The organism is candidate division TA06 bacterium B3_TA06, assembly GCA_005223075.1.
In the GTDB taxonomy this organism is placed as follows: Bacteria; Hydrothermota; Tepidihabitantia; order B3-TA06; family B3-TA06; genus B3-TA06.
Map to the genome: position 1 here is coordinate 1 of NJBO01000005.1, position 57,671 is coordinate 57,671.

Sequence of the window (57,671 nt, forward strand, 5' to 3'; positions counted from 1 at the left end):
TTACACCGATTGATTCTTAGTTTGATCCCCCTTCAATTCCCCCTTAAAAAGGGGGACAGCTAAGGTAGCCCCCCTTCGATAAGGGGGGTAGGGGGGATTAGATTATCGACAGAGGGGGGAGTGGCGTCCTTCCACGGGGTCCCCGCGACTTCGTGAAGCGAAGGCGTGGGGTGTATTAAAGCATCAGCAGGATAACGGTTACGCAGGCGGCGGCAAGCAGGGGTGAGGCTACGGCCCAGAACACCAGCGGCGGCTTGTCCTGGCGCCGGGTGTCGTAGCGTCCGGAGGACGCATGCGTGTTACGGGTGTTACGGGTGTTATGTCCTTGCGACCGGAGCGCAAGCTCCGAGTAATTATGAGAATGCCCCGAAGGGGTACGGGTGTTACGGGTGTCGGGCTCGCGGCTGGTCAGCTTTCTTACGGCGGCGATAAAACGCATTGCCGCAAGAATCGCAACCGCGCACGCGATGAGTATTATAAGCACCGTTCCAAGCATGTAGTTGTCATTGTAATGAGATAAAGGAGATAGTCAAGGAAACGGATGCTTTGGAGGCAGATAGGGTTGACAAACACCTGAGAAGAGTTATAATTAACCCGGATAGTTAAAGCGGATATCTACCACAGCAGATATCGTATACTGTAAATCAATTTTAAAAGGAGGATATATAAAATGCTTCTGCCTATTTTTACTTCAGAAGACGACGTAGAGATAATAGTCAATTATTTGAAGACAAAAGTTAAGGGTGCAACAATCGCGGACGCTAAGGCTACTCTCAAGAAGAAAATCCTTGATCCAAGAAAAATTAGGGCTTATCGAACTTGGGGTATTATATCCAAGGAGGGTGAGAATATAAAATTGACTCCTCTTGGCCAAGAGTTAGGAAGAGCGGCAGAAACTAATAAACCTGCGATTTATGCTCAAATCCTTCGTAAGATTAAGCCCTATTTTTCGGTTCTTGAGTGGATCTATCATCAAAATCTGGATAAGGTTACGAACGTAGAAGTTGCTACTCATTGGGATGAACATTATAAATCCTACTTAGGTACAGCCAACGAGACTGCTATCAAGGATATGGCTGTTTGTTTCTTTCGTCTTACTCAAGCAGCAGGATTAGGGCAACTCGTAATGGGGTGGGGAGAGAAACTAACCCATGTTGAGATTTTTAAGGAGGCTGTCCAGCAATTTATTGAGGGAGGTGTTAAGATAGAAGAAGAACCGGAAGAAGCACAGCCACTAGTAGAGGAAGAAAAACGAGAGCCTTTGGAACCGGAACCGAGCAGACCTCCAAGGAAATTGCGCGTATTTATATCTCACGGCAAAAACATGAATATTGTGGCTAAGGTTAAGGAGATTCTCGACCTAGTAGACTTTGATTACGAGATTGCAGTAGAAGAGGAAACCACTGCTATTCCGGTTCCCGATAAAGTTTTTTCAGCTATGCGGAGATGTGATGCCGCAGTTATATGCGTGACGGCGGACGAGAAAGAAAAACGCACGGATGAAAAATCAGGGGAAGAGTTCTATGGTGTGAATGAAAATGTTCTCATAGAGATCGGTGCTGCATTTGTACTTTACGAGAAGAAGGTGGTTTTAGTGTGGGATACAAGAGTTAAGGTTCCATCTAATTTGGGTGGTCTTTACCGGTGTGAATTTTCCGGAGATGAATTGTCATGGGATGCTGGAACGAAGTTGATGAAGGCTGCTAAGAAGTTTAAAGAGCAGGCATTCGATTTTACGAAGCTAGAAGAGTAGCTTGCTTTAGAACAAAGACAGGAGGTAAGAAATGTCTTTACCCAAGACTAATTGTGCCTCTTGTGGTCGTATAATACTAAGCTATGGCTCGGGGTCAAGTCCGTTAGACTTTGTCCAGCTATGTCCTAAGTGTTACGAAAAGGCTGTTGAAGAAGAGAGAAGATCGGCTGAGAAGATAAATAGAGACGTGAAAACTATAATCGAGGATTGCGACAGATGTAATGGAACAGGTCGTGCTCATGGGTATAAATGCATGGCGTGCGATGGAACAGGCAAGAAAGAACGTAGAGAAGGATTCACTTATATCCCCAACTATGGAAGATATATAAAATGCCCTCCCGCGGATGAGTAGTTTCTAGCCCCCTCCTGGTTTACCGTCCGCAGTCCTTCGCCCCAAACCCCACAAAAGGCTCCCAGGGGGGTGCGACTGCGTCGCAATATCAAATTGCAAAATGGAACGGCTCACAGCGAACGGCAGGGGCACGCTGACGCGCGCATTGCAAAGTTACTCCGCAAGCGTCGCCCTTCGTACACTTGACAAGTGGTAGCGTAGGAGTAGAGTTACACATTCATAAAAAGGAGGCGATAATGAGAGCAAAGGTTTTGCTGGTTCCAGCACTTCTAGGGTTCGCAACACTCTGGGCCGGGGCCAATCCAATCCTCAACACAATGCAAGCCGAGCTTGACCGCTCGATGCAAAAACTCCAACTGGAAGGCGAAAAGCCACCGTATTTCATAAGCTATCTTTTGGTAGACCGGAAAGAGTTTTCAACCAAAGCCAGCCTGGGCGCGCTCATGGATTCAGACGACGAGCATTACCGATTCTTATACGTTCAGGTTCGTGTCGGGGATTATGAGTTCGATAATATGCCGGCACCTGAGGAACTCTTCAGCTGGGATGAAGATAAACAAGAGCAGGATGCGGAGTACGCCAAAGTCCCCATCCCTTTGACCGACGACCCTGCTCTTTTGAGACACGCCCTGTGGCTCGCGACCGATATGCGCTACAAGTGGGCGCTTAAGCAATTTGCCAAGAAAGAAGGGCAAAGGCTAAGAGAGGTCCAGGAGGAGCGGTCAGATGACTTCTCTCAAGAGGAGCCTTGCTCCTATATCGGGAAACAGGCAAGCTTTGTAATCAACGAGACGAAATGGGAAGAGAATGTAAAGAACTATTCCTCCTTATTCAAGGAATACCCTGAGATTTTAGAATCCAGGGTCTCATTCTCGGTCGAGGCGAGGAATGATTATTTTACAAGCAGTGAAGGCTCTAGCATCCAGCATGGTAAGGTCTATTACTGGTTACTCATCAGCGCTTCAACCAAAGCGCCTGACGGGATGTGGGTTAGAAGCTACCGGAACTTCTTCGGCTGGGATGAGAAAGACCTGCCGGATGATGCGGAAGTACAGATGGAGATCCAGGCCCTTGTCAATGAGGTCCTGGCGCTGCGGGATGCGCCTGTAATGGAGGCCTACGCCGGTCCTGCCCTGATTGAGAGCCGGGCTGCGGCAGTGTTCATGCACGAGACCTTTGGACACCGCCTGGAGTCGCATCGGCAGGAGTCCAAGGAGTATGGTGAGATTTTTAAAGACAAGGTTGGCACAAGAATCATGCCTGCATTCATCTCGGTCTATGACGACCCTACAATTAAGGAATACCAGGGGATACCGCTGGATGGCTACTACCTGTTTGACGACGAGGGAGTGGCCGGCCGGCGCACCGAGCTGATAAAGGACGGTATCCTTGTTGATTTTCTCTGTTCCCGAAGACCCATAAAAGGGTTTAATAACTCCAACGGTCATGGTCGGGCGATGATGCAGATGGTGGGTTATGGTGACGTCCCGGTTTCCAGACAGGGGAACCTGATACTAGAGACCTCGAAACCGGTTCCTTTCGGTAAGTTGAAAAAACGCCTCCTATCCGAATGCCGAAAGCAGAATAAACCCTACGGCCTGATCTTTGTCCGGTCAGAGGGTGGCGGGACTATTACCGGCCGCTATTACATGGAGTCTTACCAATCCTATCCTCTCCTGGTCTACAGGGTTGATGCCAGAACCGGAAAAGAGGAGCTTGTCCGGGGCGTGAAGTTTGGGGGAACTCCCCTGGTTAGTTTAGACAAGATAGTGGCGACCGGTGATGACCCCGAGGTGTTCAACGGTCACTGCGGCGCCGAATCAGGCGTGGTACCGGTTGGAATTATCTCACCCAGTATCCTGTTAAGTGAGATTGAGATTGCCAAGCAGCCTGCCGGCATTCAGAAACCACCTATCCTTCCTCCGCCGTCTGGTGAGGAAGTTGATAACCAATCACCGGAATTTTAAAGGAGGCTGAGATGAAAAGCATTAAATTCATGATTTTGTCACTGGCGATCTGCAGTTTTGCCTGGGCCGCCCCCCAGAATCCAATCCTTAAAGCAATGGAGGGTGAACTCAACCGGTCTATCCAGAACCTTGTGATGGAGGGGCAGGAGAGACCTTATTTCCTGAGCTATCGGGTTACCGATCAGACCTATATCACGGTTGAGGCAAGCCTGGGAGCCATTACCCAATCGGACGAGTCACGATCCCGCAGACTGTCCGTCGATTTGCGGGTTGGAAGCTACGAGCTCGATAACAGCGGCGTGAAGAAGTCGAGATGGGAATACGATGAGGAGGAACGGAAGTATTCAAACATGCAGGTTTCGATAGATGACGATACAATAGGCCTGAAGCACAATCTCTGGCTTGCCACCGACTATGGGTATAAGAAGGCTGTGGAGGACTTCTCAAAAAAGCGCAGGGACATCGCCTTAAACCCCGAGGAGGAGAGACCTGCAGACTTCAGCGACGAAACCCCGGTGGTCTTTGTAGGAGATGAGATTAAGGTCTCGGTGGACAGAGCGGAATGGGAAGAAAGGGTAAAGCGCTACTCTGCCCTGTTTGCCGAATACGAAGATATCACCATCTCAAGGGTCAGGTTCGATGTCCAGGCGAAGACTGCATATTTCGTTTCTAGCGAGGGTTCAAAAATCCAGGACGGAGACGCCCTCTACTCCATCGAGATAGAGGCCAGCACCCGGAGCGAAGACGGAATGCCTTTAAGGGATTATCGCAGGTTCTACAGCTATGACGGGATATGGGACGAGGAAAGAATTAAAACTGAGATTACCGAGATGGCTAAGGGATTGATAACCATCAAGGAAGCCGAGGCTTGCGAGTCCTATGCCGGACCGGTACTCATCGCGGCCCCGGCATCAGGTGCGTTCGTTTCAGCGGTGCTCGCGCCATTGTTAAAGGCGGATAAGAAGCGGTGGAAAGATGAAGAGGGGTTGCAAAATAAGGTGGGTGAACGAGTTATCCTGCCATCCATCTCGGTGTATGACGACCCGACAATAAACACCTACAAAGGCCAGACCCTGGTGGGTTATTACCGGTTTGACGATCAAGGGGTAGCCGCCCAGAGGGTAAACCTGATTTCCAGAGGGGTGCTTCGCAACTTCCTCTTATCACGCTCACCGGTAAAGGGATTTGATAAATCCAACGGCCACTCCAGGGACGGTGTAAAGATCGGGAATCTCATTTTAGAATCCTCGACACCCCAGTTTTTTAGCCGGCTAAAGAGCCGGTTGATCACAGAATGCAAGATGCAGGGAAAACCGTATGGACTTCTGGTAACCTCGGTCCGGCTTCCGGAATCCAGAGCGGGACGAAGCGTTATCATCCATATCTCAGGAGCTGAGGATGGAGGTGCGGGGCCGGTTTTGGGCGGACTCCAGCCGGTGGAGGTCTATAAGGTATATACCGATGGCAGACAGGAACCCCTGAGGGGTGTACAGGTTCTATCAAGTTCGCCCCTGGCGACCCTGGGTAAGATCATCGCCCTTGGCAACGATCCCGGGACATGGAGCACCTCGTTCGGCACCGGCTCGGTGGTAGCACCCAGTATTTTGCTCTCGGAACTGGAGATCCGCAAGACTAGCCAGGGTATGCGGACGTTGCCCATCCTGTCTCCTCCAGGGGAGTAAGGGGTTAACCCGTTCTCTCGATTAAAAAAGGGGTCCCCGCTTGTGCCCCCGTCGGGTACAAGAGCGCGGAGCGATCTTGTGGGGTGAAAAAAGTTGAACAGGAGGGGGCGCGCTGGCGCACGCAATGCAAATATCAAAATTCAAATTGCAAAATGGAAGGGGAAGCTCACAGCTCACGGCTGACAGCTGACGGCAAGGGCGCGACTGCGTCGCAATTGCAGATTACAGATTGAAGATTGGAAGATTACAGATTGAAAGATTGCTCCATAAACGTCGCCCTACGGTCAAAATGCAAAATGCACAGATCCCCCTGTATCCCCCTTGGAAAGGGGGACGTTATAGGTAGCCCCCCTTCGATAAGGGGGGTAGGGGGGATTAGATTATCGGCAGGGGCTCGCTGACACGCGCATTGCAAATATACTCCGCAAGCGTCGTCCTACGGTCAAATTGCAAAGTGGAAGGGGAAGCTTACAGCTCACGGTTCACAGCGAACGGCTGACGGCGAACGGCAATAGGGGCGACTTCGTCACCAATGCAAAAGTCAAAATGCAAATTTGGTCCTTTGCTCACTAGAGTCATCTTGACATAAGCGGAATACTACATTAAACTGCGACATGGTTAAACTACCTGTGGTTTCAGGACCTCAACTTGTCAAAGCGCTTGAAAAAGGCGGTTTTAAACTGGTCCGTACAAAGGGAAGCCATGCAAAACTTCGAAAGGGGAAGGTTCGTACAGTAGTTCCCCTCCACGATGAATTAGATAAGGGAACATTGCTTGGCATTCTGAGACAATGTGGAATGTCAAAGGATGACTTGATGAGGTTATTATAGGTTCCTAAGCCGACATTCTTTAGATCAGTTTTCCTGGATCATCTAATTCCTTTTCTTGGAGCGATGGGCTTGACAGATAGCGGATTTTCATTAAACTAATACAGTTATGAAAAAAGAGGTGAGTCCATGACCAAGAAATTTACTGGAGTAGTGCTTAAGGGGGAGCGCTGGTATGTGGCACACTGTGTTGAATTAGGGGTAGTGAGTCAAGGTAAGACTATCGAGGAAGCACAGGCTAATCTTAAGGAAGCTGTTGAGCTTTACCTTGAAGATTCCGATTTCGAGGATTTACCGGAAAGCGCGGGGGAAGTGGTGTTCTATCCAATGGAAGTAGCGGTTCCCTGAATTTTTCCACAAAGTTTTTATCCTTTTCCTCAAACCCCACAAAAAGCTCCCAGGGAGGGTGCGACTTCGTCGCCAATGCAAATATCAAAATGCAAAATGGAAGGGGAAGCTGACAGCTCACAGCGGACAGCTGACAGCATACGGCGAACAGCTGACGGCAATAGGGGCGACTGCGTCGCCAATGCAAAAGTCAAAGTGCAAATTGCAAAATGGAAGGGGAAGCTGACGGCTCACGACAAACAGCTGACGGCGAAACGCTGGCGGTAGGGAGAGGGCTTGACAAGTCCGTAAACTATCGTATACTTGGGGATGGCTGAGGACAGGTCGGGGATTAAACTCTATGAAGTCGAGTTAGTGTGGCTCATCGGCCACGTGATACTTCTCGTATACGTCCTGTTTGGCCTATTCGTATTCAAGCAACTGGAAATTGCCCATAACCTCTACTCAGCCCCGGCCTGGTTAAGCAAACCCGGTCTGGCATTTTTCCTTTCCCTCTCCCGTGGGATATCATCATGGGTTTATATGGTGCTGGCCTGGGGGTCGGTGGTGGTTCTGTTCATAAACAGAAAGATATGGTGGCTGGTTGCGTTCGCAACCGTGGTCGCCTCCACCATGGTGTTTTCAGGGATGATAGACAGCGAGTTTATTTTACTCAGGTGGGGCCTGGACAGGACTCCAGCCTGGTTGATAACCTTCCTGCTGGCATGGATAATAAACGTGTTCTGGTTCATCTACCTGTTTAAATTCAGGAAGAGATACGGGGTGAAGTGGAGGCCTTTCAAAAAGAAGATACACTTGAATCAGCCGGAAAAGGTGTGGATAGCTGGTCACGTGGTTATAATTGGATGGCTGATATTCGGCAGGGTACTTGACGCCAACCCGGATTTGGCATACCGGTTTCAGGGAGTGGAGTATTTTGTTGGCGAAACCGGCAGGGTCCTTGTAAGTAGGGGTGAATTCGTGGCTTATATCCTTACTGCGTTGGCTTCTATGATCTTGCTGTTCAGGCATAAAAGGATAGCATGGTTTCTTGCGCTTTCGACCCTGATTGTTTCATCCGTGAGTTTTTCCACGGGTTTCCTGCAATTTAACCGCATCCTTCGGTTCAGCACCGAGGAGTGGTCGTACTTCGTGGTATTGGCTGTTGTGGCGATTGCTGCCAACGTTGGCTGGTCGTTTTACTTTATCAAGTTCCGCAAACGCTATGGGGTGGATATTGGCTGAGAAGCGTCTGCACTGGCCGGCTTGGGTGTGGATAGTGGGAAGTCTTTTTGCCGCAGGGGGATTTATAGTTGTGACTATTGTAAAGATTTCTCATGGAATCGAAGGTGACACTGATGTCATCTGGTTGGACGTCTTCAAAGCGTTTGGGCTGAGATGTTTTAATATCCTCATATTGATTGCATCAGCTGTCACGATGTTGATTAAACGTAAAATCGGCTGGATTTTTGCGCTTGTTACGTTAGCTTTTACGCTTGTTTATCGTTCAGTATCGTGGATATGGTGGTTGTTCAGGGGAGAAATTGAAGCGGAAACGACGGGACAACTTTTGTTTCTTTTGATTGTCGTAGTTTTAACATTCGGGATACCTATCGCTTGGTTGATATATTTCATACGCGCAAGAAAAAGATATTGCCCATCCAAATCTAACCCAGTCATATCACCTTACCTTTAATGCTCCTTTTCTCGCAAGCGAGAAAAGATCGCAGGGTCGCTTCGCTCCTCAGAATGACGGCAAGGGACGAACGGCTCACAGCTGACAGCAGACGGCAGGGGCGCGACTACGTCGCGATTGCAAAATGCAAAGTGCAAATTGCAAAATGCAGAATTGCTCATTTTGTGCTGGCGCACAAAAGATCGCAGGGGACATAGGAGGGGGGGCAACCAGTAGAACACAAGATGCCGTGTGCCTAATACCTAGCTGAATTAACGTTTAAATAACTTGACAAGCACTGATTTCCGAGTATAGTTCGCGGCAATGAGGTCTCTTTTTTTACCCCTAGCCTCAATTCCCGCATTCTATACCCAGTTGGCAAAATATGGCGAAACCTACCACCCGCGCGTGCTTGACAGTCACGCCATCTACGAGCTCTGGCGCGAGGAGGAGATTGCAGCAGAGGAACTTCACCAAGCCCTCAAGATGGTTCGACCGGTAGAGCCTTTGAAGGAGTTTTTCCTGCGCTCACGTGAGCGGGTGGCAAGCTTCCCGCAGCTTTTCTCCAAGGACATCAAACCTAAGGTGATAGTGGGCGCGAAGGACTGCGACATCCGCTCGCTTATTGAGATTCAGGATAACGTCTACCTGAAGGGCGTGCTCGAGGACCCGTTCTACAAGGAGCGCCGGGAGAAGTATCTCGTTGTTACCGTGGATTGCCCTGAACCTGCAGATACCTGCTTCTGCCTGCGGATCGGCGGCAAACCTTACTCTGTCTGGGGTGGAGACCTCAACCTATCCTTCGGCGAGGAAGGGATAATCGTAGATGTGCTTTCCGCAAAGGGGGAAGAGGCTGTGGAGAAGATGGGGGATTTCCTCAAGGAGGTGGATAAAAAAGAGATTAAGAAGCGCGACAAACATCGTACCGACGCCGAGCGCAGGCTTGCCAAGGTCAACCCCGATGAGTTTGCCCCGGACCTTCCCGATCGGATTGAGCATCAACTTGATACCACGTTCTGGGCCAAGGCCCTGGCCAACTGTGTTGACTGCCAGGCCTGCGAGCGGATCTGCCCGACGTGCTACTGCTTCCTGCTTTATGATATCCCTGTCGGTAAGGGGGTTGAACGTGTCAAGGTGCTTGACTGGTGCTACCACGCCGCCTATGGCAGGGTAGGCGGTGGCGTGAACCCGCTTGCACATTTTTCTCACCGGCTGCGTAACCGTTTCGAGTGCAAGTTTATGGCCTTTCCGCGCAACTTCAAGGTTTCCGCCTGCACCGGCTGCGGGCGCTGTATCGCCGGGTGCACGGGTAAGATAGACATTCGTGAGGTCCTGAGGGCGCTGTGAATCCCTACGAATCCCGCCAGGCTAAGGTCAAGGAAGTTATCATCGAGACCCCGACCATCCGCACGTTTATGTTGGAACCAAAGCCGGCGCTCTCATTCCACGCGGGCCAATTTATCGAGCTGACGGCCCCCGGGGTTGGAGAGGCACCATTTACACCGTCGTCCTCTCCATACGTGGAGGAAAGTATGGAGGTTACGATAATGAAGGTCGGTCGCGTCACCTCGAAGCTCTTTGATGTTCGTCCTGGCGACACATTGGCTGTCCGCGGTCCGTATGGCGTACCCTATGAGACAGACCGCTATGAAGGGCGTCACGTGCTTATAGTGGGTGGTGGCGTTGGGCTCGCGCCGCTGCGATCGCTCTTTCTTGCACTTCTGCACAACGTCTCCGCATACAAGAAGATTCATCTCTACTACGGGGCACGCACCCCCAAGGATATAGTCTACGACCGTCTGTTCAAGGAGTGGGGCAAGATCAAGAATGTGGAGATACGCCGCAGCGTTGACGTGGGGGATAAGAACTGGAAGGAGAAGGTGGGCGTTGTGACCGTGCTTTTGGACAATCTTCCCTTCAAACCCAAGGACGGCCTTGCCGTTGCCTGCGGACCGCCTGTTATGATGAAGTTTGTCACCAAAAGGCTCCTTGAGCTGGGGTTTGCAGATGAGGATATCTACCTCTCGATGGAGAAGAATATGTCGTGTGGATTCGGTAAGTGCGGCCACTGCCGGCTGGGAGAGCTCTTCTGCTGCAAGGACGGTCCTGTGATTACCTGGGATCGAATCAAGCATCTGGAGGATCCCTTCGTATGAGCAAGACCCCTCGCACCGTATGTCCATTCTGCAACCTGGGCTGCGAGTTGGGGTTCGAGGTTAAGGGAAGGGATATCAGGAGAGTAGATTATGTTTCCGATTCACGTAATGAAGGCAGTCTTTGCCCTAAAGGAAACGCGGCTGCCGAGATAGCCAATCACCGTAAGCGACTTTATCATCCTATCATAAAGGGCGAGCAGGCTTCGTTGGCAGAGGCGATAGAGTATCTTCGTCAAAGACTTACTGACTTCAAGCCTGACGAGGTCCTTGTGGTCTACGACGCCTCGCTTACCTATGAGGAGGCTGGTTTGCTCGCGGCATGGGCAGATGGAGCTGGCTACGAGAATCTGGCTTACGTAACGTTCGGTCCGGAGTCGGCGTTCCTTTACGGTAAGTCGCCGGCAACCTCTGTAGAGAAGATCACCACCGGTGAGTATGCCTTCATTGTGGGGGACGCCTTTGGTCAGGATTCGGTCATCTCGGGCTACCTAGGCAAGGCAAAGGGTGATAACCGGAAGTTTCGCTACATAGTGGTAGATGCGTTCGAGACCAACACCTCGCACTTTGCCCACAGGTTCGTGCAGGTAAAAGCCGGTTACGAGGGGCTGTTTTTATACGGTCTTTATAAACATATTGCGAACGAAAAGATTGATCTTGAGTCTATTGCCGAGGCATGCGGGGTTGAGGTCTCGACCTTTGAGGCTGTTGCTTTGATGATTCGCAACAAGGATGGTGTTCTTGTGAATGCGCCTTCCCGTGGCCGCAGCTTTGATCACTTTCTTACCCACGCAGCCGCTCTTGGGCTCGCCGGGGTGCTTGAGCAGATGAGGTATCTTCCCCTTGGTCGCAGGGTGCCTTCCGGGGTTAGGAGTTCCTTCTACTCCTATCTTCCCATGCTCATGGGAGGACGCATCAAGGCGGTTGTGAGTTTTGGCGCTTACTTCCCCTGGGGTCAGCCTCAACTGAAGCCGGTTCTTCGTAAGGCCGAGTTCGTGACCGCAGGGGCTCTTTTTATCCCGGACGGACGTTTTGAGTTGGAGCTCGTTCTGCCGATGGCCGCTGAGATCGAAAAGCAGGGAAGTATCCTTACCCTTTTCGGTGATGCAAAACTCACCGGTGAACTTTTCCCACTTTCCGGCAGCCTGCCAGCAGGGGAGTATATAAGGCGCCTGGGTGGCACGGTGAAGCCGGTAGAGTCCCTGGTTGGGAATCATGAAGCGTTGGATGATGCCGCGATCGATGAGCGTGCCGAGGCGCTTGTGTCTTACAAGGCAAAGCGAAGAAGGGGCAGGGATTATCTTCTTGTAGGAACCCAGTCAGCGATTGGCTTTCTTTCCATCTTTGAAGAAGAGGCCTGGGTTAAGCTTAGCCCTGAAGATGCCTCCTCGCTTGGGGTTAAGGATAAGGAAGAGGTCGGGATTGAGACCGAACAGGGGGAGGCCTGGTTAAGCACGAGGATTCAGCCCGGCATACCTTCTGGCGTTGCGGTTGTCAGCACGAACCATCAACCCTCGCTTGCGCTCTTTGAGCTGGGTACGGATTCGGCAACCGGCGAAGGCCTGCTTAAGCCTTCATGGAGCAGGATATGGAAAAGGTAATAGTCCTTGATCTTGATCTATGCTGCGGTTGCGAGAGCTGCCTGGCCGCCTGCATGCAGTCACACTGGGGTGAACCCAGGATCAGACATGGCCACATAGCCGGGCAGGCTCACCTTCCATCTGCATGTCGTCACTGCGAGGACCCTTTGTGTGTAGCCTCCTGTCCTACAGAAGCCCTTGTAAAGGATGAGGAGACCGGAGTGGTTGTTCATCGTCCCTTCCTTTGCGTGGGCTGTCAGTCCTGCACCTTTGCATGTCCTTTCGGGGTCATTCAGCAGTATCTGGAAAGACACATCGCCACGAAGTGCGACTACTGTCAAGAGCGGGATGGCGGCCCCAGATGTGTGGCCAGTTGTTCTTCCTTCGCCCTTAAATATATAAGTGTTGATGAACTTCCCAAGGTGCCTTTAAACGATCGGTTCATCTCCCGTTCAGCGTCCTGGAGGCGTCAATGAATATGAGCGTCGGCTGGGTGTTCTTCTATCTCCTTGTCTTCCCAGGGTTCTTCTTTACCAGCGTGGTTGGACTTCTTTACACCTGGATAGATCGTAAGGTGACCGCCCGCATACAATTCAGGGTCGGTCCGCCCCTGCTTCAGCCGTTTTACGATTTCTTCAAGCTTCTAGGTAAAGATACCTTTGTGCCTGAAGGTGCTCCACGTTCTATTTTCCTTGGCGCTCCACTTGTAGGGCTTGCCTCGGTGAGTGTCATATCCACAGTGCTTCTTGTTTCCAATATGTTCCCCCAGCAGGCGTTTGCAGGTGATTTGATAGTTGTTCTCTACCTCTTTGTGTTCGTGCCGATTATTCTGATCATTGGTGCTTCGGCCTCCTCCAACCCGATCTCCGCGCTTGGTGCATCGCGTGAGATGAGTCTTTATCTTGCCTATGAGCTTCCGCTGCTCTTTGCTCTGGCCACGATCATAGTCAAGTCAGGCGGACTTCTGAAGATAGGGGATTTGCTGCAGTGGCAATGGGCCAATCATCCGTTTCTTTACTCAGCTTCAGGGGCGATTGCTTTTGTCTCGGCGTTTTTATGTATGCAGGCCAAGCTGGGGTTTGTTCCCTTCGATATAGCCGAGGCGGAGCAGGAGATCATGGGTGGAACCATACTGGAGTATTCAGGTCCTGCGTTGGCCGTGCTCAAACTAACCAAGGCGATGCTTTACTTTACGGCAAGCATCTTCCTTACCGTGTTTTTCTGGGGCGGGTTCCGCTCGCCGCGCCACGGCTGGTACCACATCCTGGGTTGGCTTAAGCCTGTGGCAATAATCGTTTTGATCATCCTTATCAAGAATACGAATCCCCGGTTGCGGATAGATCAGGCGTTGCGTTTCTTCTGGTCTATCGTTCTTACCCTCTCGATCGTGGGATTCATACTTGCTGCTGTGGGGCTGTGATGCTTAAGGGACTTAAGAAAGGTGCACTTGCCCGTTCTTTGTGGGTTTACCACGTTTCCGCAAGCCCGTGCAACAACTGTGATATCGAGATACTAGACCTCCTGACCCCTCGATTCGACGTGGAGCGGTTCGGGCTTCTTCTTGTCGGCTCCCCGCGTCACGCGGATGTACTCCTGGTTACCGGCGTAGTCAATAAAAAGGTGCTCGACCGGGTACTCAGGGTTTACGCCCAGACCCCTAAACCCTGCCTGGTTGCTGCGTTCGGCTCGTGCGCTATCTCAGGTGATCTTTTTGTCGACTCCTACAACTTTGCCGGCCCTTTGGATAAGCATATTCCGGTTGATGTCTATATAGGTGGCTGCCCGCCCAAGCCCGAGGCGATGATACTCGGGGTGGTGCGTGCTATCGAGAAATTAAACAAACTTAAGGACCTGTGATGCCTGATGAAGTAACCAAGACCAAGAATCTTGAAAAGAACGGCGCTTATATTCGGGGCAAAGGCTTCTGTCATCAGAGGGACAGCGAGGCTGAGTTCAAGCGGGTAGAGGGGCAATGCCGCGAGTTCTACCCTGAGGGCGAGCTCAACCTTGTCCGTAAGCGCCGTTGGTACTGGGAGATAGCTGCCGAGGATGTCGTTAAGGTCGCCGATTTCTGCTTCAATACCCTGGGCTGTCGCTTCTCGATCGCCACTGGCGAAGATATCCCAAGGGGATTTACCATACTCTATCACTTCTCCCTGGATCGTCTCGGTCTTTTAATAAACGTCCGGGTTATCCTGCCCCACGACGATCCTCAGGTTGACTCCCTCTCCGTTCTTGGCCGCGGCTTCGAGTGGATTGAGCGCGAGATGCACGAGATACTTGGGATCGGGTTCCGCGGTCTCGGTGATACCCGTCATCTCTTGCTTCCGGACGACTCACCTGATGACTATCATCCCTACAGGAGGTCCTTTGGCTGAACTCGAACGTAAGATAATCCCCATCGGGCCGTTCCACCCCTTGCAGGAGGAGGCCGAGTACTTCAAGCTGACGGTCGAGGGGGAAAAGGTAGTTGGGCTCAACATCCAGCTCGGTTACATGCACCGGGGCCACGAGAAGATATGCGAGGGTAAGACCTACGATATGATCCCCTTTGTGGTCGAGCGTATCTGCGGGATATGTTCCACCTCACATCCATTCGCATGCGTGCAGGCAATCGAAGACGCGGCAGGCATCGAGATCCCGCCCCGGGCCGCATACATCCGTACCATCGTCGGCGAGCTTGAGCGTTTGCACTCCCACCTCCTCTGGGTCGGACTTGCCGGGCACTTTTTGGGCTACAACACCGTCTGGATGTGGGCGTGGAAGTACCGCGAGCCTGTGCTGGAGATGCTTGAGCTAATTACCGGAAACCGCAACCACTATGCGATGTTCAAGCCGGGCGGTGTTCGCCGCGACATCGAAGGCGGTATGATCCCACCGCTCTTGCAGGTGCTTGACGACGCCGATAAGAAGATCATGATGCTTACCAAGGCGGTTCTGGACGATCCTGTGCTCCACCGCAGGCTTGAGGGTGTCGGGGTCCTTACCATGGAGAAGGCGGTAGAGTACAGCGTTGTCGGGCCTACCGCTCGCGCCTCGGGTCTGGCGACTGACGTTCGCAAGGACGATCCGCATGCCGCATACGATTGGATCGAGTGGGAAGAGATAGTGCTTCAAGAAGGGGATGTGTTTGCCAAGGCCAAGGTTCGTCTGCTTGAGTGCTTTGAGTCCACCAAGATCATCCGTCAGTGTCTTGGGAAGCTGAAGGATCTGCCGGCGGGCGAGATAGATGCCCGTATGGAGTATCCGCCTGACGGCGAGGGTATCGGCCGCTACGAAGCGCCTCGTGGTGAGGTCTTCCACTACGTTAAGGGCGACGGCTCACTCTATCCTAGCCGCTACAAGATCCGCGCCCCAAGCTTTATGAATATCAAGTCCAACGAGGTGGCCGTCTTAGGCGCCTCGGTTGCCGACGCAGCAATCACCTTGGCCGCGGTTGATCCCTGCTACTGCTGCACCGAGCGGATCGCTGCCTTCAACACCAAGGGCAAACTTCTTTACACGTGGGATGACCTCCTGAAGCTCTCCCAGGAGAAGACGGCACGCATGGGAGCCGGATCGTGAACGTTGTGCTGCTTTTGCTGATAGCTGTTCCGTTTATAGGTGGGCTGCTTGTGCTCTTCCCCGGACGATTCCTGCGGGTGCTGCGGTGGATATTCAGTCTTTTGACCGTTCTTGCTACTGGATTGCTTTTGGCGCTGAACTTCACCTCGGCGAGCAATAGAGGATTCAGGCTCTGGCATATTTTGGGATCGGCAGAATCCCCTCAGTTCTTTACTTCTCCCATAACCCTTGTTATCGCAGTAGCCTTTGTCTTTCTCTGTCTGATCATAATGCTTTTTTCCTTCGGGTTCTTCCGGAAGAGTGAGGAAGCAGATACCGAGTATTATTCCTTAATGCTTTTCATGCTTGGCTCCGCAATGGGTTTGCTTTTCACCAACGATCTTGTTTTCATCTATATCTTCTGGGAGATAGCGGCGGTGGCTGCCTGGCGGCTTATCGGTTTCGGTCGAACCCAGGAGAAGATATCTATCGCCGCAAGAACCCTCCTTATTAATTTCTTCGGTTCAGCCTTTATGCTGGTCGGGTTCCTTCTTCTGGCTTCAGAGTTCGGTTCGCTTAATCTAGGCGATATGGTGGGCAAGCCTATGCCTGTGCTTGCAGGTATCTTCATACTCTGCGGCGTCTTCGCAAAGTCTGCGGTGATACCACTCTACATCTGGGTTCCATCGGCATATGCGGTATCACCCACACCGGTAGTAGCTCTCCTGGCCGGGATGCTGGAGAACTTCGGACTTATCGCCTTTATGAAGATCTTTGTGGAAACCTTTGCGCTTTCAGGGGCTTGGCAGCTTTCCATCCTGTGGATAGCGCTTGCTTCCAGTATTGTAACGGGTGGAGTCGCCCTTGTCGTAAACGACTACCGGCGCATCCTGGGATACTCAACCGTAAGCCAGCTTGCGTTCGTTCTTGCAGGATTTGCTATATCGCCGGCTCTGGGCATGATCGGAGCGATTCTTTTCATAATCGCGCATGGATTAGGCAAGGCGACACTTCTTATGGGGTATGGAATAGTGGAGCGCGAGATGGGCGGACGTGGCATCAGACATAAGGGGCGGCTGGTTGCTAACTTCCCGATCCTTTTTGTGGGTGTTATCATCGCAACCCTTTCAGTCATAGGTCTGCCCCCACTTCTCGGGTTCTTTGCAAAGCTCGACGTCATCTTCGGCATCCTATCCAGCGGCAGGATCCTCATAGGAGCAGGATTTATCCTTGCTTCGATCCTCACCCTGCTCTATATGCTCAGGCTCTTTTCGTCCGTTTTTCTTATGGGCAAGAAACCGGAGCCACAGATGTCTCAATCCGTTTTCCTCTCCATACTCGTTCTTGTGATATCCCTTTCCCTTTTCGGTGCCAGTTTTGCAATAAAGCCGCTTTTGGCCTACATCGGAGCAGGAGGATAGGATGCGGTATCTATTGCAGCCGATGACATTGCTCGTTCTTATTCCCTTGGTCGGGGCGTTGCTGGCGTTTTTGATTCGTCCTGCTCGCCGTTATATAGCCATAGCAGCGGCTCTTGGAACCGGTTATTTCGCTCTGCGGATCTTCTTGGATGGGCTTAGCGGAACCGGAACCTCGCCTATCCCTTTACCCGAGGTATTCGGGATTGCTAACCGCCTTCAAGCTGATGGGCTTTCAGGTGTCATCTTACTGCTTGTTTCCGGATTCGCGCTCCTTATATTCCTTTACAGCTTCCGCTTCCGCGGCGGGCCCCGGGATGACTGGAAGTTCTTTACCTTCGCTCTTCTCACCTACGGTGCGGCAAACGGGGCGCTTTTGGCCAGCTCCGTGCTTGTTCTTTACTTCTTCTGGGGGGTTCTGCTTTTTACTGTGTATGGACTCCTGTTCTACGGCAGGGGAGACGTGGAGATGGCCGCACGCAAGATGTTTGTTCTGAACGGTGTGGCCGACTTCCTGTTGCTGTTCGGGTTACTTGTTTTTATCATATATACCAAACAGCAGGGAGTAGAGCCAGGACAACTTGCCTACTTCCCTGGTATGAGGCGTTTTGCGCTCACAGACCCTCTGGCTATTGTTGCTTTTGTTTGCATCGCTGCCGCTGCTTTAACCAAGGCCGGGGCGTTCCCGATGCATACCTGGATTCCCAAAGCGGCGGAATCGGCTCCTGCAGAAACAATGGCGTTCATTCCTGCCAGCCTGGATAAGCTGTTGGGTATCTACCTGTTTGTCCGGCTTTGCTACTCCATCTTTGATATTCGTTCCAACCTTACCATACAGCTCATATTCCTTACGATAGGGGCGGTTACCGTTCTTGCCGCGGTGTTCATGGCTCTTGTTCAAAAGGACGCCATGCGGCTTCTTTCCTACCACGCGGTGAGCCAGGTAGGTTACATGATCCTGGGGATAGCGTCGGGAACTGTGATTGGAATCGCTGGTGGATTCTTCCACATGATGAATCATGCTATCTACAAGAGCACCCTCTTCCTTACCGGCGGAGCGGTGAGACGCCAGACCGGGGAGAGCGATCTTGAGAAGCTGGGAGGGCTTGCACGGGCTATGCCCGTTACCTTCTTCTCATTCCTTATAGCGGCTATGGCCATCTCAGGCGTGCCGCCGCTCAATGGTTTTGTGTCCAAGTGGCTTGTCTACCAGTCGTTTGTTGAACTGGGGCGGACCCAGCCTTTCTTCCTTGTCTTCCTGGTTGCAGGAGCGTTCGGCAGCGTGCTGACCCTCGCATCCTTCCTGAAGCTTACCCATTCTCTCTTCCTCGGCAGGCGGCCAAAACCGCTGGAAGGGGTCAAAGAGGTATCCTTCACCGGCTGGTTCCCACCCCTCCTGATGGCTTTGGCCTGTATAGCCTTCGGAGTCTTTGCCTTCAGGCTGCCCCTGCGTTATCTTGTCTCCCCGGCGCTTTCCGCATCGGTTATAGTTCCTTTAGGGCACTTTTCTCCGCTTGCTTTTGCAGCGATCGTGCTTGTCATCCTGTCTCTTGGTTTCCTTATCTACGTTGTCGGCGGCACCTATAGGCCTCGTCCGCGCAAGGTCTTCTTGGGCGCTGAGGAGTTGACCGAGGAGGAGATGCATCTTTCCGGCCCGCACTTCTACTCATCTATCAAAGAGATCAAGATATTTAGGGAGTTCTACCGCTTTGCAGAAGGAGGTTCCTTCGATTCCTTCCATTACATAGAGGGCGTCGCCGGGGTCATTGGGAAGACCTTGAAGAGGTTGATAGATGACGCCCTTAACGCATTCGTGCGTTTTGTAAGATACTTTTCCAACCTGGCAGGCAAAGGGTTTAGCCTTTTGCATACCGGAGGGTTGTCGTTTTATCTGGGTTGGATATTATTGGGGATCTTGATTTTGATCCTGTTCCTGATTCGAGGAGGCGGCGGTGCTTGAGCTTATCGTTTTGTTGATCTTTATGATAGCGGCCGGTATTGTGGCTGTCGAGATCCGCGACCTCCTGGCTTCGGTGATAGCGTTAGGTGCGGTGGGGTTCGCTGTAGCCATTGGGTTCATAATGCTTGCAGCGCCCGATCTGGCCATAGTTCAGATCGTGATCGAGGTTCTCTCGGTGGTATTCTTTGTTGCGGTGATCCTGAAGACGACACACGTGGATTCTGCAGCAGGACGACCTTATAAACCGGCTGATATCTTTACCTTTGTGGTGTTCGGGGTGTTTGCGCTAGCCTTTGTCTACTTCGGTATCAGGCTGCTTGCAGGTCTTGCCCCTATGAGTCGGGAGCTCGGTCAGGTTGCAAGTCACTATCTAACGCAGGGTCTGGCAGAGACCGGGGCAGTGAACCGCGTAACCTCGGTGGTGCTCGACTACCGGGCGTTGGACACCCTGGGCGAGGCAACGGTTCTGTTTACCGCGGTGATGGGAGTCCTTGCAGTTCTCAGGCTTGAAGGGAGAAGGAAATGAGTGGAATGACCCCGATTGTCAAGGTGGTAGTCCGCCTCGTTGGAGGATTCATTTTCCTTTACGGCTGCTACATCGTGCTCTACGGGCATCTCTCGCCCGGAGGCGGGTTCGCAGGCGGGGCGATTATAGCTGCAGGCCTTATACTTTCAAGGCTTGCATTCGGCACAACCGCAAAGCAGGAGAAGAGCGCCTCGATCTCCTCGTCCATCTTCGAAAGCACCGGTGGACTTCTCTTCCTTCTCGTTGGTTTGCTTGGGCTCTTTGTCGGCGGATACTTCTTTATAAATCTCTTTCCTTCCTTTGGCACACAAGGAAGGCTTGTCTCTGCCGGCTCTATCCCCTTCTCTAACATTGCGATCGGCATCAAGGTAGCGGCGGCTATACTTTCCATCTTCCTTGTGCTGGCGTCAACCAAATACATATTCAAGGAGTGATGCGGTGATTATCCTGGTTGCTTCATTGATTCTGTTTCTTGTTGGGCTTTATGCCATAATCACCAAGCGCAACATGATAAAGGTAGCGGTGGGGTTTTCGCTTATGGAGTACTCGGTAAACTTTCTGTTTGCTATTGTGGGATTTCGCCCCGGCGCCTTGCCGCCCATACTCCAGGTGGTTGAGGTAGGTAAGGTTTACTCCGATCCCTTGCCTCAAGCCCTGGTGCTTACCGCTATAGTGATCGGTCTTGGCGTTACTGCTTTCATGCTCTCGTTGATATTACGGCTTTACAACCGCATCGGTTCCTTTGATCTCGAAGAGATCAAGAGGCTGAAAGGATAGCTGGTTATGGAGACATTTCCGGTTCTTTTGATTGCAATCCCCCTGGGCGGCGCATTTCTCGTCCCTATTCTCTACAAGGCCTGGAAGCGTTTGGCAGAGATCGTGGCTGGGCTTTGCCTAGCGGCTGTTTTGGCTTTGAGTATCTATCTCGCCTTCTTCCTTGTGCCTGGGAAGCCCCTGGTATACCTCTTCGGCAACTGGCCGGTTCCTTTGGGGATCGCGTTCGCGGTTGATAGGCTCTCCGCGTTCATGCTACTGGTTGTCTCTATGCTGGTTTTCTTCTCCTACCTCTTTGCTATCCGATACATGGATCACTTCACCGGGTCGGGCAAGTTCTATACCCTGTATCTTTTGATGCTTGTCGGGATGAACGGGGTGGTGATGACCGGCGATCTGTTTAACATGTTTGTGTTTATGGAGATCGCGGGTCTCTCCTCCTATGCGTTGGTTGCATTCGGCACTGAGGCTGATGAGTTGGAAGCCGGCTTCAAATACATGGTGATGGGTGAGATCGCGAGTCTGATGATCCTTCTGGCGATCGCATTAATCTACGCCGCTACCTCAACCCTTAATCTTGCGGATATCTCCCGTGCATTTGCCGCCATGGATAAGACCCCTGGCTTCTGGTTTGTGCTCATCCTCTTGATGTCCGGCTTTTCGATCAAGGCAGCGCTTGTTCCTTTCCACTCCTGGTTGCCTGACGCGCACCCCTCGGCTCCTGCTCCGATCTCAGCGTTGCTTTCGGGTGTTTTTATCAAGGTGCTGGGGGTTTATGCTATGGCACGGATTCTCTTCAACGTATACGGCGTCTCACGAGCCAGCTACCCCGAGGTCTTTAATGCACTTCTGATCCTCGGACTTGCCTCGATTATTATTGCAAGCCTGCTTGCCCTTTATCAGAAGGACTACAAGCGGCTTCTGGCCTACTCAAGCATCAGTCAGATCGGCTACATTGTGCTTGCGTTGGGTATAGGCAATGAGCTCGCCCTTATAGGTGCGTTAGCGCATATCCTGAGCCACTCGCTCGGTAAGGGGCTTCTGTTTCTCACCTCAGGTTCTGTCGTCTACCGTGTTGGAGAACGCGACATAACCAAGTTTACCGGTGGGCTGGGCAAGCAGATGCCCTGGACCTCGCTTTCCTATAACCTGGGCGCTCTTTCTGTTGCCGGCATGCCTCCTTTCCTGGGCTTCTTCTCCAAGCTGTTTATTATCCTGGGCGCGGTAAAAGCGGGGTTCATCGTCCCTGCCGTCGTAGCCGGGCTCTTTGCTGTGGTTACCTTGGGCTATCTCTTGAAGATCACCAACAAGGTATTCTGGGGCAAGGAGGGTATAGGAGGGATAAAGGAGTCCCCGTTCGTTATGGTCTTCGCCATGGTCTGTCTTGTTGTTCTGTTGGTGGCAGGCGGCGCGTTCTTCTTCTGGCTCAAACCCCACCTTTTGCAGCCTGCGGCAGATGTTCTGCTCAGGGGGACCGAGTATGCTGATATTGTGTTCAGGATAGGGGCGGGGGGTTAGGATGCGGCGAGTGGTTTTGTTTGTCCTCAGCTACGGATTGTGGTTACTCCTGACCTTGCCAGGAGGCGATTGGCCGGTCTATGTTGTTGGAGCGGTGTTGGCGCTTCTTGTGGCTATCTTCTTCGGTGCAGAGTTTACCCATCGGCCCCTTTCATTCCTCAACCCTCGTCGCTGGTTCTGGGGCATCATCTACATACCTGTATTCTTCTGGCACATGCTGGTGGCCAATCTTGACGTTGCGTTCCGCGTGCTTCATCCTGCCTGTCCTGTAAAACCCGGAATCGTGAAGGTGAAAACCGCGCTCAAGACAGACGTGGCCAAGGCGTTTCTTGCCAACTCCATCACCCTTACCCCTGGAACCATGACCGTTGACGTGGATGAAGATGTTCTTTACGTTCATTGGATCGACGTCTTCGGTGACGGCGAGGATATCGAGGCCAACACAAAGGTAATAGTGGCGAAGTTCGAGAAGTACTTGATGAGGATCTTCGAATGAGTGTTCTCTGGATTAGCATCCTTATTATCCTTGGGGTTGCGTCTTTCCTGTGCCTTTTCCGCATCTTCCGCGGGCCCACGATTGCCGACCGCATGGTTGGGGTGGATATCATGGGGATACTGTTCGTCGGGATAACGGCGATTACCGGTATAATTTACAATCTCTCATTCCTGCTGGATATCGCGATTGCCCTTGCCTTGATTAGTTTTGTCGGGACGCTTGCCCTGGCCAAGTACCTTGAACGGAGGACGCTCGATGACTGAGGTAACTGTAGTTGATATAATCGGATACATCGTGATCCTTGTTGGTGTGCTTTTTGACCTTCTTGGAGCCATTGGTCTTGTCCGTTTCCCGGATGTTTACAACCGTCTGCAGTCGGCAACGAAGAGCGTTACCCTGGGCACCTTCGGGATTATGATCGGGATCCTGATCGTTACAGGCTTTACCCCTTTGGGGATCAAGGCGCTCATCTGCGGCGTCTTCCTGCTGTTGACCGCACCCGTTTCGGCACACGCCCTTTCCCGCGGTTCCTTGCGCTTTGGAGCAAAGATGTGGAAGGGGACTGTGATTGATTCCTACGGCAAGGACAAACTGGGAGGGCCGCAGATCGAAAGCGAGGAAGGCGAAACCAAGGAGAGCAAGGAGAAGGAAGATGAAGTGGCCTAAGATTCGAGAACTGGGTGAGGCGCTGCGATCTCTCTTCTCCGCTCCTTACACCACTAAATTTCCCAAAAGGGCAACCCTGCCTCCGCCTCGGTTCCGCGGCGTTATCGTTTTCGATGAAGAGAAATGCATCGGTTGCGGGGCATGCGTTGAGGTTTGTCCTGCCAGGGCGCGTGAGCTTGAGGATAATCTTGAGAAAGGCATCAGGCACGTGGTCTATCTAAAGGATATGTGCATCTTCTGCGGTCAGTGCGTTACATATTGCCCGACAGAGGCCATTCGCCACACCGTTGATTACGACATGACTTTTCTTGACAAGGAACAATACCGGGATGAGATCGAAAAGGAACTTTTGTTCTGCGAGCGCTGCGGTGGGGTGATAACTACCCGTGAGCATCTTAACTGGATCGCCCGACGCCTGGGGGAGCTTGCCTATGCCAACCCTACCCTGGTTCTGGCGCGTCAGAGCAGTTTGGATACGGTTGAGATGAAGCCTGAGCGCGGTGATGCCGAACCTTACCGCAGTGACCACCAGCGGCTTTTGTGCCCTGCTTGCCGGCGCAAGGTGATCCTTAACGAGCTCTGGGGATATTAAGTAAACCCCACGCGAATGCGTTGCATTCGCGTGGGGACCCCCGAACAGAAAAAAAAGAGTGGTCCCATCAACGTTGTATCCGGCACCTTCTTTAAATAGACTAGTCCATGCTCCTGCGATAACCTCTTTCATTGCTGCGGGACTTTGTAGTAAAGGAAGGAGGCGAAGCCTAAGCTTCAGCTAAGTATTCTGTCTTTCCTTTGTCAGAAGATAATGATACCCTGATTGTCGATTGGGTTCGGATCTCTAGGGAATCTTTTTACTTCAGTTTTGCGAGCTTCTCCTTGGCGCGCTGGATGTTGCGGGTCGCGTTCGCGTATGATGGATTGATGGCCAAAACCTGCTCCCAGTAGTAGACCGCCTGTTCGTAGTTGTTGTTGGTATAGGCCTGCACACCTTGCAGGTAGAGCTCGTCCGCGTCCTTTTTTTGAAGCCTGGATTTGATGCGCGTAAGGTAATCTTTGGCGGTGGCATTGTTAGGATCAACCGCGAGCAGGGCGTAGAACGAGTTCTGCGCCTGAACGTAGTACCCGCGGTTATAGTAGTCGATCCCCTGGGTTTCATAGGTGGACGCCGAGAAGGAAATCTTGCTTTGATAGAGGGTTATCTTGGCCGCGATCTCGCGATTGGACGGCGCCAGAGCCTTTAGTTGTTTGGCGAGGTTAAGGGCTTTCAGCCACCTCCCTTTGCGTTCAAGGCTTTCCATCTGCTTCATGCCTTCGGCGATCTGTTGGCCGAGCTTCTCTGATGTCTTTTTCTTGTAAGTCTGGACCGTTCTGGACCGGGGTTGAAGCTTTTCTATCTTTTCCCATGTTTCGGTAGCTTCCTTGTACTCGCCGGCCGCGTATTGTTCAAGTCCTTTCTGGTATAGTGCGTTGATCTCTCCCGCGTTGCGCACCGATGAGGTCTGGGCAAGTATGGATTCTGAGAACTTGCGCTGCGCCTCTTCGGCGAGGGATTGGGCTTGGCTTGAGGTGGAGTCAATCTCTAAAGCGGCTTCCGCCTTGCTCATCGCTTCGAGATAGTCGGCTGTTCGCATAGCCGCGTTTGCTGCGGCAATCAGCGCGCGCAGCTCGGAGGCGCTCTTTTCTTCCTTAACGCGCTGGAGCCAGTTTAGCGCCTCATCATTGGCAGGGTCCCATATAAGGGCAACGTCAAAGGCATAAATAGCATCATCAAAGGCTCCGTCGTTGTAGAAATCTATCCCCTGGGTTGTGTAGGTCTTGCTGGTTATCTTGTTCTTCGCCCGCTTTTCGCTCTCTATGGAGGCCAGTCGCTCTTCAACCTCTTTAGTGGAGGCTATGTTAAACAGGAATGAGAATGCAACCCTTCCGTTGGGTTGAACGGTGGATGCAGGTATGCGTGAGTAGCTGAGGTTGATCTTACAGAGGTTCAGATCCGCGGCGGTCAGGATACCGAATCGGTTATCGCTTGCCCAGCCTCCCCCGAGCTCGAGGGGAATCCCCAGAAGATCCTTGAAGGCGAAGAGGCTGGCGAGGTGAACGGTTCCCTGCCTGCCTTCTTCATGGAACGGCTCGCGAAGATTGAAGTTAGTAAGGAAGCGAAAGAACGATATGTTATAATCCAGACCCACTTGAATGCAGGGCCACTCTATCTTACGGGCAGCCGCGGCAACCGAGATCTCGCCTGGGACGTCTTCAAACTTTATATCCGGTATGGATATGCCCAGAGCAAAGGTCGATTTGAGACGGCTTTCATCAGGGCCAGGGACGTAGTCCAGATATCGAATCCCCAGGCTGGCCCCGGTCTGCAGGAATCTCCATCGGTAAGCCGCTCCCAGGAGGAGGCCGCGACCCCGGGCCTCATCCTGAAAACCGGCCAGACCTGCGCCGAAATCTCCAAAAGGCTGGGAGTAGCCGATGAATCCTACGCTGGTGTAGGAGCCAAACACCCTTGGTAGAAGAACTTCTATATCGTGATCTCTGTTCTCGGGCGGTTCAAATCTGAAGCCAACAGGGCTAAAGAGAAGCTTACGGTCGTTGGTGCTGGTTAGAAGGGCCGGGTTAACGTAAAGAGCCAGGGGTTGATCGGCAATGGTTACACCAGCATCGGCAAGCCCGTTGACCCTTGCTTCACCTACCGGTAACGTTATAAGGGAAAGTAGTAGGAGTAGCTGCATGAGTAGGATTATATCCCTTTGTTAGAGACTGTCAATAGCTATAAGTTTTGCAGGTAGGGACATGCGGCCTAACATTGATCACTTGGCGCACAGACCCTATCAGCTTGACAATTGGCCTTTTGTGTGTATTGTGCATGATTCAGCGGTAAAGGAGCAATGAAGAATGGAACAAGATATCCATCGTAGGGCCGAGGAGAGGGTAGAGAGGCGAATGGGTTTTTTTACCCACCTTGTGACATATCTTGTTGTCAACGCAGGGCTGTTTCTGGCGTGGTATTTTATCTCTGGCCACGGTAAGGGCTTTCCATGGTTTGTTATCCCGCTTGGGGGCTGGGGGGTTGGAGTGATTGTGCATGCCTTGAGTGTATTCGTGTTTGGCAAGTTTCGCGAGAGGATGATCGATCGGGAGGTTCATCGCATCCGCCGGAAGACGGAATGATTCGTGAAGCTGAGGGTTGAGATGCGTGTCAAAGAATTCGGACGATTCTAGGCGTTATCGCACTGATTATCTTTGTGGGCAAAAAACACACCCCAAACGGCTGCTCCGCATCCGTCCGGGGCCCCCAATCCGCGGATTAAAACTCGTTGCACTCGTTTTCCTCCGGTGTAACCCAATCAGGGTTCCCCTTCGGAACGCCGATTGACGCAGATGAACGCTAAATCCTCGCATTGTGCCCAATATGAGAGCGCCACCCTTCGGTCGGTCGCGATGACTAAGTTCTCTTTGCCCTCCCACTCCTCCATCGAGGAGGTGTAGGCTATCGCAACAGGAGGAACTTAGCCGCGTGGCTGCCGTACTGGGTGGAAAGAACCACGAGATAAAGCCCTGAAGCAACAGGTTTGCCGTTCTCAGTCAACCCGTTCCAAAAAGCACCTATCTGCTCAAGATCAGCGGGATCGTCGTATGTCCCGATGGCTATCTCGTCGTCAGTGCCTTCTGTGCCGCCAGGCGGAATCAGTGGTTTTTCTAAGACCCGTTCCCCACTTAAGGTAAAGATGCGCAGCCTGATTCTGGTAGAGGCCTTGTTGAGCCGGAACGGGAAGTATATCAAGGCTTGTGAGCCAGGATAGAAGGGATTAGGATAGGGCGGCAGAAGCTCGTTGCGCGAGAAGGTATCTATGTTACTAGGCAAAGGCAATATGGCCTGGTAGGCGTCAGGGATGCCGTAGCCTATAGTATCGTTCGGAGAGGAGGCAGAAGCGCTTTGCTGGAGCAATGAGATGATGGTTTCAGGGTCTCCCCGGTACTCAGAGTGAACCTCAAGCATAAGTGCTGCTATTCCTGCCACAAGAGGCGCGGCGTACGAGGTTCCGTTGCCGTAAAAGTAGTGGCTGATTGTGTCGTCCACGTCGATCACGTAAACCCCTGCAGCAGGGGCCACAAGCTCCGGCTTTATCCTTCCGTCGTCAGGCAGGCCGACCGCACTTCCTATAACCCCGACTCCATGTTCCCACCAGTTACCCAGGGTATCTACGCCACCCACGGTAATGATTCCATAAGCGTCGCCTGGAGGTGAGATGTATGGTGCTGCGGATTCCACGTTGCCTGCCGCGTTCGTGATAAGCACACCTCGTTTTGCAGCCATGCTGGCTGCACGAGAGGCGGGTGAGGTCTTACCGTCCAACTCGTCGTTGCTGTACCAGTCGCCGTAGGCAAGGGAGGAGTTGACTATATCCACCCCGTTGCGTTCAAGCCACTCAAGGCCCTCTATCCAGATATCCTCCTCAATCCGCATCTCGTACATAGACCCGTAGAGGTTCACGTGTTTTTCGGTCTTGGCGACGTAAAGCTCTGCGCCTGGAGAGGCTCCTATATAATAGCGTCCTTGATAACCGACCGCAAGCGCCGCGGTGCGTGAACCGTGCGCTGGCTGGCTGAAACCGTTCACGTCTCTCCAGTCCTCCCCAGGATCGTAATCGGTATCCTCATCACCGCGCGAAGACCACACCACCTCCAGTTCGCCGGCATTGAATGCGATATAGGGTTGGTAAGAAAACTCCTGGGCCAGTATGGAGGGAACTCCCCAGGAATCCACTGCTCCAGGGCTGCTGGTCAGCAGTATATCTCCTGCGCTTTCAAAAACAGCATGAAGACCTCCACCGGCGATGCTCAACAGATCTATGCTTCCGATAACCTCAAAGACGTCAGGATGTATGAAGTCGGTCCAGGTAGAACCGGCGTTGGACGTTTCGAATGAAGCAAGACGGAAACCACCTTGAGCCTTGTCCACGAAAGCAACTACGAGATGGTTCCCTTCAAGATCGAACGCCACCACCTCTTCGTTTGCAGGGGATGGGATATCTGAAAAGCTTTGCCCACCGTCCAGGCTACGTGCAAGATGTAGTTGACCTTGTGTAAGGTCAAGTGCGACAACGATTATGGTATCTCCCGAAACCGAGGCCTTTGGTTGATCAAGGATTCCGCCAGGGGCAAATAATACTTCACTTGCCCCAAGCCATTCCACGTTATCTAGTGTCCATACCGCACGATTCATTCGCACCCTTCCTTCGTCTCTGACATAGAGTAGAATACTGGTATCACTCTGGTTGGATATAAGGAAGGGGTTACGGCAATTTGACTCCGGTAGCTTTGCAAACCCCTTAAAACTCGTATTGCTGAGCACCCCGCAGTGCAGATCACGCCGCTTATAATCGTTTGTTGAGCCAGCCTCCCAGACCACTAGCATGGTATCACTGTTTGCCTTGGTTACTATGGCGTGGGAACGAGCAATGCTGTCGGTGTAAGTGATTTGGGGTTCAGAAAGTGCGAGAATCGTATCCCACGTGTTTCCATTCCGGTGCGCAGCATATAGGACACGGGCTGTGGTTGCGTTAAGAGCGGTGGAGTCGGCGATAAAGAAAATCCAGTCTCCATGCAGTTCAGGCTGCTGCACGATCTCGTAATTTGATATAACAGACACAGAAGCTTTGCTTAGACTGTCCCACACCATGATATCATCGCCTGTAATAAAGTCATGTTCAGCGCCCAAACGAACGGTTCTAAAGACCGTGTGATCGCGTTTGAAGCCTGTGTCAAGGAACCCTATCCGCACACCCTGCCCGAATATCCCCAGATTATGAACCGCAGGGACGTTCAATAAGGCAAGCTGGGTGTAGGTGTTACCGTAGTGTTCAGGTTCTATCGGCTCCTTGCGCTGGATTAGATTCATGGGCAACTGGATTATCTCAACTGCAACGGGCTCGACTGAACGAACAAAGGGCATCATCTGCAGACTTTCCAAACGCATGGAGTCAGTTTCCACACTTACGGCGTTAAGCCAGCGCGAGCGGGCACGGATGCGCGCGCCTGAAATCTCAATCAAACGCAGATACCGTGGATGAAGAGGAATATCCCCGAACCCCGCTTTAGAGGCCAACTTTGAAGCCTGGCGTCGCTCTGCGGTAAAACGATGAACACGCATCACATCAGGTGATCGCCCCTCGCCTTTGTTTACCAGATATATCCAGTAAGGGCTTTGTGCAAAAGCCGTTGCTGCGAGAAGGAGAAGAGAGGAGAAGACGAGCACTCCTCTTCTCCTCAAAGATCTGACATCCAAGGCTATGTCCTAGAAGCCTGATCCTACGCCTACTGCGACTGCGATAACGACGATGATGATGATGGCCAGCACCCATATCCCCAGGCCGATCAGGGCAAGGATCAGACAGATGTGCCCGACCCTTTTTGCACGCTCGGAAAGCGAACCGGATTTGAGGATAATCGCATAGACGATCCCTATGATGGGGCTTATGAATGATCCCACGTAGAGACCAAAAAGGCTCAGCAGGTAAAGGATATCTACTGTCGCTTCAAAGCGAACCCGTTTCTTTTCTTCAAGGGTCAGCGGTTGTTCCACGTTTCCTCCTTGTGGGGGAGCCTGAGGCCCCCTGATTTATTAGCAGATTGTCGTCATACCCGGCATAGGAATCGAACCTATAACCTACGGATTAAGAATCCGCCGCTCTGCCTGATTGAGCTAGCCGGGCGCATACACGCTGAATTCTACACCGCTTGGAATGCTTGTCAACATCAGCAGATGGGAAACGGTCAAGGAAAAGCAAGATTTTAGGGTCCCCGCACGGACACGAAGTGGACGTGTTGGGTGTAAGGGCGGGGGAGAGTCAAGGGAATGAGCGCAGCGGGTAGGTTGGTGACTTTCTTGACAAGGCCACCTAACACCGTATTATACTTGTATGGTTGAAAATAAATCTTTGCAGAAATCAAGACGAAGACGAAAGTCTAGGGAGAAGGAATCTACTGAGATTGGTGACCCAGCGGTGGAATTCCTAAGGAAAAAGTATAAATGCGATGGATTTATCCGTCAGCTTCGTCTTAAAGGAGGACATAAAGTAGATATAGTCGCATTCAGTAGCAGCGAGAAAGTTTTTTATATTGGTGAATGTAAGCGGGTTGCAGCTTTAACTACTATGGCGAAGGCATTGGGGCAAATTATCGGTTATTATTGCTTGATTGAAAATTATGGTGCGGAATTCAGAGAAGGCTTCATAGAAGGTTGCGAAAACAAGGGGGTTAAAATCCCCTTGAGCCTGATGGACAAAACGATGAAAGTGATACCAATAAAGTTATTTGTGGCATTTAACGAAAAGGGAATGCGAAGATATTCAAACTTATTAGACGATTTATTTGACAAATTCGAACCACATATCGGTCTCCTAAAGGTAAACGTTGAAACAAAGAAAGTTACTGAAGATTTAGAGAGGCCGATCCCCCGAAGCTCGAAACCAGTGCCATACACCAAGAGATTTAATTCACAAAGGGAGTTTTACTTTGAAATGGCTGAAGAATTAAAAAGGAAATATAAAGAAATTTTTGAACATCTAGAGATTGATCCTAGATACTTTAAGCTTCATTTGTCAGATGTACCACCCTATTTCCATTTTGAATTAAATTTTAGAAATGAAACGAGGATGATTGAAATAGGACTCCATTTGGAGAGCCCTCAAGAAGTTGAGAATCGGCAAATATTTGAAAAGCTTCAAAAGGAAACGCAGACCCATGTGTCAAACTTTCGCTTTCAAGATAACTGGCCTAAGAACGAAGGTGGGGGACGAGGTAAGAGGAGAATATACTCTTATGTAAAATGGGATGGCGATAATTTCCACCTGACGAACAAGTTAATGGAAGAGCTATTGCAAATATTAGACGAGTATATACGTACTTTTAAGGAACCCTTGAGAAAAACTGTCAGTGAATTGGGATTAGAGTACGAACCACGCAAAGATCAAAAAGAAAAGATTGAGTTCCTTGAAATAATTAAAAAGAGAATAGAGGAAAAATTAAATTTTTCCTCTAAACTTAAGAAAAAATATAATGGATGGATTACGTCACATCCTGATCATGAGGTAATACTTCAAATCATTTTTTGGCACGAGAGATCTAGATCCATCCATTTTGAGATTCGTATTCCCTATCAAGGAATATGGGTACTCTTGGACCTCGAATCTGAGGATTTGAATAAGAAGATTTATGACTGCCTTAAAGAAAAAAGTGAAGAAATAGAAGAAAAGCTAGGGAAAAAATTGATAGGCAAAGAAAGTGAGCTGCCAGCGGTTACTACTCCCCGGGATTCCAAACGGATTGGTGAACGCTTTAGACGGGGGAGATCATTAAAAAACATGGAGGACTTCATAGTGACTAGAATGGTCGAGTACATCAAAGTCCTCGCTCCTGTTGTAATAGATGCTATGAAAAAGTAGCCTCTAGTTCTACCCTGGTGTGGCAACAAGCCTAAATGCTCCTTTTGTGTTGCGCACAAAAGATCGCAGGGGAATATCTTCTTGACAATCCTGTATCTCCTTATAAAGTAGAACACCCCACGAGATTGCTTCGCTTCCTCTGGTCGCTCGTAATGACACCCCACCTCAGGGGGAAGAGGTTGCGATTTAATGTGGAACGGACTCGCAGGCCGATAGCTACCCAAACCACAGATTACTTCCGTCGCAAAGCGTACGCGGATTAGAACTCCTTGCGGTCGTTCTCCTTCGGTGACGCGGATTTAGATCCACTCACCCTTTGTCCCACTCACTCGACACTATACGGCAAGTGCAAGTTGGGGCACTAGACCCCGGCAAGAGGAGAGAATTACCCCAAAGATACTTGACATCCTCTAATAACTGTGTAGAATTTGCGTCAATGGATCAGCTAAAAGGGTTGGTGAGCGAAAACGCTTATACCATCCTTAATGAAGTTGAATGGAAGAGGGCGTCGCTCATAGCGGCCCTTCAGGAGCTTCAGGTGCGCTACCGGTATCTGCCCGAAGCGGCCATGCGCCAGGTCGCGGCCAGATTGCGCGTACCTGTAGCTCAGGTCTATCATGTGGCTACGTTCTATTCCGCGTTCTCATTAAAACCCAAAGGTAAGCACATAATTAATGTCTGTCTGGGAACGGCGTGTCACGTTAAGGGAGCTGGCCTGATTATGGATCGGTTCAAGCGCGATCTTGGTGTTGAGCAGGACGAGACAACTCGAGACGGCCAGTTCACCCTGCAGCGAGTGCGATGCGTCGGATGCTGTTCCATTGCACCTGCGGTGATGATCGATGAGGAGACCCACGCCCACGTACGACAGGATAAGGTGCCGGAGATCGTCGAGAAGTATCGGGACGCGGACTGAAAGGGGAGCGATGGAAGGTAATGGTTATTAAGAGTCTTGCCGACCTGGAAAAGGTAGCGTCCGAGGGTGAGCGCAGGATACATCCGCCGCATCTTAAAGTGATGGTTGGGGCAGCTACCTGCGGGATCGCATCAGGTGCAAACGACGTCATCGCCGCGGTCGAGCAGACCCTCAAATCCCTCGGTAATGGAGCAGGAGCGACCGCTGTCGCTTCTAGAACCGGGTGCATCGGCATGTGCTATGAGGAGCCGCTTATGGATATCCTCAAACCGGGCTGGCCGCGTATAACCTACTCCCACGTGAAACCGGAGCAGGTCGCCGAGATTCTTTCTGCAGTCAAGGAAGGCAAGGTCGTTAAAGAGGGGCTTTTAGGGAAGATCGAAGAGATTGAAGATTATACCCGTAACACCCGTACCCCTACGGGGCATTTTCATAATTACTCGGAGCTTGCGCTCCGGTCGCAAGGACATAACACCCGCAACACACACTACCGTTACCCTCTGGAGAATGTTCCGCCCGAAATAGCGGCTGTTGAAGGACTTTTCAACCTTGAATTTACCGCCAAGCAGCAACATATCGCGATGCGCAACTGCGGGATCATCGACCCTGAATCCATTGAGGAGTATATTGCGCGGGGCGGATACCGCGGCCTTTACAGAGTCCTTACCGAGATGAAGCCGGACGAGGTTATTGATATGGTGGATGCCTCCGGTTTGCGTGGACGCGGTGGCGGAGGATTCGGAACCGGTCGCAAGTGGCGCTACTGCAAGGCCGCAGAAGGCTACCGCTACGTTATCTGCAACGCGGACGAGGGCGACCCGGGCGCATACATGGATCGCTCGCTTCTTGAAGGCGATCCGCACTCCATCCTTGAAGGGATGCTCATCGGAGCCTTTGCCATAGGTTCACAGCAGGGCTATGTATACGTCCGCGCCGAGTACCCACTGGCAGTAAAGCGGCTCGAGAAGGCGATAGATGACGCACGTGTGCACGGTCTTCTGGGATCCGACATCTTCGGTACCGGGTTCAACTTCGATCTCAGAATCGTGAAGGGCGGGGGTGCGTTCGTGTGCGGTGAGTCCACGGCACTTATGGCGTCAATCGAGGGCAAGCCGGGCGAACCCCGCGCCAAGTACGTCCACACCGTCGAAAAAGGTTTATGGAATCAACCCACCACACTCAATAACGTGGAGACCTGGGCTAACGTGCCGGTAATCGCGGTGCGCGGTGCAGAGTGGTTTGCCTCCATCGGGAACCCCTCCTCCACCGGAACCAAGATTTTCTCGCTGGTAGGCAAGGTGAACCGCGCGGGTCTCGTGGAAGTCCCTATGGGAATTACACTCAGGGAAATCATCTACGACATCGGCGGCGGTATACCTGAGGGTAAGCCCTTCAAGGCGGTGCAGACCGGCGGGCCTTCCGGAGGTTGTATCCCCGCGAATCTCTTGGACCTTGAAGTAGACTTCGACAGGCTGTGGGAAGCAGGCTCGATGATGGGTTCGGGCGGCATGATCGTTATGGACTCCGAGACCTGCATGGTGGACGTGGCCAAGTTCTTTACCGAGTTCCTCAAGGACGAAAGCTGCGGCAAGTGCGTGCCATGCAGGGAAGGTTTATCTCAAACCCACGAGATTTTGAAACGTATCACTGAGGGCGAGGGACAGGAATCGGACCTTGATCTACTGGAAGAGCTGGGTAAGGCGATGCAAGATTCGTCTTTGTGTGCCTTAGGCGGCTCGGCACCAAACCCAGTGCTTTCCACCTTGCGTTTCTTCCGCGACGAGTATCTTGAACACATTAAGAATAAGCGCTGCCCTGCCGGGGTGTGCACCGCGCTTATCCACTTCGAGATCAACGAAAACTGCACCGGATGCACCTTATGCGTCCGCAACTGCCCGGTTGACGCTATTTCGGGCGAACGCAAACAAGTCCACGTGATAGATCAGGATGTCTGCATCAAATGCGGCGTTTGTCTTGACGTGTGCAAGTTCGACGCGGTGACCCGTAACACCCGTAACACCCGTAACACACACTCAGGGGGGAGGTCACAATGAACCACGCCCGTAACACACCTTTTGGACTGTCCGTATATGTTTTAGATCGTCTGGATAATGCTGGAATCTGTAATGATGGAGAGATAGTGTTGTGAGTCACGCAGACTGGGAAGGTCAGGCCAAATTTACCATCAACGGCAGGGAAGTGGTTGGTTATAAAGGAGAGACAATCCTCGAGGTGGCCCGGCGTGAGGGGTTTGATATCCCCACTCTCTGTTATCACGAAGCGCTTGAACCTTACGCCGCCTGCCGGTTATGTCTTGTGGAGGTTACAACAGGTCGCCGCACAAAGCTAGTAACTTCTTGTATTTATGAAGTTGCTCCCGATATCGAGGTCAAAACCTCGACCGAGCGGGTGATCCGCAACCGCAAGGCGGTGCTTGAGCTTCTTCTTGCCCGTGCTCCTGACGCTTCGCTTATCCAGAAACTGGCCCGTGAATATGGCATCAAGAAATCCCGCTATCCCCTGGTCTTAAACGATAAGTGCATACTCTGCGGGCTTTGCGTGCGTGCCTGCCATGAGATCATCGGTGCTTCAGCCATCGGGTTCATCGATCGCGGCACCGAGCGCCACGTGGGTCCGCCCATCGAGCGGCTTTCCGAACGCTGTATCGGCTGCGGCACCTGCGTCTACATCTGTCCTACGGCGGCCATCTCGCTCAAAGACGTTTCCAAGCCTATGCCTGGTGTCCACGATCACCCCCACGACTACGAAGCACCCGACTGCGATGCGTGTGGAGAGTTGGGGCTTGAAGCACCTCAGGAGAAAAAGGCATGAGCCGCGTAGTAGTGCGAAACTTTAGTTTCGCTGCGAGGATGGTGCCTGTAACACCTCTTCATGTAGTGCGGGACTTCAGTCCCGCCGTGAAGCTGAAGCTTCTCATCTCATTGTTAGGCGAGGCTAAAGCCTCGCGCTACATGTTCTCACCCTGGGGGAGGTGATGGAAAAGGTTAAAATTTTCTTGTGCCAAGGGTGCGAAATCTCCCAAAAGATTGACCTTGAGAAGTTAAAGAAACACTTTAACTCTCTCGCACAAGTTCAATCAGTAGAGATACTTGCCCAACTAGGCGACGGTGCAGCCCGTGAGCATCTCAATGGTGTCGAAGGAGCCCTCCTCTTCGGTGCGTGCGACGAACGTACACATGGTTCGATCTTTGCTGACCTTGCCGGAACCAACCCTCACCAGCTGGTCAATCTTCGCGAGCGTTGTGCCTGGGTGCACGACGCGGACACGGGGGCTACCGAGAAGGCAATTCGGCTTCTTTCCATGGGACTTGCCGAACTCACCACCCGTAGCACCAAAAAACACCTTACCGAGTGGGATTTAGACCTGCTCCACCGGGTATTGGTCATCGGTGCCGGTCCTGCCGGGCTGGCGTGTTCGCGTGCTTTAGCTGAGCAAGGTATAGACGTTGTTCTTATTGAAAAATCCAATCGCTTAGGCGGAACCCTGCGCAGAACCCGCACGGTCTGGCCCTCGGGCGGGGACCCGGAAGCGCTTTTGCATCGACTTTACGATAGGTTACAGGACAAACTTCACGTAACGGTTTATCAGAAAACAGAGCTTGTAAACCTTGAAGAATCGCTGCACGGCTACGAAGTAAAGCTTTCCAATGATGCCGAAGAGGAGGTGGGAGCGATTGTTGTTGCCACCGGCGTGCGTGAGGTCGGAGGCAATCTTTTCGAGTTCGAGTACCGCTGGCGGGATAGGGGAGAGTTCCGCGGTCCGCTGGCGTTTGAGGTCAAGGAAGGGGTACATCCGTTCCTTCTGGAAACCGCTTTTTGGGATGCGGTGATGCTGCGGCACGAAAAGCCGGAGGAGCGTATCGCTTTCTTTGTACCTGAATCTGTGGTTCTTCCCGAAGGGTTCAAGGAGGGTGCGGAAAAACATAACATCGAAATCATCAGAGGGAGTATCCCAGGTGGTGTTACGGGTGTTATGTCCTTGCGACCGGAGCGCAAGCTCCGAGTAATAGTGAAAATGCCCCGTAGGGGTACGGGTGTTACGGGTTGGAAGGGTGCGCACGTGAAGCTGGGAAAACTGGTGGGCAGCCTTCCTGAGAATCTCGCACAAGCCCTCAGGATTCCACAGGATACGAACGGCTACCTTGCCCAGCGCCGCTACCGGATCCGACCCCGGGACGTGGTGCATCCTGGTATCTTCGTTGTGGGCGGCGCGCACACGCCTATGCCCATGGAGGAAACCATAAACCACGCGTTCGTTGTGGCCGCCCGTATCAAGGCGTTATTCGATGCGAAACCCAAGCGACTGCCTGGTGCACAAATCGATGAAGAAGTCTGCATCGGATGCGGCTACTGTGCCGCAGTATGTCCTTATGGAGCGCCTATCCTGGAACGGACCGATACCGGTCATAAAGCTCGTATGTCGCCAAGATTCTGCACCTTATGTGGCCTGTGCATCGCCGGATGCCCGGTGTTCGCCATATCTGACCCTATCAAGTCCAGAGATACTATTAAAGCTCAGATACGAGCTTGGGGTGAGACATCATGAAGCCCGTAACACACACCACTCGTCTTCAATCGGAAGATCGTGTAGAATCTGTGCACACTCCAAAGATCCTCGGCTTCACCTGCGACTGGGCCGGGTTTGCGCTTGATTACGCCGGTATGCAGCGTATGTCCTACCCTGCCGACATCGCCTTTATCAATTTGCGCTGCTCTGCCAGGTTCGACCTTGCAGATGGGGTCGAAGCTCTATCAAAGGGTGCCGATGGCCTGTTCTTCGCCCTGTGTCCTCTGGGTGACTGCCACTACGAGCCAGGCAACCATCATGTCCTGGCCCGTATCAACCATCTTGCCGATTTATTGGAGATCGCTGGTCTGCGCCGTGACCGCGTCGCCTTCTATCATGCCGATACAACCTACGCGTTCGGGCTTGCCCAAGCTATCAACGGGTTTGAGGAAAAGTTAAAGGAATTTGGAACATTATCGTCTCAAGCGCTTGGCAGGCCGGAGCTTGTGTTACGGGTTGCCGCAATGAAACGTGTATGCACGTCTGAGCCAGTGCGCTGGCTCTTATCCAAGGAGCTGGAGCTTGTGCGCAAGGGCAACGTGTTTGATGAGAAACTCGATCCGCAAGACTACGATACAATGATTAAGCATATACTTCGAGAGGAGTACGAGAAGGGGCTGATTCTGGAAAATCTTAAAGAGCCTTGTTCCGCAGTTGACGTTGCTGAGGCGACAGGAATCCCAGCCCACCGGGTGTTCGAGTTGATCGTTGAGCTTGAGCGCGAGACCAGGGCACGTCTCGATAAGATAAGAAAAGAGCGTCCCTTGTACGTGGAGGTAGTAGATGGGTAGGAGGTTGTCCGAAATGTCGAATAAACCGCAGATTAGCGCAGATTTCCGTAGACTAACTACGAAAGTAGGCGAAACACCTGCGACAGCGAGGAAGGCAGGGGCTACTTAGCCCACGCCGAAAGGATGTTGTATGCCTACAACCATCTTCGTGCCCACGGAGGAATCAAGCGCTTGACACCTTACCAGAAATTGTGTATACTGAGACAAGCTAAGCTAGAAGAAGGCCAACATGAGACGCAGTTGGCTGCATAGTACAGGTAAGGTAAAAAACAGAGCAGGCGAGAAAATAATATTCGTCTCGTTATTTGAAAAGAAATCCGGTCATTGCGAGCGACTGAAGGGAGCGCGGCACCGAAGGGCGACGTTAAAGGAGCAATCTTATCTTAACAACAGAGCTATGAGATTGCTTCGTCGTGAACGCCCGTTGGGCGTTACTCCTCGCAATGACAGAAACATAGATACTCGATTTACTCATGGTTAAAGTTAATGCTAAAAAACCGATCAAGGGTTCGGCTTTAGTGATCGGCGGCGGAATCGCCGGTATCCAGGCCGCGCTCGACCTGGCAGACGGCGGCATAAAGGCCTATCTTGTGGATTCAAAACCCACCATCGGCGGGGTCATGGCCCAGCTTGACAAGACCTTTCCCACCAACGACTGCTCCATGTGCATCCTCTCACCAAAGCTGGTGGACACCGGTCGTCATCTCAACATCAACATCATCACCAACACCGAACTGGTCGCCCTTGACGGCAAAGCCGGGAATTTCATAGCCAAGCTGCGCAAGCACGCGCGTTACATCGATATCGAAGCCTGCACCGCCTGTAATCTTTGCGCTGTGCACTGTCCGGTATCTGCCATAGACTCCTACAACGAGGGACTCTCCGAGCGCCGCGCCGCCTATATCAGCTATCCACAGGCCGTGCCACTGGCGTATGCCATAGATCGCGATAAGTGCATAGGCTGCGGGCTTTGTGCCAATATCTGTCCGCCCGACGCGGTGCGGTATAATGATAAAGATAATGAGACCGAGATCGAAGTCGGCGCGGTCCTTCTTGCTCCCGGATTCGATGAGTTCGATGCCAAACGGTTAAGCGAATACGGCTACGGACGCTACCCGAACGTTCTTACAAGCATCGAGTTTGAACGATTTATGTCCTCATCCGGACCTACTGCCGGGCATATCCTGCGTCCTTCGGACGGAAAGGAGGTCGGAAAAGTCGCCTGGATCCAGTGCATCGGCAGTCGTGATCGGCACATAAACCGCCCTTACTGCTCGTCTGTCTGCTGCATGTACGCCACCAAGGAGGCGATCATCGCCGCAGAGCACGCGCCACAGATGCAGAAAATCATCTTCTACATGGATATCCGTGCCTACGGCAAGGATTTTGACAAGTATATTGACAGGGCCCAGGAGCAGTTTGGCGTCCGCTACGTGCGGGGCAGGGTGGCGAAAGTTGTAGAAGATCCTGTAACCAAAGAAGTCTCTTTAACTTACGAGACCGATGACGGTAAGCTTGCTACCGAAACCTTTGATATGGTGGTGCTCTCCGTGGGGTTAGAACCCCCGAAGTCATCTCCGGAACTGGCTGAAGCACTCGGCATCGAGTTGGACGAGTATGGGTTCGTTAAAACCTCCACCTTTGCGCCCATGCTCACTACCCGCTACGGCGTATTCGTGGCAGGTGCGGCTTCGGCACCCAAGGATATCCCGGAGAGCGTGGCTCAGGCATCGGGTGCTGTTGGTATGGTGCAGGGGCTTTTAGGAGAAGCGCGCAACACCGAGGTCAAGGCCAAGGACCTGCCCCTTGAGCGCGACGTCTTCACCGAGCCGCCACGCATCGGTGTGTTTGTCTGCCACTGCGGCATCAACATTGGCTTGGTGGTCAACGTGCCTGAGGTTGTAGAATACGCAAAGACCCTGCCCAACGTGGCTTTCGCCACCGAGAACCTCTACACCTGCTCCTCGGACACCCAGGAGAAGATCAAAGAAATTATCAATAACTTCCGTCTAAACCGCGTGGTTGTCTCTGCTTGTACACCGCGCACGCATGAGCCGTTGTTTCAGTCCACCATCCGCGAGGCCGGACTGAACAAGTATCTGTTTGAGATGGCCAACATCCGCGACCAGGACTCCTGGGTGCACATGTACGAACCGGAGAAAGCTACAGCCAAGGCCAAGGACCTGGTGCGCATGGCGGTTGCCAAGGCAGCGAGACTTAAGGCGTTACCCAATATCGAGCTTCCCGTTACCAAGCGCGCGCTGGTGATCGGCGGGGGAGTGGCTGGGATGAGCGCGGCAAAAACCATCTCACAGGCAGGATTTGAGACGGTCTTGATCGAAAAATCCGCAGAACTGGGCGGTAACCTGACTCATTTGACCAAGACCCTTTGGGGTGAAGACGCGCAGGTTTTCCTTGCCGAACTTATTGCACAAGTCGAGGAAGATACCAATATCACGGTGCACAAGAACGCCGAAGTTCAGTCTGTAGAAGGATTTGTAGGGAGCTTCAAAACGACCCTGTCCAACGGTGAAGTGATCGAGCACGGCGCGACCATCATCGCCACCGGAGCGGTTGAATACCAACCCAAACCTGATGAATATTTGTCTGGCGATCCGCTGATCGTCACCCAGCGGGAGTTGGAGGAATCCCTGCACAAAGGTAACTTCAACGCCAAAACCGTCGTTATGATCCAGTGCGTTGGCTCGCGCAATGACGAGCATCCTTACTGCTCTCGTGTGTGCTGCACCGAGGCTATCAAGAACGCCTTGACTATAAAAGAGCGCTCGCCTGATACCGAGGTCGTCATAATGTTCCGTGACCTGCGAACCTACGGACTTAAAGAGCTTGCGTATGAGAAGGCGAGGCAGAGGGGCGTGTTGTTCATGAGATTTGACCAGAGAAAAGAACCCCAAATAGTGGACAAAAATGGGACAATAACTGTACGAATAATGGACGAACTCATAGGCAAAGAGGTCGAATTCTCGCCTGATCTTATCGCTCTCTCCACCGGGATCGTGGCTGAGAAGGAGGCAAATAAAATCCTGGCCCAGCTTTACAAGGTGCCTCTTAACGAGGATGGATTCTTTCTGGAGGCGCACATGAAGCTTCGCCCGGTTGATTTCGCCACCGACGGCGTCTACCTTTGTGGTCTGGCTCACGCGCCCAAGTTCATCGATGAGGCGATCGCGCAGGCTGCGGCAACTGCCGCCCGTGCGTTACTTATCCTCAATAAGGACAAGATCGAGGCCGAGGGCAAGATTGCCCTGACCAACGAGCGTACCTGTATCGGGTGCGGTTACTGCGTGGAGGTCTGTCCGTACGGAGCAATTGCGCTTGAAGAGAAGCGTGTTCTCGGTATTGAAAAGAAGGTCGCTTCTGTAAACGCCGCACTGTGCAAGGGTTGCGGAGGATGCGCCGCCTCCTGCCGGTCAAACTCCATTGACCTTGCCGGGTTCACCAATCAGGACCTTGTATCGGCGTTCGAGCAGCTGATGTGGGAAGAGGACGATATAATCGGGTGCTGTGGAGTATAGGATATTTGAGATGGTAAGATTTTTCATTCCACCCCCTCTTACCTCTCCTTACGGAGAGGCATTCTCCCCCATCAAGGGGGAGATATTGGGGCGGTTGGCTTTTAGTCCGGTGACCAAAAGCTTCCTTAAATCTACCCCTCCCTCGACGGGACAGCGTGCCCCTTGAGTGCTTTATGCGCTCATAGGGTAGGGGGGCAAGGGGGAGGGTGAAAATGGATCGTTAGTGAAAGTGAGTTTGTGATGGATAAAGAACCTCGCATCTTAATGCTTTGTGTAATGCTCCTGCTTATCTCAGGATGCAAATCGGATAGACCTGGTACGCTGAAGTGGAAGTACAAAACTAATGGCTCGATTGTATCATCACCTGCAATTGGACATGACGGCACAGTGTACATCACTTCGGGTGATAGTTGTTTGTATGCTTTTAGTTCGAAAGGGAAACTCAAGTGGAGGTTTAAGACTGAGGGGAAAATATTCGCTTCACCTTCCATAGGGGCTGATGGAACGGTATACATCTCACCATGGGATCCTTATACATATGCGGTTACACCTGAGGGCAAGCTGAAATGGAAATGTAAGACCTACTATTCTAGTTCATCGCCTGTGATCGGTCAGGACGGAACTGTATATGTTGCGGCTCACAGTAGTCATCTCTATGCAATCACACCTGAAGGGGAGCTGAAGTGGGAATCTTCACAGATTAAAGGCTTGACGATAATGTTTCCTCCAGCGATAGGGTTAGATGGCACGCTATATGTCAGTGTGGATAATATAATTTATGCGGTCGATACGCTGGGTAATCTTAAGTGGAGCTTTGAAGTTCCTGGTTTGTGGGTACGTACTATCTCCCCTCTGGCTATAGATAAGCAGGGTAAGGTTTGCTTTTGTACAAATTCGGGAGGTTTTTACATTCTTACGCCTGAGGGAGAATATAACTACTGTCTTGACTTGCTTGTTACGTCCGAGTGGACTTCGGCAGCAATAGATTCTGATGGTGCAGTTTACCTGGGTGGTTTCTTTCTACACGTTTTGAACCCAGATTACTCTAGAAAAGGTATATATAACGATTATATAGGTATTGAATCTGTCCCCGCCATAGGTTCAAATGGTATCATATACTTTGGTGCGACGGACTATAAGGGTAGGAAAGTAGGCAACATGCGGCAGGTGAACTATCTTTACGCGGTTACCCCCGAAGGTGAACGCAAGTGGAGATATAAAACCGGCGGCGAGATAAAATCTTCGCCAGCTATCGATCTGGATGGAACCGTATACGTTGGATCGTTGGACAGTTGTGTTTATGCAATTCGAAGCGACTCCAAGGGTCTTGCTGACAGCCCCTGGCCAAAGTTTCAGCACGATAACCAGAATACCGGAAGGGTAGGCGGAGGAAACTAAATGGAAAGAAGACGATATCGTGCGATGCTGCGGTATCTAGGGACTTAGGATGGTAAGATTATTGTTTCACCCCCTCTTTTATTCTCCCCGGTCAAGGGAGAGATATTGGGGAGGTTGGCTTTTAGTTCAAGGACTAAAGGCTTCCTTAGGTTTACCCCTCCCTCGACGGGACAGCGTGCCCCTTTAGTGCTTTATGCGCTCATAGGATAGGGGGTAAGGGGGAGGGTGAAGAGCTACACTTCGGAAAGGAGAGTCGATAATGGATAAAGAATCTCATATCTTAGTGTTTTGTGCAATGCTTTTGCTTATCTCAGGGTGCAAAACCGAGGAGCCTGATACGCTCAAGTGGAAGTACAAGACTGACGGTTCGATATTGTCATCCCCGGCAATCGGACATAACGGCACAGTGTACATCACTTCGGGTGATAGTTGTTTGTATGCTTTTAGTTCGAAAGGGAAACTCAAGTGGAGGTTTAAGACTGAGGGGAAAATATTCGCTACACCTTCCATAGGAGCTGATGGTACGATATACATCTCATCATGGGATGCTTATACTTATGCTATTACTCCTGATGGCGAACTGAAATGGGAATATGAGACCCAGTCCGTATCATCGCCTGCGATTGCTAATGATAGAACACTATTAGTTGCGAATATCCATGCTCATCTTTTTGCTATCACGCCAGAAGGAAAGCTGAAGTGGAAATCTTCCCTGGATACTAGTTTGAATATTTTCCCTCCTGTTATAGCGGCAGGTGGTGCGGTGTATTCGGGGGGATCTAATAAAGTATACGCCCATGATTCTCTGGGTAATCTTAAGTGGAGTTTTGAGGTTCCTGATACGTGCCCTACTACCACTGCTCCCTTGGCGATAGAAAGTGATGGCAATATTTGCTTTTGTACGAATGGGGGTGGTTTTTACGTTCTTACGCCTCAAGGAAAGCTTAAAGCCCGGCTTGGTCCTCAACATGTTCTTACGAACGAGTTGGCGTCTCCTGTGATAGGTTCGGATGGAACAATATATGTGAATTCTGATGGCTGCCTCTGGGCGATTAATCCAACGGGAGATTTGAAATGGCGATATAGAATCGATAGCACTTTAAGAGTTTTTTCTCCTGCATCTCCTGCAGTAGGTTCAGATGGTACAATTTATATCGGAACTAAGGATCGAGGGTTAATTGCATTAAATGCCGATGGTTCTCTGAGATGGGAAGCAGATATTGACAGTGAAATTTTCAGTTCGCCTGCTATTAGTGATGATGGTTTTATTTATGTAGGTTCTAAAGATGGCTACCTTTATGCCATCCACTCCGACTCCAAAGGACTGGCAGATTCGCCGTGGCCCAAGTATCAACACGATAATCAGAACACGGGTCGGGCAGGCGGAGGAATATGATTATGCGTGGACGACACCATCAGTTGCTGAAAGGTAAGTTGAGGATTCCTGGCATCTTGCTTCTCAGTGCAGTATTATTGGTCTCCACTCAATGCAAATCGGATAGACCTAGTACGCTCAAGTGGAAGTACAAGACTGGCGGTCCGATAAGGTATTCCCCGGCAATCGGACATGACGGTACGGTATACGTCACCTCAATGGACAGTTGTCTGTATGCTTTTAGTCCTGAAGGGAACCTCAAGTGGAGTTTTAAGACTGACGGGCAAATAGCCGCTTCACCTTCCATAGGGGCTGATGGTACAGTATACATCAACCCATGGGATCCTTATACATATGCGATTACACCTGAAGGCAAGCTGAAATGGAAATATGAGACCAACTACTCCAGTTCATCTCCTGTAATAGGTCAGGACGGTACGGTTTTCGTTTCTAGTAATAGGTGCTCATCTCTATGCAATCACACCTAGAGGGGAGCTGAAGTGGGAATCATCACAACTTAAAGGCTTGATGACAATGTTTCCTCCAGCGATAGGGTTAGATGGCACGTTATATGTCAGTGTGGGTAATATAATTTATGCGGTCGATACACTGGGTAATCTTAAGTGGAGCTTTGAAGTTCCCGGTACGTGGCTCACTTCCACCATTTCTTCTATGGCGACAGATGGTGAAGGCAATATATGTTTTTGTACAGACGGGGGTAGTTTTTGTGTCATTACTCCCCTAGGGGAGCTTAAAATAAGGCTTGACATTTTACAATATGTTGTTTGGACATCGGAGTGGACTTCGCCAGCAATAGATACTGACGGTACAATATATTTAGGAGGGAACCATTTCAGCGTTCTGAACTCGGACTACACAGAAAAATGGAGACTTAACGAAGAAATTGGTTACGGTAGTGTCAAATCCACCCCAATCATAGGCTCTGATGGAACCATATACTTCGGTGTGAACGACTGGGTGGGTAGGAAATTAAGTAACATGCAGCTGGTAGGTTACCTTTACGCTTTTACGCCTGAAGGCAAACGCAAGTGGAGATATAGGGTCGGCGGCGAGATAAAATCTTCGCCAGCGATAGGATCAGATGGAACCGTATACGTTGGGTCACTGGATAGCTGTTTTTACGCGGTTCACAGCGATTCCAAAGGTCTAGCCTCCTCGCCCTGGCCCAAGTTCCAGCATGACAACCAGAACACAGGAAGGGCTGGCGGAGGAAACTAAATGGAAAGAAGACGATATCGTGAGATGTTGCGGGATATAGGGAATTAAGATGAGTGTAGGTTCCAAGTTTTCGATTTCACCCTCCCCCTTACCAGCCTTGGGCTGTCCCATCAAGGGAGGGGACAAGAAAGGGTATGCCTTGCTTCTTGCGAAAAGTAATTACTTCCACAATACCTCCCCCTTGATGGGGGAGGATAAAGGAGGGGGTGAGAACCAGACGAAAGCGAGTTTCAATGGATAAAGCCCCAAGAATCTTAGCGTTCTTGTGTAACTGGTGCTCCTATGCCGGAGCTGACCTGGCAGGGACGTCGCGTATTCAGTATCCCACCACACTGCGCGTGTTACGCGTTCCGTGTTCGGCCAGGGTGAATCCCCAGTTTATCCTTAAAGCGCTTCAGGAAGGCGCTGACGGGGTGCTGGTCTCAGGATGCCATCCAGGCGACTGCCACTATCTTGAGGGTAACTACTACGCCCGCCGCAAGTTCGCAACGATGCTCGACTTACTCGAATACGTGGGTCTGGAGAAAGGCCGGGTTCGCTTCTCCTGGGTCTCTGCCGCCGAGGGCGGAAAGTTCGCAGAGGTGGTCAAAGAGGTGACCAACGGAGTCAAGGCAGTTAAGGATACAACCCAGTTCCTCAAGAAGAGGGAGTGGCCGAATGAGTAATCTCACTGATAAGATACGCGAGGAAGTTGGTAGGGGCACGGCATGCCGTGCCCCTACTTTGGGACTGGCCGAATGAATACGGGGCTTTCAAATATAACTAAAGGCAAGATAGGCGAATTAGAAGTAATTAAGACCTTGCTTTCGTGGGGACTTGAGGTTTACATTGCAGCGGTAGATGAAAAACATACCGATATTCTTATTCGACGCGAAACCATGAGGAGACCCTACCTGCGTATTCAAGTCAAAACAAGATTTTCTGATGGTGAATTTCAGTTAGATAAGTACCCTAATAAAGAGGACTTTTGGTTTGTCTTTGTTCTTGTGGATAATGACGAGGTAATCAACCATTGGATCATTCCCGCAACGAAGCTAAACAGTAAAGAGTGTAAAGAATATCTAAAGAGTAACGGCAAGGCAATAAGATTAGCAGGGAAGGAAAAGAAAAACTGGTATTTTAATCTGCAGGGAACGAAATACTTCGGATTGGAGTCTTTGAAAGAGTGGAGTCAAGGAAAGAATGTCAAATTTGACTGAAGCAATCCGGGAACAAGCCCGTAAGATACTTGCTGACAAGAAGATAGATCTGGTCATCGGCTACGCAGAGGGCGATAACCCCATGCGCACCCAGCTGGTGTTCATCGACAAGGTCGAGGATATCGATAAACTCGTCTGGCCGTCGTTCGGTCTCATAAATCTCGCCAACTATCTCCTCAGATATAAAAATACCCCGCACAAGATAGGCATAGTGGCCAAGGGGTGCGACTCCCGTTCCATCGTGGCCTTACTCAAGGAAAATCAAATAGATAGGGACCGGCTCTACATCATCGGGGTTAACTGCCCGGGGATGCTGTCGCGGCAGGTGGCAAGGGAAAAGGTGGGGGAGATCATTACCGCTGAAGATAAAGGGGACGGCAACTGGAAATTAACCACAGTCGAGGGAACCAAAGAAATCTCCTGTTTTGACCTAATGCCCTCTAACTGCGTGGCTTGCAGGCATCACGCCCCGGTTATCTCCGACGTAATCGTGGGTGATCCTGTCACCGAACCCGAAGGCGACGGCTATGACGACATCCGCGAGTTCGAGCAAAAGTCTCCAGCGGAACGCCATGAATGCCTCAAGCAGGAAATGGCCAACTGCATCCGGTGCTACGCGTGCCGACAGGCGTGTCCCACCTGTAACTGTGACGAGTGCTTTGTAGACGTCACCCAGCCCAAGTGGGTGGACAAGGGGGTGGAGCCTACAGATGTCGCAATATGGCAGCTTATACGAACCTATCACCAGGCCGGGCGGTGCGTGGACTGCGGTGCGTGCGAGGAGGCGTGTCCGGCGGGTGTGAAATTGTTATGGCTGACCCGGAAGATGAACCTGGTGGTGCGCGAGCGGTTCGGATTCGAAGCAGGCGTTGACCCCGAGGCACTGCCGCCACTGGCTACATACAAGAAGGAAGACCCCCAGGAGTTCATCTTATGATTAAGATCAATGACCTTAGGACCTTATTTGAACATCTCAAGCGCGAGAGTCAAATTGTTGGACTAAAGAAAGATGGTAGTCGTTATTTCTATCAGGTCATTGATCTTTACGACGATTGGGAATCGTCGGTCTTGCTAGGCAACTTCTCGCCCAAAGAGGTCTTCTTTCCGCAAGACGAGGTGCTGTTTTACTTCAAGGCCCAGAAGACGATTCTTCCCAAGGATGAGGTCAAACCCAACGTTCTGTGGGGTGTGCGTCCCTGCGACATTGCCGGAATCGGTGAACTGGAGCGGATGTTCAACCAGGAGGGGGAGGAGGGCTATAAGGATCCTTACTTCATCCAGCGGTTTGACAAGACCCTCATCGTGGGCCTGGCCTGCACCGAGCCCTGGCCTTCATGCTTCTGCACCTCGGTGGAGGGTTCTCCTTACAAGTCCGAGGGCGCGGACATCTTCATCTATCCTACGGAGGATGGGTATCTTATAGAGACGCCATCGAAGAAGGGGGAGGCAGCTATCGAAGGTCTGGACGTTGAGGAAGTCGGGGATGTCTCCCAGTTGGAGGTCGACCGCCGTCGAGCGGAGTCAAAAATCAAGAAGTATGAGTTTGGGAGTGTTACGGGGGGCATTGCCGACAAGCTCAAACAGATGATCGACAGTTCCTTCTGGGACTCGATCCACTCGGCGTGCATCGGGTGCGGGACGTGCGCGTTCGTGTGCCCTTCCTGCCACTGCTTTGACGTAAGCGATGCGTCCAGGGGTGCGCGGGGGCTTCGTTCCCGTCAGTGGGACTCGTGTCTCTACGAGGGCTACACCCTGGAGACCTCGGGTCACAACCCCAGGCCGTCGGGCTCGCAGCGCTGGCGCCAGCGCCTCAATCACAAGTTCAACTACTTCGTTGAAGTCTTTGGTATGTATCAGTGCCTCGGCTGCGGTCGCTGCGGAAGAGCGTGCCCGGTGAATATAAATATCGCTGAGATTGCCGCAAAAGCAATTTCCTGGGAATAGCCTTAGTAAGGACCGATCCACCACAATATGTCATTGCGAGCAAGTCGAAGACTTGCGTGGCAATCTCATAGCAGAAAGATCGTAGGGGCGTACCTTCAGGTGCGCCCGTGCCGGTATTTAAGTAATCGGGCCGACCTGAAGGTCGGCCCCTACATTTGATCCCCCTATAGTTCCCCCTTAATAAGGGGGACTATTCCAAGTTATACCTGTCAAAGCCTGAGCCCGTGCGGATGCTCAGGGCGGCTATGTCGTCCTTGTAGGCTTCGTAAAGGTTCGCCAGTTCCGTAGTGTCCCCATCGTAGGTGAAAAGCACGGCGGCGTCAAGATACCCAGGGTCGCCGGTTATTCGCGCGCCTGTTACCTTCCCTTGTGAATCCACAGAGAAGATAGAGTAGAAGCCCGGTTCAAGAGCGGTCCCGGCTGCGCCCAGGGCTGTGAGGGCTTCCTTGAGCGAATCGCTGTACGGTGCCTGGGAAGAATCGTACGCCATCTCCAGCAGCAGCATGTTCTCGAAAAGCCGGTGCAGTGTGTCTGTCCCGTAATACAGAGCCACCTCCTCGCCTTCCCCTTCCACCAGGTAGATGCTGTCTTTTACTGCAAGCACGAAGGCGTCTTGTTCTTCATCCTTGCCTTCGAAAAGAAGGGTGTAGTTTCCGTTCTCCAGGGCTCCTATATCTTCGGGAAGGATGTTGGAGTGCGAACCCGAGACCTCGTCTCCCTCGTTGTTTCCCTTCAGGAGAATCCAGATCGTATCGCCGCGAAGCTCCCATTGATGATCCACGCCGTCTGTATCAGGGGTTTCATCGAAGAACTCCAAGGAGATAATAAGCGAGACAGGAGACCCCGGGGTTTCGTACAAACGATAGGTGAAGGGGTATTCGATTATGTTGACGCCCTCGAATAGATCGCAACCTGAGATTGCAAGCAAAAGGATCACAAGGCTCACCATCAACCCTCTCTTTACTACTAAGCGTTTCATGTCTACCTCCAATTCTCTTACCTAAAGATAACCAGATGAGGTGTTTTGTCAAGATGTTTTTTTGGCTTCGCAAAAAGACCGCAGGCCCTCACCCCATCCCTCTCCCAGAGGGAGGGGGAGTTGTTTATCTTGACTTGAAGCCTGCCTTGACTATCATCCGAGTATGTCTTCACTTCCTGATAGGGAAAATCGTATCCGGAAATTGAAGGAGCTGCGTTCCAAAGCCATAGAGCCTTATCCCTACAAGTTCGATCGCACGCATACCGTAGCCGAGGCTTTGGGCGAGTTTGATAAGCTTGCGGAAGCAGAAGAGCAGGTCAAGGTCGCAGGAAGGCTTTTCACCCGCCGGGACTTCGGCAAGACCTGCTTCTTTGACCTGCACGACTCCTCGGGCAAGATTCAGCTCTACATCCGCAAGGACGAAGCCCTCCTCGCCGCCCTCCTCCCAGCCCTCCTCCCGTTGATTGACCTTGGTGACTTTGTGGGGGTCAGTGGGGTCCTCTTCCGCACCAAGACCGGCGAGCCGACCGTAAACGTCAAGGAGTTCACCATACTCTCAAAGTCGCTTGCCGCTTTGCCTGAGAAGTTCCATGGGCTTCAGGATACCGAGCAGCGACTACGTAAGCGTCATCTTGACCTGCTTGTAAATCAGGAGACGCGCGAGGTCTTCAGGCTCCGCACCAGGCTGATTGCACTTACCCGCCGATTCTTTGATGAGCGCGGGTTCCTTGAGGTGGAGACCCCGATGCTTCAACCTTTATACGGCGGGGCTGCGGCCGAGCCGTTCTGCACCCACTACCGCGTGCTTGACCGCGACTACTACCTGCGGATCGCAACCGAGCTTTATCTCAAGCGGCTCATCGTGGGCGGGTTCGAGAAGGTGTATGAGGTCGGCAAGGACTTCCGCAACGAGGGGCTGGACCGGGTGCACAACCCTGAGTTCACCATGCTTGAGGCTTACCAGGCTTACGTGGATTACAACGAGATGATGAAGCTTACCGAGGAGCTGTTCAGACTCCTCGCCGAAGAGTTGACCGGTTCAACGACCGTTACCTGGATGGGTAAGAGATTTGATTTTGGCAAGGAATGGGAAAGGGTGGAGTTCGTGCCAGCGTTGCAGGAGAATATCGGCACCGATCCCCTGACTTTATCCCAGAAGGAGCTGCGCAAGATATGTAAGAAGAAGGGGGTTGAGGTTACGGATCAGACCCCTTACGGCAAGATGTTAGACAAGCTTTTTACCGAGTTGATTCAGGATCACATCCACGGCCCGGCGTTCGTTGCCGATCATCCCAGGCTTATCTCGCCTCTTGCCAAGGTGCATCGTAACGATCCTCGATTGGTCGAGCGCTTCGAGCCGGTCATCAATGGAGTGGAGTTCGGCAACGCGTTTTCAGAGCTTAATGATCCTTTAGAGCAGCGCAAGCGGTTCGAAGAGCAGGTGGCTCGGCATGAGGAGTTTTCGGTGATAGACGAGGATTTTATCCAGACCCTTGAGCAGGGCATGCCGCCTACCGGCGGACTGGGACTGGGTATAGACCGCATGGTAATGCTATTTACGGATTCTTCAACCATCCGCGACGTAATCATCTTTCCGCAGCTTAGAGAAGAGGGAAAGTGAACGTTAATCTCTTTGTTGCTCGTCGTTATCTGCGCCAGCGGCGCAGGGGCGAGGGTTTCTACAACCTGATCTCCACCATCGCCATAGCCGGTGTGTTCGTCGGCGTTGCCGCCCTGATAATCGCGTTGTCTGTTTTGAACGGTTTCAACGGCGAGCTCAAGGACCGTATCGTTGGGGTAGCTCCTCACATAACTATTCAAAAGTTTTACTCAAATCCCATTACACCTGAGGAGTACGAGCGGGTTGCAGCCAAGCTTTCTGAAATGCGTGAGGTTGTTGGATTTGGCCCGGCGCTTATGCGCAAGACCCTGATTCAGTCAAAATACGGCGCTGAGGGTGTGCTTGTGCGCGGGGTTGATCCTGAGCTCCTGGCGCGAACCTCAAGCATCACCGATCCGCGCTATCCATTGGAAGGGGAATGGTCGTTCGAGGGTCGCGGGGTGGTTATAGGTCGTCAGCTTGCAGATAACCTCCGCGTGAAGGTGGGTGATACTGTCCTGATCGCCTCACCCGAGGATGTTATCATGACGCCGGTAGGGCCTATCCCTATAGTTAAACACCACGTGGTTCGCGGTATCTTTGATGCGGGTTTCTATGACTACAACATGGTGATGGTTTTTATTGACATCCGCAACGCCCAGCAGCTGTTCGGCTACGGCGATCGCATCACCAACGTAGAGGTGAAGCTTACAGATCCCCTGCGCTCTACCAAGGTGTCTCAGAAGATACGTGACGAACTGGGCTATCCGTTCGTACCCATCGACTGGCTTATGGAGAACAAGAACCTCTTTTCCGCCTTGAAGATGCAGAAGGTGGTCGTTTTTATAGTGCTTGCGTTGATTATCCTGGTTGCGGCGTTCAACATAATCGGCACTTTGATCATGACCGTGATGCGCAAGACCCGTGAGATAGGGATCTTGAGGGCGATTGGCATGAAGTCAAAAGACGTTATGCGCGTCTTTACCTTCTTTGGTCTCCTGATAGGGGTGGTTGGCACCGTCTCAGGCACGGTTTTCGGGGTTGGGGTCTCCTGGATCATTGACCGATTCAAGATCATTCGCTTGCCTGCAGAGGTCTGGTTTATTGATACGGTGCCTGTTAAGGTTCAACCGTTGGATGTAATCCTGATAGCCGTGGCAGCCGTCATTATAACCTTCCTTGCCACGCTCTATCCTGCCCGCAGAGCGTCAAGGCTCGATCCTGTGGAGGCGATTCGTTATGAGTAGGGAGAAAGGGATCCTTCTTAGGGCTGAGAGGCTTAAGAGGGTTTACGTTAATGGCGACGATAGGGTAGAAGCCCTTCGATCTGCGTCTTTGAACCTGCATAAGGGCGAGGCTGTCTCGATATTCGGCCCCTCAGGTTCAGGCAAGAGCACGTTCCTTCATCTTCTGGGTGCTTTTGACAGGCCTACCTCAGGCAAGGTTTTCTTCGACGGTAAAGACGTGTTCGAGATGGACGATTCCGAGCTTGCCGAGTTCCGCAACCGTGAGATCGGATTCGTTTTTCAGTTCCATCATCTGTTGCCCGAATTCTCTGCCCTTGAGAACGTTGCCTTACCCCTGCTTATAGCAAAAATTCCCAGAACTGAGGCATTTGAGCGCGCCAATGCGGTCCTTGTTGAGGTAGGTCTGGCTGATCGCACCGATTTCCTGCCTGTCAAGCTCTCAGGGGGCGAGAAGCAGCGCGTTGCCGTTGCAAGGGCGTTGGTGCATAATCCACGTCTTGTGCTGGCAGATGAACCAACCGGTAATCTGGATCTGGAGACCGAACGAGAGGTCATGGAGATGTTTACTCGCCTCAACGATAAGCTCAATGTGACGTTTGTCATCGTCTCGCATAATCCTATAATAAAGAAGTTCACCGACAAAAGATATAACCTTATAGATGGGAAGATGTAATGCTCTGTGAAGAATGTCAAGAGAACGAAGCCGAGGTTTTGATTACCGAGGTTGACGCAAGCGGCAATCTTGCCGAAAGGCATCTGTGCAAGGCTTGTGCGTTAAAGAAGGGGTATCTTTTAGAGAAGCATAAGCCGCTTTCACAGATGTTCATCGAGCTTCTCAAGGAACTTGGGGAGGGCGAGGATGAGGAGCTGCGGTGTTCTGCGTGTGGGATGAGCTGGGCAGAGTTCCGCCGCCTTGGTAGATTCGGGTGTGAGAGATGTTACCAGGAGTTTGGGAATCATGTGGAGAGGCTCGTTTCCCGCATCCAGGGAACCACCCAGCATACCGGTCGCGAGGCTGCAGGGGATCAGAAAACTTCTCCTGTTTTTGTCGAGATAGAAAAGAAACGCCTGAGACAGCAGCTTATCAAGGCGATCCAGCAGGAGGAATACGAAAAAGCCGCAAGGATACGAGATGACCTCAAGAAATATGAAGAGCGGACTGAAGGCCAGTAAGGTTGGAGCCTGGCTTTCAGGCAAAGGGCCCCAAGCTGACATCGTTATCAGCTCCCGGATACGCCTTGCACGCAACGTGGCCGGGGTATCCTTCCTTCCAAAAGCGTCTCCCCAGGAACAGAAGGAACTGGTTTCCAGCATAAATCGAGCGTTGGCTGAGGCGCTTATCTCTAACGGACGCGGGGTTGTCCATGTGGAGGACCTGTCGCCACTTGAAGCTCAGTTCCTTCTGGAGCGTCATCTGATCTCAGCGGATTTCCTGAAAAGCAAGGGGCCGAGAGGATTCTTTGCCACAGAAGACGAGACATTCAGTTTGATGATAAACGAGGAGGATCATCTCAGGCTTCAGGTTCTTGCATCAGGGCTTTCCCTTAAAGAGGCCTTCAAGCGCACGAGCGAGATCGAAGAACGTTTGAACTCGGCGCTGCCGTTTGCCTATAGCGAGCGCTACGGCTTTCTTACCGCTTGTCCTACCAATGTAGGCACCGGGATGCGCGCCTCGATACTCATCCACCTCCCAGGGGTGATTCTAACCAGGGAGATCGACCGTGTACTGCGCGGAGTTCTGCAGTTGGGACTTTCAGTACGAGGCACGTACGGCGAGGGCACCGAGACCAAGGGACATATCTTCCAGATCTCCAACCAGCGCACCCTGGGGCAGAGCGAGGAGGAGATCGTTGAGACCTTAATCAGGATGGCAGAGCAGCTTATCCGCTACGAGCGCGACGCACGAGAGTACCTTTCGACCAAGATGGACACCTACATCGAGGATAAGGTCATGCGCTCCTTTGGAATCCTCCGCTATGCCCGTACCCTTACCAGCGAGGAGGCACTTAACCTACTCTCTGCTCTGCGGTTGGGGCTTGGTTCCTTGAAAGGACTCGATGCAGCGAAGATCAATAAGCTTATGATACTTACCCGACCTGCGAACCTGCAGTTCTTCTTCGACGAGGAACTTTCGCCAGAGCAGCGCGACCGCAAACGTGCCGAGCTTATCCGAGAGGCCCTTAAGGATGTTGAACCTTGAGGACCTTGGCGAGGAAGGGTTCCTTGAGCGGCTTGCGACCTGGGTAAAAACCAGGAATCCTGCGGTTCGTATAAGCATTGGCGACGATGCCCTGGTGCTTAGAGACGGGACGGTTGTTACCTCGGATTCATACGAGGAGGGCGTTCACTTCTCACGGCTCTACTTCTCGCCAGAGGATATAGGCTTCAAGGCAGCCGCAGCGACGCTCTCGGACCTAGCCGCTATGGGTGCAGAACCTATCTGTTTCTTGCTGAATCTTTTTGCGCCCCCTCGCTGCGAGATAGATTTCCTTAAGCGTCTCTATAGCGGTATGGAAGAGGTTTGTGGTCGGTTGGGAGTAGAGATTGCAGGAGGGGATAGCGTTGCGTCAGATAAGCTGATCTTAAGCTGCACCGCACTGGGCAAGACCACCGATCCTCTGCTTCGCTCAGGGGCTTTAGCAGGCGACCTGCTTTATCTCTCCGGATTCCCAGGCCTGTCTCGAGTTGGGCAGCAGGCACTGCGTAGGGGAGTAGAAGGGTTTGAGGACGCAAAGCGCCGCCATCTTAGGCCCCAGCCGCGTATTGCTCTGGGGATAGCGCTTAGGGGAAAGGTCTCGGCGTGCATGGACGTATCTGACGGAATCTCGACCGATGCAGGCAGATTGGCCAAGGCAAGCAAGGTCAAGCTCGTTGTGGAGTATGAACGCCTGCCGCGCCATCCAGAACTTCTGGCTTTTGCCGAGCAGTACGGCGGTCACTGGGATTCGCTGGCACTCAACGGGGGAGAGGACTACGAATTGCTCTTTACTGCGTCCCACGACCTCCCCGATTGCATTGCAGACCTGCCCATCCACCGGATCGGACGCATAGAGGAGGGGAAGGGTGCTTTCCTTGAGATCGGTGGCGAACTGAGGCCTTTGCTTCCCAAGGGTTGGGACCACTTTAGCAAATAAGCCACGCAACTATCCCACTTTTCAGTCGCGATACCTCCAGTAATAATTTAATATAAAATATAGTAGTATCTTTATGAAGGACTTGACAAACATTCAAAATAGCGTATATTTTTGTGATATGCAACCGGTCGAGAAAACAACAAAGAAAGGAGAAGGTCATGAAAAAGATCCTCCTAATCAGCATGCTCCTTATAGTGGGAGCAGCCTTTGCGGCATCAACAATGCCTACCCAGACCAATATAGGCCCAACCAGCGCTCTCCAGGCCCTGACCATCTACTGCTGGGAAGGCACAGCTACAGCTGTCTGGGATCGCTTTGAGATCTTCTACCACAAAGAAACCGGCGAGATGTGGGGAACCTGGTACCGCGGCGAAAATGAAGGCGGCTGGATTGAAGGCTTTGGCGAGCCTGACCCGGCCGGTAAAAGCGCAAACTGGTATATTGGATCAGGCAGTTTCGGCGGAGATGACAGTGGGAAGTGGAAAGGACTCTTCAAACTGAACGATGAATGTCGAGGCGACGTCTGGAATCTCTGGATTATAGGCGAGTTTTACGGATGGTCCTGCGAATAGGCCTTTAGCTTAAAAACCTCGGTTGGTTGCATGTGTCTTTGAGAAAGAACCGGTATACGACCGGTCGAAAAAAACACAAAAGGAGAAAGACATGAAAAGGACCCTTTCAATCGCGTTGCTCCTCATGGTAGGAGCAGCCTTTGCGGCATCAACGATGCCTACCCAGATCAATATAGGCACAACCAGTGATCTCCAGAGCCTGACCATCTACTGCTGGGAAGGCACAGCCTCGGTTCTATGGGATCGCTTCGAGATCTTCTACCACAAGGAAACCGGCGAGATGTGGGGCACCTGGTATCGCAAAGAGGATGAAGGTGGTTGGATTGAAGGCTATGGCGAGCCAGCCCCCACCGGTCCAGCTAAGAACTGGATCATCGGTAAAGGCATCTTCGACGGCGATGACAGCGGCGGCTGGGAAGGAACCTTCATCCTTGACCGCCGATGCTGGGGTAACGTCTGGAACATGATGGTTATCGGCATCTTTGAAGGTCGAGCTTGTCCATAAACCCTTAGCTTAAAAAACCTCGGCCGGTTGCATGTGTCTTTGAGAAAGAGTCGTATGCAGCCGGTCGAGAAAAACAAAGAAAGGAGAAAGACATGAAAAAGATCCTTTCAATCGCTACGCTCCTCATGGTAGGAGCAGCCTTTGCGGCATCAACGATGCCTACCCAGACCAATATAGGTCCAACCAGCGATGTCCAGGCCCTGACCATCTACTGCTGGGAAGGCACGGCTTCAGCTATATGGGATCGCTTCGAGATCTTCTACCACAAAGAAACCGGCGAGATGTGGGGAACCTGGTATCGCGGAGAAGACGAAGGCGGTTGGATTGAAGGCTTTGGCGAGCCGGACCCGACCGCTCCAGCTAAGAACTGGATTGCAGGATCAGGGCGCTTCGACGGCGACGACCGCGGAGAGTGGAAAGGAACCTTCATACTTGACAGCCGATGCTGGGGCAACGTCTGGAACATGATGGTTATCGGCACCTTTAGAGGTCGAGCTTGTCCATAAACCTTTAGCTTAAAAAACCTTCGCCCGGTTGCATGCATTAAATGCTCCTTTTAGCCTGCGGCTAAAAGATCGCAGTAACGTAAGGGCCGATCTTGACGCCTTCGATGCCCGCTTTGCGTCAGGTCGGCCCGCCCTTATGATTCGACCCCCCACCTAGATGCTCAACTCGGAGGGCTCAATCCTTTCGTTTCTATTACCTCTTCCATCATCTCTTGGGCGTTCGCGCGGTGGCCCCGAAAACACACTCTGCGTCGTTGGCTTATTCAAATTTGTAATATTAAGCCACACTACTTGACAATGTGATTTTTTTATGTAAAATTCCACAATATGCAGCCGGTCGAGAAAACAACAAAAAAGGAGAAAGACATGAAAAAGATCATTATGCTCGCCCTGCTGGTGGTAGCAGTGATCGCTTTCGCCGCGTCTTCTAACCCCGCAGAGAAAACCGAACTCCAGAACCCTGTCGATCACATCATGT

General features: G+C 51.8%; 57 protein-coding genes and 1 tRNA gene (1 of these 58 running past the window's edge). 52 read left to right on the forward strand and 6 right to left on the reverse strand.

Going from position 1 to position 57,671, the window contains the following annotated elements; translation table 11 throughout:
* Positions 1-175: 175 nt before the first annotated feature.
* The gene (locus tag CEE36_04185) at positions 176-496 is read right to left on the reverse strand and encodes a hypothetical protein (protein TKJ43239.1); all 321 of its coding nucleotides are present in this window, start codon (positions 494-496) and stop codon (positions 176-178) included.
* A 174-nt stretch (positions 497-670) separates the two neighbouring features.
* On the opposite strand from CEE36_04185, the gene CEE36_04190 reads away from it, so the two are divergent.
* The 26 genes from CEE36_04190 (at position 671) to CEE36_04315 (ending at position 23,809) form a co-directional block, all read left to right on the forward strand.
* The gene (locus tag CEE36_04190) at positions 671-1,753 is read left to right on the forward strand and encodes a hypothetical protein (protein ID TKJ43240.1); all 1,083 of its coding nucleotides are present in this window, start codon (positions 671-673) and stop codon (positions 1,751-1,753) included.
* Between the two features lie 588 nt (positions 1,754-2,341).
* A complete protein-coding gene (locus CEE36_04195) occupies positions 2,342-4,072 on the forward strand; it encodes a peptidase U62 (protein TKJ43241.1) in 1,731 nt (576 codons plus the stop codon).
* A gap of 11 nt (positions 4,073-4,083) precedes the next feature.
* Positions 4,084-5,754: a hypothetical protein gene (locus CEE36_04200; protein ID TKJ43242.1), complete on the forward strand. Its 1,671-nt coding sequence runs from the start codon at positions 4,084-4,086 to the stop codon at positions 5,752-5,754.
* Positions 5,755-6,368: 614 nt separating this feature from the next.
* Complete coding sequence (locus CEE36_04205) at positions 6,369-6,584, forward strand: hypothetical protein (protein ID TKJ43243.1); 216 nt, start codon at positions 6,369-6,371, stop codon at positions 6,582-6,584.
* 126 nt (positions 6,585-6,710) lie between these two features.
* Positions 6,711-6,929, forward strand: coding sequence for a HicB family protein (locus CEE36_04210; protein TKJ43244.1), 219 nt, complete (start codon positions 6,711-6,713; stop codon positions 6,927-6,929).
* Positions 6,930-7,004: 75 nt separating this feature from the next.
* Entirely contained in the window at positions 7,005-7,196 is a 192-nt protein-coding gene (locus CEE36_04215) for a hypothetical protein (GenBank protein ID TKJ43245.1), read from the forward strand.
* 42 nt (positions 7,197-7,238) lie between these two features.
* Complete coding sequence (locus CEE36_04220) at positions 7,239-8,153, forward strand: hypothetical protein (GenBank protein ID TKJ43246.1); 915 nt, start codon at positions 7,239-7,241, stop codon at positions 8,151-8,153.
* Positions 8,146-8,604 (forward strand): hypothetical protein, encoded by a 459-nt coding sequence (locus CEE36_04225; GenBank protein TKJ43247.1) that lies wholly within the window; start codon positions 8,146-8,148, stop codon positions 8,602-8,604. The genes CEE36_04220 and CEE36_04225 overlap by 8 nt, the downstream gene beginning before the upstream one ends.
* 303 nt (positions 8,605-8,907) lie before the next feature.
* Positions 8,908-9,930, forward strand: a complete 1,023-nt coding sequence (locus tag CEE36_04230) for a hypothetical protein (protein TKJ43248.1) — start codon at positions 8,908-8,910, stop codon at positions 9,928-9,930.
* A 68-nt stretch (positions 9,931-9,998) separates the two neighbouring features.
* A complete protein-coding gene (locus CEE36_04235) occupies positions 9,999-10,739 on the forward strand; it encodes an oxidoreductase (GenBank protein TKJ43364.1) in 741 nt (246 codons plus the stop codon).
* Entirely contained in the window at positions 10,736-12,337 is a 1,602-nt protein-coding gene (locus CEE36_04240) for a hypothetical protein (protein TKJ43249.1), read from the forward strand. The genes CEE36_04235 and CEE36_04240 overlap by 4 nt, the downstream gene beginning before the upstream one ends.
* Entirely contained in the window at positions 12,313-12,792 is a 480-nt protein-coding gene (locus CEE36_04245; protein TKJ43250.1) for a ferredoxin, read from the forward strand. Before CEE36_04240 ends, CEE36_04245 begins: the two co-directional genes overlap by 25 nt.
* Positions 12,789-13,736, forward strand: coding sequence for a hypothetical protein (locus tag CEE36_04250; protein TKJ43251.1), 948 nt, complete (start codon positions 12,789-12,791; stop codon positions 13,734-13,736). Before CEE36_04245 ends, CEE36_04250 begins: the two co-directional genes overlap by 4 nt.
* Positions 13,736-14,173: an NADH:ubiquinone oxidoreductase gene (locus tag CEE36_04255; protein ID TKJ43252.1), complete on the forward strand. Its 438-nt coding sequence runs from the start codon at positions 13,736-13,738 to the stop codon at positions 14,171-14,173. Before CEE36_04250 ends, CEE36_04255 begins: the two co-directional genes overlap by 1 nt.
* Complete coding sequence (locus CEE36_04260) at positions 14,173-14,694, forward strand: hypothetical protein (GenBank protein TKJ43253.1); 522 nt, start codon at positions 14,173-14,175, stop codon at positions 14,692-14,694. Before CEE36_04255 ends, CEE36_04260 begins: the two co-directional genes overlap by 1 nt.
* Entirely contained in the window at positions 14,660-15,880 is a 1,221-nt protein-coding gene (locus tag CEE36_04265; protein ID TKJ43254.1) for an NADH:ubiquinone oxidoreductase, read from the forward strand. Before CEE36_04260 ends, CEE36_04265 begins: the two co-directional genes overlap by 35 nt.
* Positions 15,877-17,280, forward strand: a complete 1,404-nt coding sequence (locus CEE36_04270) for a hypothetical protein (GenBank protein ID TKJ43255.1) — start codon at positions 15,877-15,879, stop codon at positions 17,278-17,280. Before CEE36_04265 ends, CEE36_04270 begins: the two co-directional genes overlap by 4 nt.
* Position 17,281: 1 nt before the next feature.
* A complete protein-coding gene (locus CEE36_04275; protein TKJ43256.1) occupies positions 17,282-19,237 on the forward strand; it encodes a hypothetical protein in 1,956 nt (651 codons plus the stop codon).
* Complete coding sequence (locus CEE36_04280; GenBank protein TKJ43257.1) at positions 19,230-19,763, forward strand: hypothetical protein; 534 nt, start codon at positions 19,230-19,232, stop codon at positions 19,761-19,763. The genes CEE36_04275 and CEE36_04280 overlap by 8 nt, the downstream gene beginning before the upstream one ends.
* Positions 19,760-20,197 carry a sodium:proton antiporter gene (locus CEE36_04285; GenBank protein TKJ43258.1) on the forward strand — a complete coding sequence of 146 codons (438 nt, stop codon included), beginning with the start codon at positions 19,760-19,762 and terminating at the stop codon, positions 20,195-20,197. Before CEE36_04280 ends, CEE36_04285 begins: the two co-directional genes overlap by 4 nt.
* A gap of 4 nt (positions 20,198-20,201) precedes the next feature.
* On the forward strand, positions 20,202-20,540 hold the full coding sequence (locus tag CEE36_04290) for a cation:proton antiporter (protein ID TKJ43259.1): 339 nt from the start codon (positions 20,202-20,204) through the stop codon (positions 20,538-20,540).
* A gap of 6 nt (positions 20,541-20,546) precedes the next feature.
* Positions 20,547-22,055, forward strand: a complete 1,509-nt coding sequence (locus tag CEE36_04295) for an NADH/ubiquinone/plastoquinone (complex I) (protein TKJ43260.1) — start codon at positions 20,547-20,549, stop codon at positions 22,053-22,055.
* Between the two features lies 1 nt (position 22,056).
* Positions 22,057-22,551 (forward strand): hypothetical protein, encoded by a 495-nt coding sequence (locus CEE36_04300; protein TKJ43261.1) that lies wholly within the window; start codon positions 22,057-22,059, stop codon positions 22,549-22,551.
* Positions 22,548-22,814 carry a hypothetical protein gene (locus tag CEE36_04305; protein ID TKJ43262.1) on the forward strand — a complete coding sequence of 89 codons (267 nt, stop codon included), beginning with the start codon at positions 22,548-22,550 and terminating at the stop codon, positions 22,812-22,814. The genes CEE36_04300 and CEE36_04305 overlap by 4 nt, the downstream gene beginning before the upstream one ends.
* A complete protein-coding gene (locus tag CEE36_04310) occupies positions 22,807-23,217 on the forward strand; it encodes a Na+/H+ antiporter subunit G (GenBank protein ID TKJ43263.1) in 411 nt (136 codons plus the stop codon). The genes CEE36_04305 and CEE36_04310 overlap by 8 nt, the downstream gene beginning before the upstream one ends.
* Positions 23,204-23,809, forward strand: a complete 606-nt coding sequence (locus tag CEE36_04315; GenBank protein TKJ43264.1) for a 4Fe-4S ferredoxin — start codon at positions 23,204-23,206, stop codon at positions 23,807-23,809. Before CEE36_04310 ends, CEE36_04315 begins: the two co-directional genes overlap by 14 nt.
* A 259-nt stretch (positions 23,810-24,068) precedes the next feature.
* Here CEE36_04315 and CEE36_04320 read toward each other — a convergent pair whose 3' ends face one another.
* Positions 24,069-25,949 (reverse strand): hypothetical protein, encoded by a 1,881-nt coding sequence (locus tag CEE36_04320; GenBank protein TKJ43265.1) that lies wholly within the window; start codon positions 25,947-25,949, stop codon positions 24,069-24,071.
* Between the two features lie 163 nt (positions 25,950-26,112).
* Between CEE36_04320 and CEE36_04325 the strand changes: the two genes are divergently transcribed.
* On the forward strand, positions 26,113-26,388 hold the full coding sequence (locus tag CEE36_04325) for a hypothetical protein (protein TKJ43266.1): 276 nt from the start codon (positions 26,113-26,115) through the stop codon (positions 26,386-26,388).
* A gap of 319 nt (positions 26,389-26,707) precedes the next feature.
* On the opposite strand, the gene CEE36_04330 is transcribed toward CEE36_04325, so the two are convergent.
* The 3 genes from CEE36_04330 to CEE36_04340 form a co-directional block, all read right to left on the reverse strand.
* Complete coding sequence (locus CEE36_04330) at positions 26,708-29,476, reverse strand: hypothetical protein (protein ID TKJ43267.1); 2,769 nt, start codon at positions 29,474-29,476, stop codon at positions 26,708-26,710.
* A gap of 39 nt (positions 29,477-29,515) precedes the next feature.
* Positions 29,516-29,803: a hypothetical protein gene (locus CEE36_04335; GenBank protein ID TKJ43268.1), complete on the reverse strand. Its 288-nt coding sequence runs from the start codon at positions 29,801-29,803 to the stop codon at positions 29,516-29,518.
* A 56-nt stretch (positions 29,804-29,859) separates the two neighbouring features.
* Positions 29,860-29,933: transfer RNA gene (locus tag CEE36_04340), tRNA-Lys, on the reverse strand.
* Positions 29,934-30,140: 207 nt separating this feature from the next.
* Between CEE36_04340 and CEE36_04345 the strand changes: the two genes are divergently transcribed.
* The 15 genes from CEE36_04345 (at position 30,141) to CEE36_04415 (ending at position 48,650) form a co-directional block, all read left to right on the forward strand.
* A complete protein-coding gene (locus tag CEE36_04345; GenBank protein ID TKJ43269.1) occupies positions 30,141-31,664 on the forward strand; it encodes a hypothetical protein in 1,524 nt (507 codons plus the stop codon).
* A 436-nt stretch (positions 31,665-32,100) separates the two neighbouring features.
* Positions 32,101-32,580, forward strand: coding sequence for an NADH-quinone oxidoreductase subunit E (locus CEE36_04350; GenBank protein ID TKJ43270.1), 480 nt, complete (start codon positions 32,101-32,103; stop codon positions 32,578-32,580).
* 20 nt (positions 32,581-32,600) lie between these two features.
* Entirely contained in the window at positions 32,601-34,634 is a 2,034-nt protein-coding gene (locus CEE36_04355) for an NADH-quinone oxidoreductase subunit F (GenBank protein ID TKJ43271.1), read from the forward strand.
* 91 nt (positions 34,635-34,725) lie between these two features.
* Entirely contained in the window at positions 34,726-35,412 is a 687-nt protein-coding gene (locus tag CEE36_04360; GenBank protein ID TKJ43272.1) for a (2Fe-2S)-binding protein, read from the forward strand.
* 163 nt (positions 35,413-35,575) lie between these two features.
* Complete coding sequence (locus tag CEE36_04365; protein ID TKJ43273.1) at positions 35,576-37,147, forward strand: hypothetical protein; 1,572 nt, start codon at positions 35,576-35,578, stop codon at positions 37,145-37,147.
* Positions 37,144-37,959 (forward strand): hypothetical protein, encoded by an 816-nt coding sequence (locus tag CEE36_04370; protein ID TKJ43274.1) that lies wholly within the window; start codon positions 37,144-37,146, stop codon positions 37,957-37,959. Before CEE36_04365 ends, CEE36_04370 begins: the two co-directional genes overlap by 4 nt.
* 473 nt (positions 37,960-38,432) lie before the next feature.
* The gene (locus CEE36_04375; protein ID TKJ43275.1) at positions 38,433-41,495 is read left to right on the forward strand and encodes a heterodisulfide reductase; all 3,063 of its coding nucleotides are present in this window, start codon (positions 38,433-38,435) and stop codon (positions 41,493-41,495) included.
* 240 nt (positions 41,496-41,735) lie between these two features.
* Entirely contained in the window at positions 41,736-42,893 is a 1,158-nt protein-coding gene (locus tag CEE36_04380) for a cell surface protein (GenBank protein ID TKJ43276.1), read from the forward strand.
* A 259-nt stretch (positions 42,894-43,152) separates the two neighbouring features.
* Positions 43,153-44,289, forward strand: coding sequence for a cell surface protein (locus tag CEE36_04385; GenBank protein ID TKJ43277.1), 1,137 nt, complete (start codon positions 43,153-43,155; stop codon positions 44,287-44,289).
* Entirely contained in the window at positions 44,286-44,756 is a 471-nt protein-coding gene (locus CEE36_04390; protein TKJ43278.1) for a hypothetical protein, read from the forward strand. The genes CEE36_04385 and CEE36_04390 overlap by 4 nt, the downstream gene beginning before the upstream one ends.
* Before the next feature lie 40 nt (positions 44,757-44,796).
* On the forward strand, positions 44,797-45,507 hold the full coding sequence (locus CEE36_04395; GenBank protein TKJ43279.1) for a pyrrolo-quinoline quinone: 711 nt from the start codon (positions 44,797-44,799) through the stop codon (positions 45,505-45,507).
* A 233-nt stretch (positions 45,508-45,740) separates the two neighbouring features.
* Positions 45,741-46,172 carry a heterodisulfide reductase subunit MvhD gene (locus tag CEE36_04400; GenBank protein TKJ43280.1) on the forward strand — a complete coding sequence of 144 codons (432 nt, stop codon included), beginning with the start codon at positions 45,741-45,743 and terminating at the stop codon, positions 46,170-46,172.
* Positions 46,173-46,214: 42 nt separating this feature from the next.
* Entirely contained in the window at positions 46,215-46,706 is a 492-nt protein-coding gene (locus CEE36_04405; protein TKJ43281.1) for a hypothetical protein, read from the forward strand.
* Entirely contained in the window at positions 46,690-47,643 is a 954-nt protein-coding gene (locus CEE36_04410) for a 4Fe-4S ferredoxin (protein TKJ43282.1), read from the forward strand. The genes CEE36_04405 and CEE36_04410 overlap by 17 nt, the downstream gene beginning before the upstream one ends.
* The gene (locus CEE36_04415) at positions 47,640-48,650 is read left to right on the forward strand and encodes a hypothetical protein (protein TKJ43283.1); all 1,011 of its coding nucleotides are present in this window, start codon (positions 47,640-47,642) and stop codon (positions 48,648-48,650) included. Before CEE36_04410 ends, CEE36_04415 begins: the two co-directional genes overlap by 4 nt.
* Positions 48,651-48,840: 190 nt before the next feature.
* On the opposite strand, the gene CEE36_04420 is transcribed toward CEE36_04415, so the two are convergent.
* Positions 48,841-49,629 carry a hypothetical protein gene (locus CEE36_04420; GenBank protein ID TKJ43284.1) on the reverse strand — a complete coding sequence of 263 codons (789 nt, stop codon included), beginning with the start codon at positions 49,627-49,629 and terminating at the stop codon, positions 48,841-48,843.
* A gap of 163 nt (positions 49,630-49,792) precedes the next feature.
* On the opposite strand from CEE36_04420, the gene lysS reads away from it, so the two are divergent.
* From lysS to CEE36_04470, 10 genes are all read left to right on the forward strand, one after another.
* Complete coding sequence (gene lysS / locus CEE36_04425) at positions 49,793-51,250, forward strand: lysine--tRNA ligase (GenBank protein ID TKJ43285.1); 1,458 nt, start codon at positions 49,793-49,795, stop codon at positions 51,248-51,250.
* Complete coding sequence (locus CEE36_04430) at positions 51,247-52,476, forward strand: lipoprotein-releasing system transmembrane subunit LolC (protein ID TKJ43286.1); 1,230 nt, start codon at positions 51,247-51,249, stop codon at positions 52,474-52,476. Before lysS ends, CEE36_04430 begins: the two co-directional genes overlap by 4 nt.
* A complete protein-coding gene (locus tag CEE36_04435) occupies positions 52,469-53,149 on the forward strand; it encodes a lipoprotein-releasing system ATP-binding protein LolD (GenBank protein ID TKJ43287.1) in 681 nt (226 codons plus the stop codon). The genes CEE36_04430 and CEE36_04435 overlap by 8 nt, the downstream gene beginning before the upstream one ends.
* Complete coding sequence (locus CEE36_04440; GenBank protein ID TKJ43288.1) at positions 53,149-53,649, forward strand: hypothetical protein; 501 nt, start codon at positions 53,149-53,151, stop codon at positions 53,647-53,649. Before CEE36_04435 ends, CEE36_04440 begins: the two co-directional genes overlap by 1 nt.
* A complete protein-coding gene (locus tag CEE36_04445) occupies positions 53,609-54,676 on the forward strand; it encodes a protein arginine kinase (GenBank protein TKJ43289.1) in 1,068 nt (355 codons plus the stop codon). Before CEE36_04440 ends, CEE36_04445 begins: the two co-directional genes overlap by 41 nt.
* Complete coding sequence (thiL, locus tag CEE36_04450; protein ID TKJ43290.1) at positions 54,663-55,610, forward strand: thiamine-phosphate kinase; 948 nt, start codon at positions 54,663-54,665, stop codon at positions 55,608-55,610. The genes CEE36_04445 and thiL overlap by 14 nt, the downstream gene beginning before the upstream one ends.
* Before the next feature lie 158 nt (positions 55,611-55,768).
* Positions 55,769-56,182: a hypothetical protein gene (locus tag CEE36_04455; protein ID TKJ43291.1), complete on the forward strand. Its 414-nt coding sequence runs from the start codon at positions 55,769-55,771 to the stop codon at positions 56,180-56,182.
* 91 nt (positions 56,183-56,273) lie between these two features.
* Positions 56,274-56,687, forward strand: a complete 414-nt coding sequence (locus CEE36_04460; GenBank protein TKJ43292.1) for a hypothetical protein — start codon at positions 56,274-56,276, stop codon at positions 56,685-56,687.
* Between the two features lie 92 nt (positions 56,688-56,779).
* Positions 56,780-57,193, forward strand: a complete 414-nt coding sequence (locus CEE36_04465) for a hypothetical protein (GenBank protein TKJ43293.1) — start codon at positions 56,780-56,782, stop codon at positions 57,191-57,193.
* A gap of 366 nt (positions 57,194-57,559) precedes the next feature.
* On the forward strand, positions 57,560-57,671 hold the 5' portion of the coding sequence (locus tag CEE36_04470) for a hypothetical protein (protein TKJ43294.1). The gene runs 290 nt beyond the window's last position; only the first 112 of its 402 coding nucleotides appear in the window; the start codon lies at positions 57,560-57,562; its stop codon lies off the right edge, out of view.

Excerpts from the sequence above, each read along its gene's own strand:
- CEE36_04185 (TKJ43239.1), bottom strand. The coding sequence starts at position 496 with ATGCTTGGAACGGTGCTTATAATACTCATCGCGTGCGCGGTTGCGATT.
- CEE36_04190 (TKJ43240.1), top strand. The coding sequence starts at position 671 with ATGCTTCTGCCTATTTTTACTTCAGAAGACGACGTAGAGATAATAGTC.
- CEE36_04195 (TKJ43241.1), top strand. The coding sequence starts at position 2,342 with ATGAGAGCAAAGGTTTTGCTGGTTCCAGCACTTCTAGGGTTCGCAACA.
- CEE36_04200 (TKJ43242.1), top strand. The coding sequence starts at position 4,084 with ATGAAAAGCATTAAATTCATGATTTTGTCACTGGCGATCTGCAGTTTT.
- CEE36_04205 (TKJ43243.1), top strand. The coding sequence starts at position 6,369 with ATGGTTAAACTACCTGTGGTTTCAGGACCTCAACTTGTCAAAGCGCTT.
- CEE36_04210 (TKJ43244.1), top strand. The coding sequence starts at position 6,711 with ATGACCAAGAAATTTACTGGAGTAGTGCTTAAGGGGGAGCGCTGGTAT.
- CEE36_04215 (TKJ43245.1), top strand. The coding sequence starts at position 7,005 with ATGCAAATATCAAAATGCAAAATGGAAGGGGAAGCTGACAGCTCACAG.
- CEE36_04220 (TKJ43246.1), top strand. The coding sequence starts at position 7,239 with ATGGCTGAGGACAGGTCGGGGATTAAACTCTATGAAGTCGAGTTAGTG.
- CEE36_04230 (TKJ43248.1), top strand. The coding sequence starts at position 8,908 with ATGAGGTCTCTTTTTTTACCCCTAGCCTCAATTCCCGCATTCTATACC.
- CEE36_04235 (TKJ43364.1), top strand. The coding sequence starts at position 9,999 with ATGTTGGAACCAAAGCCGGCGCTCTCATTCCACGCGGGCCAATTTATC.
- CEE36_04240 (TKJ43249.1), top strand. The coding sequence starts at position 10,736 with ATGAGCAAGACCCCTCGCACCGTATGTCCATTCTGCAACCTGGGCTGC.
- CEE36_04245 (TKJ43250.1), top strand. The coding sequence starts at position 12,313 with ATGGAGCAGGATATGGAAAAGGTAATAGTCCTTGATCTTGATCTATGC.
- CEE36_04250 (TKJ43251.1), top strand. The coding sequence starts at position 12,789 with ATGAATATGAGCGTCGGCTGGGTGTTCTTCTATCTCCTTGTCTTCCCA.
- CEE36_04255 (TKJ43252.1), top strand. The coding sequence starts at position 13,736 with ATGCTTAAGGGACTTAAGAAAGGTGCACTTGCCCGTTCTTTGTGGGTT.
- CEE36_04260 (TKJ43253.1), top strand. The coding sequence starts at position 14,173 with ATGCCTGATGAAGTAACCAAGACCAAGAATCTTGAAAAGAACGGCGCT.
- CEE36_04265 (TKJ43254.1), top strand. The coding sequence starts at position 14,660 with ATGACTATCATCCCTACAGGAGGTCCTTTGGCTGAACTCGAACGTAAG.
- CEE36_04275 (TKJ43256.1), top strand. The coding sequence starts at position 17,282 with ATGCGGTATCTATTGCAGCCGATGACATTGCTCGTTCTTATTCCCTTG.
- CEE36_04285 (TKJ43258.1), top strand. The coding sequence starts at position 19,760 with ATGAGTGGAATGACCCCGATTGTCAAGGTGGTAGTCCGCCTCGTTGGA.
- CEE36_04295 (TKJ43260.1), top strand. The coding sequence starts at position 20,547 with ATGGAGACATTTCCGGTTCTTTTGATTGCAATCCCCCTGGGCGGCGCA.
- CEE36_04300 (TKJ43261.1), top strand. The coding sequence starts at position 22,057 with ATGCGGCGAGTGGTTTTGTTTGTCCTCAGCTACGGATTGTGGTTACTC.
- CEE36_04305 (TKJ43262.1), top strand. The coding sequence starts at position 22,548 with ATGAGTGTTCTCTGGATTAGCATCCTTATTATCCTTGGGGTTGCGTCT.
- CEE36_04310 (TKJ43263.1), top strand. The coding sequence starts at position 22,807 with ATGACTGAGGTAACTGTAGTTGATATAATCGGATACATCGTGATCCTT.
- CEE36_04315 (TKJ43264.1), top strand. The coding sequence starts at position 23,204 with ATGAAGTGGCCTAAGATTCGAGAACTGGGTGAGGCGCTGCGATCTCTC.
- CEE36_04320 (TKJ43265.1), bottom strand. The coding sequence starts at position 25,949 with ATGCAGCTACTCCTACTACTTTCCCTTATAACGTTACCGGTAGGTGAA.
- CEE36_04325 (TKJ43266.1), top strand. The coding sequence starts at position 26,113 with ATGGAACAAGATATCCATCGTAGGGCCGAGGAGAGGGTAGAGAGGCGA.
- CEE36_04345 (TKJ43269.1), top strand. The coding sequence starts at position 30,141 with ATGGTTGAAAATAAATCTTTGCAGAAATCAAGACGAAGACGAAAGTCT.
- CEE36_04350 (TKJ43270.1), top strand. The coding sequence starts at position 32,101 with ATGGATCAGCTAAAAGGGTTGGTGAGCGAAAACGCTTATACCATCCTT.
- CEE36_04355 (TKJ43271.1), top strand. The coding sequence starts at position 32,601 with ATGGTTATTAAGAGTCTTGCCGACCTGGAAAAGGTAGCGTCCGAGGGT.
- CEE36_04365 (TKJ43273.1), top strand. The coding sequence starts at position 35,576 with ATGGAAAAGGTTAAAATTTTCTTGTGCCAAGGGTGCGAAATCTCCCAA.
- CEE36_04370 (TKJ43274.1), top strand. The coding sequence starts at position 37,144 with ATGAAGCCCGTAACACACACCACTCGTCTTCAATCGGAAGATCGTGTA.
- CEE36_04375 (TKJ43275.1), top strand. The coding sequence starts at position 38,433 with ATGGTTAAAGTTAATGCTAAAAAACCGATCAAGGGTTCGGCTTTAGTG.
- CEE36_04380 (TKJ43276.1), top strand. The coding sequence starts at position 41,736 with ATGGATAAAGAACCTCGCATCTTAATGCTTTGTGTAATGCTCCTGCTT.
- CEE36_04385 (TKJ43277.1), top strand. The coding sequence starts at position 43,153 with ATGGATAAAGAATCTCATATCTTAGTGTTTTGTGCAATGCTTTTGCTT.
- CEE36_04390 (TKJ43278.1), top strand. The coding sequence starts at position 44,286 with ATGATTATGCGTGGACGACACCATCAGTTGCTGAAAGGTAAGTTGAGG.
- CEE36_04395 (TKJ43279.1), top strand. The coding sequence starts at position 44,797 with ATGACAATGTTTCCTCCAGCGATAGGGTTAGATGGCACGTTATATGTC.
- CEE36_04400 (TKJ43280.1), top strand. The coding sequence starts at position 45,741 with ATGGATAAAGCCCCAAGAATCTTAGCGTTCTTGTGTAACTGGTGCTCC.
- CEE36_04405 (TKJ43281.1), top strand. The coding sequence starts at position 46,215 with ATGCCGTGCCCCTACTTTGGGACTGGCCGAATGAATACGGGGCTTTCA.
- CEE36_04410 (TKJ43282.1), top strand. The coding sequence starts at position 46,690 with ATGTCAAATTTGACTGAAGCAATCCGGGAACAAGCCCGTAAGATACTT.
- CEE36_04415 (TKJ43283.1), top strand. The coding sequence starts at position 47,640 with ATGATTAAGATCAATGACCTTAGGACCTTATTTGAACATCTCAAGCGC.
- CEE36_04420 (TKJ43284.1), bottom strand. The coding sequence starts at position 49,629 with ATGAAACGCTTAGTAGTAAAGAGAGGGTTGATGGTGAGCCTTGTGATC.
- lysS (TKJ43285.1), top strand. The coding sequence starts at position 49,793 with ATGTCTTCACTTCCTGATAGGGAAAATCGTATCCGGAAATTGAAGGAG.
- CEE36_04435 (TKJ43287.1), top strand. The coding sequence starts at position 52,469 with ATGAGTAGGGAGAAAGGGATCCTTCTTAGGGCTGAGAGGCTTAAGAGG.
- CEE36_04440 (TKJ43288.1), top strand. The coding sequence starts at position 53,149 with ATGCTCTGTGAAGAATGTCAAGAGAACGAAGCCGAGGTTTTGATTACC.
- CEE36_04445 (TKJ43289.1), top strand. The coding sequence starts at position 53,609 with ATGACCTCAAGAAATATGAAGAGCGGACTGAAGGCCAGTAAGGTTGGA.
- thiL (TKJ43290.1), top strand. The coding sequence starts at position 54,663 with ATGTTGAACCTTGAGGACCTTGGCGAGGAAGGGTTCCTTGAGCGGCTT.
- CEE36_04455 (TKJ43291.1), top strand. The coding sequence starts at position 55,769 with ATGAAAAAGATCCTCCTAATCAGCATGCTCCTTATAGTGGGAGCAGCC.
- CEE36_04460 (TKJ43292.1), top strand. The coding sequence starts at position 56,274 with ATGAAAAGGACCCTTTCAATCGCGTTGCTCCTCATGGTAGGAGCAGCC.
- CEE36_04465 (TKJ43293.1), top strand. The coding sequence starts at position 56,780 with ATGAAAAAGATCCTTTCAATCGCTACGCTCCTCATGGTAGGAGCAGCC.